This window comes from uncultured Tissierella sp., assembly GCF_902479755.1.
GTDB lineage: Bacteria > Bacillota > Clostridia > Tissierellales > Tissierellaceae > Tissierella > Tissierella carlieri.
In genome coordinates, this window is the sequence record NZ_CABSQO010000003.1 from 57,672 (window position 1) to 115,342 (window position 57,671).

Annotated in this window: 48 protein-coding genes and 1 other annotated feature (2 of these 49 cut by a window edge); of the genes, 4 read left to right on the forward strand and 44 right to left on the reverse strand. The window is 32.5% G+C overall.

Features of this window, described 5'->3' with window-relative positions:
• Window positions 1-6,797 carry the 3' portion of a hypothetical protein gene (locus tag RDK80_RS02880; RefSeq protein ID WP_308523415.1) on the forward strand. The gene continues 136 nt to the left of window position 1, outside the view, so only the last 6,797 of its 6,933 coding nucleotides appear in the window; its start codon lies beyond the left edge, outside the window; it ends in the stop codon at window positions 6,795-6,797.
• 40 nt (window positions 6,798-6,837) lie between these two features.
• On the opposite strand, the gene RDK80_RS02885 is transcribed toward RDK80_RS02880, so the two are convergent.
• From RDK80_RS02885 to RDK80_RS20075, 23 genes are all read right to left on the reverse strand, one after another.
• Window positions 6,838-9,345, reverse strand: coding sequence for a sulfatase-like hydrolase/transferase (locus tag RDK80_RS02885; protein WP_308523416.1), 2,508 nt, complete (start codon window positions 9,343-9,345; stop codon window positions 6,838-6,840).
• 70 nt (window positions 9,346-9,415) lie between these two features.
• On the reverse strand, window positions 9,416-10,531 hold the full coding sequence (locus tag RDK80_RS02890; RefSeq protein ID WP_094900421.1) for a S41 family peptidase: 1,116 nt from the start codon (window positions 10,529-10,531) through the stop codon (window positions 9,416-9,418).
• Window positions 10,532-10,689: 158 nt separating this feature from the next.
• The gene (locus RDK80_RS02895) at window positions 10,690-11,055 is read right to left on the reverse strand and encodes a hypothetical protein (RefSeq protein ID WP_256311821.1); all 366 of its coding nucleotides are present in this window, start codon (window positions 11,053-11,055) and stop codon (window positions 10,690-10,692) included.
• Window positions 11,056-11,179: 124 nt separating this feature from the next.
• On the reverse strand, window positions 11,180-11,938 hold the full coding sequence (locus RDK80_RS02900) for an OAM dimerization domain-containing protein (protein WP_308523417.1): 759 nt from the start codon (window positions 11,936-11,938) through the stop codon (window positions 11,180-11,182).
• Window positions 11,938-13,491 (reverse strand): lysine 5,6-aminomutase subunit alpha, encoded by a 1,554-nt coding sequence (locus RDK80_RS02905; protein ID WP_308523418.1) that lies wholly within the window; start codon window positions 13,489-13,491, stop codon window positions 11,938-11,940. The genes RDK80_RS02900 and RDK80_RS02905 overlap by 1 nt, the downstream gene beginning before the upstream one ends.
• 149 nt (window positions 13,492-13,640) lie before the next feature.
• The gene (locus RDK80_RS02910) at window positions 13,641-15,278 is read right to left on the reverse strand and encodes a DNA mismatch repair protein MutS (RefSeq protein WP_308523419.1); all 1,638 of its coding nucleotides are present in this window, start codon (window positions 15,276-15,278) and stop codon (window positions 13,641-13,643) included.
• A 1-nt stretch (window position 15,279) separates the two neighbouring features.
• A complete protein-coding gene (locus tag RDK80_RS02915) occupies window positions 15,280-16,308 on the reverse strand; it encodes a hypothetical protein (protein ID WP_308523420.1) in 1,029 nt (342 codons plus the stop codon).
• Window positions 16,309-16,424: 116 nt separating this feature from the next.
• Window positions 16,425-17,681, reverse strand: a complete 1,257-nt coding sequence (gene ablA, locus RDK80_RS02920) for a lysine 2,3-aminomutase (protein ID WP_308523421.1) — start codon at window positions 17,679-17,681, stop codon at window positions 16,425-16,427.
• A 176-nt stretch (window positions 17,682-17,857) separates the two neighbouring features.
• The gene (locus RDK80_RS02925) at window positions 17,858-18,088 is read right to left on the reverse strand and encodes a four helix bundle protein (protein WP_308523422.1); all 231 of its coding nucleotides are present in this window, start codon (window positions 18,086-18,088) and stop codon (window positions 17,858-17,860) included.
• A 51-nt stretch (window positions 18,089-18,139) separates the two neighbouring features.
• Window positions 18,140-19,177: a zinc-binding dehydrogenase gene (locus RDK80_RS02930; protein WP_256311814.1), complete on the reverse strand. Its 1,038-nt coding sequence runs from the start codon at window positions 19,175-19,177 to the stop codon at window positions 18,140-18,142.
• A gap of 380 nt (window positions 19,178-19,557) precedes the next feature.
• Window positions 19,558-20,946, reverse strand: a complete 1,389-nt coding sequence (locus RDK80_RS02935; protein WP_308523423.1) for a sigma 54-interacting transcriptional regulator — start codon at window positions 20,944-20,946, stop codon at window positions 19,558-19,560.
• Between the two features lie 295 nt (window positions 20,947-21,241).
• Entirely contained in the window at window positions 21,242-22,438 is a 1,197-nt protein-coding gene (locus RDK80_RS02940) for a hypothetical protein (RefSeq protein ID WP_308523424.1), read from the reverse strand.
• 158 nt (window positions 22,439-22,596) lie between these two features.
• On the reverse strand, window positions 22,597-23,964 hold the full coding sequence (ypeB, locus tag RDK80_RS02945; RefSeq protein WP_216560513.1) for a germination protein YpeB: 1,368 nt from the start codon (window positions 23,962-23,964) through the stop codon (window positions 22,597-22,599).
• An 11-nt stretch (window positions 23,965-23,975) separates the two neighbouring features.
• Window positions 23,976-24,671, reverse strand: a complete 696-nt coding sequence (gene sleB / locus RDK80_RS02950; protein ID WP_276515588.1) for a spore cortex-lytic enzyme — start codon at window positions 24,669-24,671, stop codon at window positions 23,976-23,978.
• Window positions 24,672-24,976: 305 nt separating this feature from the next.
• Window positions 24,977-25,672: a stage II sporulation protein R gene (gene spoIIR / locus RDK80_RS02955; protein ID WP_308523425.1), complete on the reverse strand. Its 696-nt coding sequence runs from the start codon at window positions 25,670-25,672 to the stop codon at window positions 24,977-24,979.
• A 185-nt stretch (window positions 25,673-25,857) separates the two neighbouring features.
• A complete protein-coding gene (locus RDK80_RS02960) occupies window positions 25,858-26,985 on the reverse strand; it encodes a Ger(x)C family spore germination protein (protein WP_308523426.1) in 1,128 nt (375 codons plus the stop codon).
• Window positions 26,982-28,076: an endospore germination permease gene (locus RDK80_RS02965; RefSeq protein ID WP_308523427.1), complete on the reverse strand. Its 1,095-nt coding sequence runs from the start codon at window positions 28,074-28,076 to the stop codon at window positions 26,982-26,984. The genes RDK80_RS02960 and RDK80_RS02965 overlap by 4 nt, the downstream gene beginning before the upstream one ends.
• The gene (locus RDK80_RS02970; protein ID WP_308523428.1) at window positions 28,063-29,577 is read right to left on the reverse strand and encodes a spore germination protein; all 1,515 of its coding nucleotides are present in this window, start codon (window positions 29,575-29,577) and stop codon (window positions 28,063-28,065) included. Before RDK80_RS02970 ends, RDK80_RS02965 begins: the two co-directional genes overlap by 14 nt.
• Window positions 29,578-29,588: 11 nt before the next feature.
• Window positions 29,589-29,798, reverse strand: a complete 210-nt coding sequence (locus RDK80_RS02975; protein ID WP_308523429.1) for a CLC_0170 family protein — start codon at window positions 29,796-29,798, stop codon at window positions 29,589-29,591.
• Between the two features lie 61 nt (window positions 29,799-29,859).
• On the reverse strand, window positions 29,860-30,714 hold the full coding sequence (gene ispE / locus RDK80_RS02980) for a 4-(cytidine 5'-diphospho)-2-C-methyl-D-erythritol kinase (RefSeq protein WP_308523430.1): 855 nt from the start codon (window positions 30,712-30,714) through the stop codon (window positions 29,860-29,862).
• A 72-nt stretch (window positions 30,715-30,786) separates the two neighbouring features.
• Window positions 30,787-32,334: an SPOCS domain-containing protein gene (locus RDK80_RS02985; RefSeq protein ID WP_308523431.1), complete on the reverse strand. Its 1,548-nt coding sequence runs from the start codon at window positions 32,332-32,334 to the stop codon at window positions 30,787-30,789.
• A gap of 114 nt (window positions 32,335-32,448) precedes the next feature.
• Window positions 32,449-32,715, reverse strand: a complete 267-nt coding sequence (locus tag RDK80_RS02990) for a Veg family protein (RefSeq protein ID WP_246565849.1) — start codon at window positions 32,713-32,715, stop codon at window positions 32,449-32,451.
• Between the two features lie 176 nt (window positions 32,716-32,891).
• Window positions 32,892-33,002, reverse strand: coding sequence for a hypothetical protein (locus tag RDK80_RS20075; protein WP_369819384.1), 111 nt, complete (start codon window positions 33,000-33,002; stop codon window positions 32,892-32,894).
• Window positions 33,003-33,191: 189 nt separating this feature from the next.
• Between RDK80_RS20075 and RDK80_RS02995 the strand changes: the two genes are divergently transcribed.
• Complete coding sequence (locus tag RDK80_RS02995) at window positions 33,192-34,994, forward strand: heme NO-binding domain-containing protein (protein WP_308523432.1); 1,803 nt, start codon at window positions 33,192-33,194, stop codon at window positions 34,992-34,994.
• Between the two features lie 162 nt (window positions 34,995-35,156).
• On the opposite strand, the gene RDK80_RS03000 is transcribed toward RDK80_RS02995, so the two are convergent.
• The 5 genes from RDK80_RS03000 to RDK80_RS03015 all read right to left on the reverse strand — a co-directional run bounded on the left by RDK80_RS03000 (window position 35,157) and on the right by RDK80_RS03015 (window position 39,212).
• Window positions 35,157-35,693, reverse strand: a complete 537-nt coding sequence (locus tag RDK80_RS03000) for a spore maturation protein (protein WP_094900401.1) — start codon at window positions 35,691-35,693, stop codon at window positions 35,157-35,159.
• Complete coding sequence (locus tag RDK80_RS03005) at window positions 35,678-36,313, reverse strand: nucleoside recognition domain-containing protein (protein ID WP_094900400.1); 636 nt, start codon at window positions 36,311-36,313, stop codon at window positions 35,678-35,680. Before RDK80_RS03005 ends, RDK80_RS03000 begins: the two co-directional genes overlap by 16 nt.
• A gap of 272 nt (window positions 36,314-36,585) precedes the next feature.
• Window positions 36,586-37,923, reverse strand: coding sequence for a magnesium transporter (gene mgtE, locus RDK80_RS03010; protein WP_094900399.1), 1,338 nt, complete (start codon window positions 37,921-37,923; stop codon window positions 36,586-36,588).
• A gap of 312 nt (window positions 37,924-38,235) precedes the next feature.
• Window positions 38,236-38,532, reverse strand: a complete 297-nt coding sequence (locus tag RDK80_RS20080; RefSeq protein ID WP_369819383.1) for an iron-sulfur cluster biosynthesis family protein — start codon at window positions 38,530-38,532, stop codon at window positions 38,236-38,238.
• A 284-nt stretch (window positions 38,533-38,816) separates the two neighbouring features.
• Complete coding sequence (locus RDK80_RS03015) at window positions 38,817-39,212, reverse strand: phage holin family protein (RefSeq protein WP_094900398.1); 396 nt, start codon at window positions 39,210-39,212, stop codon at window positions 38,817-38,819.
• Window positions 39,213-39,369: 157 nt separating this feature from the next.
• On the opposite strand from RDK80_RS03015, the gene RDK80_RS03020 reads away from it, so the two are divergent.
• Window positions 39,370-39,555: a DUF1858 domain-containing protein gene (locus RDK80_RS03020; protein WP_094900397.1), complete on the forward strand. Its 186-nt coding sequence runs from the start codon at window positions 39,370-39,372 to the stop codon at window positions 39,553-39,555.
• A gap of 54 nt (window positions 39,556-39,609) precedes the next feature.
• On the opposite strand, the gene RDK80_RS03025 is transcribed toward RDK80_RS03020, so the two are convergent.
• The gene (locus RDK80_RS03025; RefSeq protein ID WP_094900396.1) at window positions 39,610-39,840 is read right to left on the reverse strand and encodes a glutaredoxin family protein; all 231 of its coding nucleotides are present in this window, start codon (window positions 39,838-39,840) and stop codon (window positions 39,610-39,612) included.
• A 209-nt stretch (window positions 39,841-40,049) separates the two neighbouring features.
• On the opposite strand from RDK80_RS03025, the gene RDK80_RS03030 reads away from it, so the two are divergent.
• Window positions 40,050-40,316: a late competence development ComFB family protein gene (locus RDK80_RS03030; RefSeq protein WP_158220060.1), complete on the forward strand. Its 267-nt coding sequence runs from the start codon at window positions 40,050-40,052 to the stop codon at window positions 40,314-40,316.
• Between the two features lie 36 nt (window positions 40,317-40,352).
• On the opposite strand, the gene RDK80_RS03035 is transcribed toward RDK80_RS03030, so the two are convergent.
• The 15 genes from RDK80_RS03035 to trpE all read right to left on the reverse strand — a co-directional run.
• Window positions 40,353-40,718, reverse strand: a complete 366-nt coding sequence (locus tag RDK80_RS03035; protein WP_308523433.1) for a metalloregulator ArsR/SmtB family transcription factor — start codon at window positions 40,716-40,718, stop codon at window positions 40,353-40,355.
• Window positions 40,719-40,744: 26 nt separating this feature from the next.
• On the reverse strand, window positions 40,745-42,217 hold the full coding sequence (locus RDK80_RS03040; RefSeq protein WP_308523434.1) for a hypothetical protein: 1,473 nt from the start codon (window positions 42,215-42,217) through the stop codon (window positions 40,745-40,747).
• A 30-nt stretch (window positions 42,218-42,247) separates the two neighbouring features.
• On the reverse strand, window positions 42,248-43,114 hold the full coding sequence (rsmA, locus tag RDK80_RS03045) for a 16S rRNA (adenine(1518)-N(6)/adenine(1519)-N(6))-dimethyltransferase RsmA (RefSeq protein WP_094900437.1): 867 nt from the start codon (window positions 43,112-43,114) through the stop codon (window positions 42,248-42,250).
• The gene (gene rnmV / locus RDK80_RS03050; RefSeq protein ID WP_094900392.1) at window positions 43,104-43,652 is read right to left on the reverse strand and encodes a ribonuclease M5; all 549 of its coding nucleotides are present in this window, start codon (window positions 43,650-43,652) and stop codon (window positions 43,104-43,106) included. The genes rsmA and rnmV overlap by 11 nt, the downstream gene beginning before the upstream one ends.
• 146 nt (window positions 43,653-43,798) lie before the next feature.
• Window positions 43,799-44,566 carry a TatD family hydrolase gene (locus RDK80_RS03055; protein WP_094900391.1) on the reverse strand — a complete coding sequence of 256 codons (768 nt, stop codon included), beginning with the start codon at window positions 44,564-44,566 and terminating at the stop codon, window positions 43,799-43,801.
• Between the two features lie 12 nt (window positions 44,567-44,578).
• Window positions 44,579-46,528, reverse strand: a complete 1,950-nt coding sequence (metG, locus tag RDK80_RS03060; RefSeq protein ID WP_308523435.1) for a methionine--tRNA ligase — start codon at window positions 46,526-46,528, stop codon at window positions 44,579-44,581.
• 175 nt (window positions 46,529-46,703) lie between these two features.
• Window positions 46,704-46,938 (reverse strand) — a binding site (T-box leader).
• A gap of 194 nt (window positions 46,939-47,132) precedes the next feature.
• Window positions 47,133-50,117: a collagenase gene (locus tag RDK80_RS03065; RefSeq protein ID WP_308523436.1), complete on the reverse strand. Its 2,985-nt coding sequence runs from the start codon at window positions 50,115-50,117 to the stop codon at window positions 47,133-47,135.
• Window positions 50,118-50,941: 824 nt separating this feature from the next.
• A complete protein-coding gene (aroC, locus tag RDK80_RS03070; RefSeq protein WP_308523437.1) occupies window positions 50,942-52,066 on the reverse strand; it encodes a chorismate synthase in 1,125 nt (374 codons plus the stop codon).
• A 54-nt stretch (window positions 52,067-52,120) separates the two neighbouring features.
• A complete protein-coding gene (gene aroF / locus RDK80_RS03075; protein ID WP_308523438.1) occupies window positions 52,121-52,942 on the reverse strand; it encodes a 3-deoxy-7-phosphoheptulonate synthase in 822 nt (273 codons plus the stop codon).
• 11 nt (window positions 52,943-52,953) lie between these two features.
• Window positions 52,954-53,751: a tryptophan synthase subunit alpha gene (trpA, locus tag RDK80_RS03080; RefSeq protein ID WP_308523439.1), complete on the reverse strand. Its 798-nt coding sequence runs from the start codon at window positions 53,749-53,751 to the stop codon at window positions 52,954-52,956.
• On the reverse strand, window positions 53,741-54,922 hold the full coding sequence (gene trpB / locus RDK80_RS03085; protein WP_308523440.1) for a tryptophan synthase subunit beta: 1,182 nt from the start codon (window positions 54,920-54,922) through the stop codon (window positions 53,741-53,743). Before trpB ends, trpA begins: the two co-directional genes overlap by 11 nt.
• A 5-nt stretch (window positions 54,923-54,927) precedes the next feature.
• Window positions 54,928-55,530 carry a phosphoribosylanthranilate isomerase gene (locus RDK80_RS03090; protein ID WP_308523441.1) on the reverse strand — a complete coding sequence of 201 codons (603 nt, stop codon included), beginning with the start codon at window positions 55,528-55,530 and terminating at the stop codon, window positions 54,928-54,930.
• A gap of 1 nt (window position 55,531) precedes the next feature.
• Entirely contained in the window at window positions 55,532-56,305 is a 774-nt protein-coding gene (gene trpC, locus RDK80_RS03095; protein ID WP_308523442.1) for an indole-3-glycerol phosphate synthase TrpC, read from the reverse strand.
• On the reverse strand, window positions 56,302-57,318 hold the full coding sequence (gene trpD / locus RDK80_RS03100; RefSeq protein ID WP_308523443.1) for an anthranilate phosphoribosyltransferase: 1,017 nt from the start codon (window positions 57,316-57,318) through the stop codon (window positions 56,302-56,304). The genes trpC and trpD overlap by 4 nt, the downstream gene beginning before the upstream one ends.
• Window positions 57,319-57,321: 3 nt before the next feature.
• A protein-coding gene (gene trpE / locus RDK80_RS03105) for an anthranilate synthase component I (RefSeq protein ID WP_308523444.1) crosses the window boundary here: on the reverse strand, window positions 57,322-57,671 show its end. Its footprint extends 1,108 nt past the window's final position; the window shows 350 of its 1,458 coding nt (coding positions 1,109-1,458); its start codon lies off the right edge, out of view — the gene reads right to left on this strand; the stop codon is at window positions 57,322-57,324.

Sequence of the window (57,671 nt, forward strand, 5' to 3'; positions counted from 1 at the left end):
CTCTAATAAGAGATTTGAAGAATGGGGACGTTGATGAAAAGCTTTTTTATCGTGAGATAGAAGGCGGAAAATATATAAACATAGTTGAGGAAGAAGACAAACAAGAGGCAGAGTTGAAAAATCTTCTTTCAGCTGAAGGTGTAGATACTTCTGATCCCAATGCTATAGAAGCATTTCTTAAAAATCCTAATAATACTGAAATAGTTCGAGATATAGGTACAGCATTAGAGAAAGTAACTACTAATAATGCAAAATCATTTGATGATATTGATGATGCAGACAAAGGTTATATTGAAGATTATTTCAAAAATATATATGCTCAGAGACTACTGACTCCTAGTAATTATTCTATACCTGTACCCGGCTCCAAGGATAATGCTACTAAGATAGTAAATTTAACTTTTCCTTCTGGTTCTGGAGCTACTAGGTGGATAGTTAAGGTGGGGGATAATTCCTTTGGACCATTTGAAATTAACAAAGAAATGACTGATGGAAAATCATATAATTCTGGCACAGATATTGAAGCTGAAATAGATAAATATTTACTTCTAGCCGCTGTCGACGCCAATGCTAGAATAAAGGCCTATGCTAGTATCAAGATTACCAATGAAATGGTAAGGGCACCTAAGGTTGAGGCTGAGAAAGATACAAGTATAACAGCTACTTTAAATAAAGCTACAAATAATTCGGGGGCTACTACAGTTAGTGGACTTACAGGTGATTGGAAATTAGCCGTATTAGACACTATGCGTGATAAGGTTTATGAAACAGATAAATTTAATTCCGTTGATTATGCAGATGGTATAGAGCTTAGAGTTGCCAGTGATGAAGAGTTGGACAATATGTCTAGTGACTTTAAGAAATATATTATTATCTATAGTGAGAAGGATGGGAAGATAGAGAAGTATAATATAGTTGAAGTGACTTCAGATAAGGTATCAAATGCCTTTGAAGCTGAAAAACTTATTGCTGGAAATCATTATTCAATTCCTGTAAAGGGTAATTCCGCTGGCACTACTAAAATAGAAGAACTATCTGGGTTAAAAGATTTTGGTGCTTCTAAATGGATGTATAAAGTAGGTACTAATTTAACTGCTCCTCTATTGGATAGAGGTATAAAGGATAGTGTAGACTATGGAGCTGGTGAAGATATATCCATTGGTATAGGCCAAGATTTAATGATATTGGCTACTGATAGCAATGGACAGGTAAAAGCTTACGACATAGTTAAAGAAATTACTGAGGATAAAATAAAAAATCCTTTGGCAGAAGAGCTTAAGGAAACTACTCATTACACTAAGCCTGTAAAGGGTTCTACTGTAGGTACTACTGCATTTGGGTTCTTGAAATATTCTGGTATTTCTAGTTGGAAATATGTAGTTAGTAATGAATCCATATCAGCACCTGAGCTAGGCAGTAGTCTAGAAACTGGTACGTCTATTAATTTAGTCAGCGATGCTAGTGACAATATAGAAGTGGAAAAAGATGAGGATAAGTTAAAGGATGATAACGGATTTAGAAAATATATGATGGTATATGGGTTAGATGGAAGTGGTAAGGTCAAGGTATATAAGAGTTTCATCATGAATGACTCCAATGTAAAGATGCCTACTGCTAATTTACTTGAAACTCCTAAGAACTATTCCATTCCTGTAAAGGGTAATACTCCTAATACTACTAGAATAGCAACCTTAAACCACACTGGATTAAGCAGCACTGGATTTAGATATAAGATAATAGATGAATCATCTATGGATATAGAGTTTAACCAAAAAATTGATAATATTCGTGAACTTAGGGCAAACGTAGATATAACTACTACTGTAGGCAAGAATTTATTGATATTAGCTGTAGATAGTTCCAATAGAACTAAGGCTTATAATATAATCAAGCTTGACTTCGATAATGTAAAGGCTGGAAATGCACCTTTACTACAACCTACAACAAATTATCAAGGTCCCGTACCTGGTGATGTAAATAACAGTACCAAATTTACTTTCTTAAATCTACCAGCAGGCGCTAATAAATGGGTTTATAAAATTGGTATTTCTAGCGTTGGTACACTTGAATCTGGTGCTGTTGTTGGTGGAGATTATAAGGAATATACACCTTATGAAGATATTACTGGTGTATCCTCAGAGCAATATTTATTGTTGGCAGCTATAAGTAGCGATAATAAAGTAATTGCCTATAGAGAATTTAGATTAAATGATAATGAGGTGAAGGGCAGTACTGCTCCTCTGCTAACTGAAAAGGCTTATCTATTGATGAAAGGCGATAATCCTAGTACGACTAAGCTAAAGCTTGAACCTCTAGGTCTTGAAAATCCTTTATCTATTGGATGGAGATATAAACTAGTAGATACTAAACCTACTGAAGATACTAAGAAGCCTTATTTAAACCAAATAGTATCTGATACTACGACTTACAATGTAAACTATAGCACTAAAATTGGTCCTGACATTGCTGTAACCAAGATTGGCAGCTCCTATGGATATATATTGCTTCTTGCTACAGATTTTGCTGGTAGGACTAAAGCATATGAATATATTGAAGTAACTGCTGATAATGTGAAGGAACATGCGCCTACTTTTAGTGGTGTTAATATTGTTGAAGGTTCCACCATTGATTCTGCTAAGGTCACTGGACTAGCTACTGGGAAAGAATATAGGTATTTAATCAGCAGCACTATACCTACTACTCCTGCCTCTGGTGATACTTTGCCTTCTGGAGTCGAGAAATATATTCCTGATACAACGGAGGTTAAAATCAATATTGGTAAGTATCTAACCATATACGAGATTGATAATGATGGAAAAATTATTGGATATATAACATTCGAGATTGTCTCTGTAAAACAAGGACAGGCCGATTTGTCGGGAGAAACTCTCCTTGAAGGCAATATTAAAAATGGAGGATCTAAAGTTACTGTTAAATTAAGTAATGCTGCTACTTGGGCTGATGTAGTAAATAACAAATCTATAAGAGACAAGTTATTCAACGGATTTAAGGCTGATAAAGAAATTAGTGAATGGTCTAAGGTTGTAGCTGCTATGGTAGCTGATGGCAAGGGTGCTATTAATCTTAGTGGAGATACAATTACAATTCTATTGCCTCAAACCTTAAATTATGATATTAAAGAAGAACAAAAAATATCTTTAGTCATACCTGCTGAAGCTATAGAGGGAGCTATAAATCCTATAGCCGCTACTGGAACTATAACTATAAAGCCTACTATAGGTGCTACTATCTCTGGTGATGTAGTAAGCAGTACCGTTCGCCAATCTGATATTAAATCTGGCGGCAAAACTATAGTAATTGAATTGGCAGATGGTATATGGAATACGGATGTAAGTGGAATAATAGATGAATTTAGTGGCAGGACTAATTGGAGTAAGATCCTTAATAAAGTAAAGACTAATGGGAATATAGTTAGAAACTCTGGTACTAAGGTGACTATTACCCTTCCCCCTGTAACCGATGTAGATTTTGGTACTACTAAGGAAGTAATTTCACTAACTATACTTAAGAGTTCCAATCTAATCCAAGGTGCAACTGAAGATGTAATTGCCAGTCCAAACTTTACTCTATATCCTGATATATTACAGGTTGCTGGCAAAGCTGCTGATGAAAAAGATAAAGTTACTTTAATGGCACCTGATTATAGAATCATAGATACTAAGAATGATACTTGGGTCATTGATATAACCGTTGGAACTTTAAAAGACAATATAACCAACAATGATATAATAATCGCTGGTCTTCCTAAAGGACTTGTGGCTACTGTATCTAAAGTTTCAACTAATGCTATAGAAATTAAAGTATCTGGTACTGCTTCGACTACTTTAACTAGTGATACAACAATTAAAGTAAAAATTAAAGGCATTGCTGTAACAGAGCCTAACTCTGTTGATTCTGATGAAATAGAGTTAAAGTTGATTAAAGGCGGATCTATAATAGGAGAATTAAATAATGTAGGAATAAATGTTGTAGATAATAAGCTGACTAAAACTAATGAGAATATGCAATATAGCTTAGACTCAACCAATGGAGTTAATGGAACATGGTATGATGCTTCTAGTGGAACTGAAACTACTGTTACTGGCGGATTTAAAGCTGGCAAAGTCTATGTAAGAGACAAAGATAATATTAAAGTATTTAGAGAAGTAGCTATTCTAAGTCACCCTAAAGCACCTATAGGAATTGACCCTTACACATTAAGTGTAAATTACACTGCAGATAAGAAAGAAGTCGAATTAAACGGATTTGAAGCTGGAATATTCGATTTCACTCTAGATGGTGGTAATAATTGGTCTAAACTTGATACACCTAAGATTATTTTAACTAAGGACTCTGATTTGAGAGTTAGATATAGGGCTAATGAAAATAGCTTGCCATCATTAGCTACTGGAAAATTAAATGGATTATATCTTGGAAATATAACTATGAATGTTGGGGCAGGTAAAATTATTGGTACTACTACAACTATGGAATATAGTTTAAATGATGGAGATACTTATACTACAGCTAAGGCTAATGAAACTCCTGTAAGTTTCGTAAAGGATGGAACAGTGATCATTAGAGAAAAAGCTAGACCTTTAAATAAATACCCCATTGGTACTGTAGGTATCGTCGCAAGTCCTACTAAAGAAAGTATAAGTTTTAGCATTCTAGCTGGTACTATTACCGATACAGGAAAAAGAGGTCTTCAATATAGAATAGGTAACGATAGCTGGAAGGATTTATCCTCCACTGACCCGTCAACATCAGTAGATTTTAAACAAGGTAAGCTTGAGGTTAGAGCTAAGGGAGATGCTGATAAGCTTCCTTCTGAGCCTGTTGAATTAGCAATCATAGCTAATCCTGCTTCAGCTCCTGAGCTAATTGCTGATGATTTTACTAAAAATATTAGTTATTGGAATGGCAGTAGTGAATTATTATTAGAAGATGCTTCATTAACAGATGTACTTGAATATAATATAAATGGCGGTCCTTGGAAAACTAATACTACTTGGGCTAGTGATAAAGTAACTGATTTAATAAAAAATGGAAGTCCAAAGATAAATGTAAGACATAAGGCTAAAGCTGATACCCTACCTAGTTTGACTAAGACTATAAGTTTTACAGGTAATCTAACTTTTGAAAATGTAAAACTTAATGTAGTAGAAGGAAAAATTGAAGGCACTACTACTGCTATGCAATATAGTATAGACTCCACTGATGGATTAAATGGTACATGGATCGATGCAAAAGCAAATACTACAGCTATATCTTTTACCCAAGGCATGAAAGTTTATATTAGAGAAAAATCTAAGCCTTTAAATTGGCACGAACTTAGTAGTGGTATCGGTGTTGAAGCTGCTATTACTACTGGAGATATTGCTTATAGTATAGTTGAAGGTAGTATAACTAACAAAAGCTCCTCTCAAATTCTTGAATATAGAATAGGCACTGAACCTTGGAAGTCAATTGATAGATCTAAAACAGTTTATGGAGTAGAATTTAAGGCTGGAACATTACAAATTAGAGCTAAGGGTACTGAAAGTACTTTACCTTCATCAGTTATCAGTATAACTATAAAGGCCAAGGCTTCAGCTCCACAGCTTAAATATGATGATACCAAATATACTATTGAAAAAATAGGTTCTGCTGAAGGGATAAGCTATGAATATAGTATCAACGGTGGATCATGGATTTCAGGTAATACAAATACTCAATTTGAAGGTGGCAATGTAGTACTTGTGAGATTGAAAGCTACAGATGAACTACTTCCTAGTCTAGAGCAAAAAATTACCTTTACACATAATCTGGATTTAGGAAATGTTATATTAAATGTTGGAAAATCCCAGCTTGAAAATACCAGTACCTCAATGGAGTACAGCATAGATTCTACTAATGGAGAAGATGGACTATGGTTCCAATGTACTGCTACTACAACAAAGATTGACTTGAAACCTGAAGCAATTGTATATGTAAGGGAAAAAGCTAAGCCTAGAAATTCATTGAAACTAAGAAAAGATATGGATCCAATTAAGAAAAAAGATTTCATCAATGGCAATGTTATTGTAAATAGTAACTTAGACTATGATCTTCAGAAAAGAACTATTTCCATTAACGGTGTAGATGCTGGAAATAAAGAAGCACTGCAGAATATAGTAAATGATTTACAATACAGGATAGACAATGGCAATTGGATAAATGTTGATTATGTGACTTTAGTAAATGGAGAAACTATATTAGCATTTAATGTAAACTTTGTTGCAGGAAATCTAGAGTTTAGACTTAGAGGTGATGAAAACACATTGCCATCTGATAGTATTTTAAAGTACACAATCAAGGCTCCGATTTCAGCACCTAATGTGTCTGTAGGATTTGATTTAGCTAAGTACAGAAATAGTATTAATGGCACTATAACTAACTTAGAATATAGCTTCGGACCAAATGGACCATGGATTGATGGAGTGCATTTAGATAGCGAAGATTTAGCAGGTAATGTATATGTTAGAACTAAGGCTAATAAGAATACTCTTCCTAGCTTAGTTAAAACTTTAGAATTTACCCCTGTTCTAAATCTAAAGACTATAAACCTAAGCACTCATGTAAAACCACTTGAATTAAATGGTACTACTGCTCAAATGGAGTATAGAATAAATGGTGCTGAATGGAAACCTTGCTCTGAAGGCAATACTCAGCTAAAGAGAATGGATGGATCCGATCTAAATGATCTTTCTGTTGTAAACAAAATTGAAATTCGTGACAGTAAACAACATGGAAATACTATTATAGTATATCCATAACCATAAGTTAAAGCAGCTAGGAAATATCCTAGCTGCCTTCTTATTCCACAAATCCTTTTACTTTTCCTCTAAGAATCAGCCTTGTAAATCCACCAGTTGGTTTGTCCACATAAGTGGGTAATCCCTTCTCCTTTAATTTATCTGGTAGATTTGTCTTTGCTCTGTCTTTATCTAATATTACTCCTACATGGGGATGCATTGTAACAAAGTCAAGTATTTCCTCATCTGTATAATCTTCCTTTGTAGGATTTAATATTACCTTGTTAAATCCCCTATATGTTACTGTTAAATATTGGCGGAAGTTTTTTATCTCCACTATACATCTATCTATTAGCATTGGATATTCTGTAAAAGCTTTGACAAACACTTTAGTATCTGGCTCTCCATGACGCAGAATAATGTATGCATCTTCGTGTTTTTCCATCCATTTTATAAGATCCTCTATTGCCATTTGACTTTGATCTTTTTTCATTTTTAATCCCTTAAATTCTTCTAAAGTCAACCTTCTATCCTTTGGATCTTCAAAGAGGTTATTATAGTACCAATACCAATCCTTTAATAAGATTATCCTATCATCTGTAGTTAACTCTATATCTACTGCTAAGAGCCTACGCCCTTTATCATAGGCCTTATTCAATTCTTCTAAGGAATTAAAATAGAAAGAAGCTATCTTTTTATCCTTTAATATTTCCGCCTCTGTTAAAGCCTCTAAATCTACTTCTCCAATATTTTCTATATAATATTTCAATAAGTTTTTCTTTAGGATAAAGTCTGAGTTATTGATTTCTTCAATTATTTTATCATACATGGAACGAAATTTATCCTTATCTATTTCTTCCCTTGTATTTAAGTCATAAGCCTTGCTATGGTCAAATAATCCATCCCTTGCCATTACAAACATTGTATCCTCAGATATAAATGACCCTTTTAATAAATATGTTTGTGGAAATACATAGTTTTTGTCTTCATAATTTGTCAAATCTCTTCCTAGCATTAAACCCTTTTCATTTTTATATCCCATTATATTTAAAATAGTTGGATAGAAATCCATGGGGCTTCCTACTGTAGAAATGGTTTCATGAATCTCCTCTCCTGGCACATGAATAATAAGTGGTATATTCATCATAGAATCATAATCATATTTATATCCTAGAAACTCTGTCATCATATTATCTACTTCATTATCTCCGCTTTGTATTGCAAAATGATCTCCATATATAGCAATAACTGTGTCTTTATATAACCCTTCATTCTTTAAATCTTCTATAAATTTACCTATTTCCTTATCTGCATAATGTATTGATTGTAGATAATTACCTAAAATTGTGCCTTCATGCTCTGGCTTAATTTTTAGCATTTGATATTCTTCTGGAATATTAAAAGGCGAATGAGATGTAAGAGTTATAATAAAAGCGTAAAACGGATTATTATCTATACTATCTAATTCCTTTAAATATTCTATATTTTGCTTAAAGAAGTCTTCATCTCTTATTCCAAATCCAATAGTCTTTTCAAATTTATAATCCTCTTCAGATATAAATCTTTGGAAACCTTGACCGACATAGGCTTTTTCTCTATTCCAAAATTCCTTTTTATATCCATGCATAGCCCAAACAGTATAGCCCCGATCTCTCAACAACCAAGGAAGACCATAAAATGTATTATTCTCATATTTGGTATAGCTAGGCTCTTCCAAGGATGGATGTAAAGAATTGTGACTTACGAATTCCGCATCAGAGGTATTACCCCTACCTATAAGTTGATAATATTTATCGTAATATATGGAAGATTTATCATTCATTAATCTATTTAAATTTGGTGTAATTTCTTGGTTATTGTAATTCAAATCTATTACAAAATTTTGCAATGCTTCTACCTGTAGTACTATAAGGTTTTTATTTTTTCCTATTCCAGTTAATTTACCATCTTTTAAGTTTGTACGAAGCTTTATTGACTCTAAGTCTTCTTCTGTAAATATAATATTTCCTTCATTTTTAGAGGAATTAATATTTTTAGCTATATCTGTAGCATGAAAAAAATATGGTTCTTGTGCCATTAATGATTCTATTTGTCCTATAGTATTGCCATGAATTATTGCGAAGGCAAGAATCGTAAATATTATATGATTAATATAAGGGAGAAAAGAGGAAGTTTCTTTTATCCTTTTTAAATTAATTTTCTTGGAATATGCTGAAATAAAAATTAGTATAGGTATATCTAATATGATTAATAGATTTTTTATATTTATCAGGCTTTTTATATTATCTCCCACTGCTGTAAGTTGCTTAGCCTGTCCTAACATTGATACAGAAGGTAATGCATAGAATTGACTATAATAAACTACATCTAGAAACATTATAAATGAAACTACACTATAAAAAATCATTATGATTAGAGTTTTATATTTTAGCTTTGTTTGATTAATTAAAGATATAATCCCTATTGTGGTCATGGACGTTATGATTAATATTAAAATTTTATTAAATTCAACATTGGTAATATTTAAAAATAGTATTGTTTTTAGTATAAATAAAATTGATAAAATCATTTCTGCCTCCAAACTAATACAATAGGGGACGATTAATTCCGTCCCCTTGTTTATTTAATTTTTAATAATCCTATTTTAATATTTCTAATGCCTTTTTTAACTGCAAATCTTCTTTTTCTGTGTTCTCTACTTTTATATCTGGCTCTATTCCCTTTCCATGTATTGAGGTCTTATTTGGAGTTAGATATTCTGATGTTGTTAACTTTATTAAACTTCCATCTTCAATAGGCAATAGAGATTGTACTATACCTTTTCCAAAGGTTTTTGTCCCTACTAAGGTTCCTGCTTTTCTATCCTTTATGGCTCCTGCTACTATTTCAGATGCAGATGCTGAGTTTTCATTTACTAATACTACTAATTTGTATTTTATTTTCTCAAGGGTTGAAGTATATGTCTCTAATGGTTGATTTTTTGCCCTTATATGAACTACATCACCCTTTGGCACAAACAATTTAGCTATTGATATTGCCTGTGTAAGTTGCCCTCCAGGATTGTCTCTTAAATCTAAAATTACCTTTGTTACATTTTTATTATCAAATTCTTGAAGTGCTTTTTTTACTTCTTGAGTAGTCTGTGTATTGAATTCATCTATTTGTAAATAACCTATTTTGTTTTCTAAAATTTTGTAGTGTACTGGTGTGATTGAAATAGTGTCTCTTACTATTTCAATTGTTAAAATTTTCCCTTCTCTTTGGATACCTAATTTTACTTTTGTATCCTTTGGCCCCTGTATCATACTGGATACTTTTTCTAATCCAAGATCTTTGATATCTACATCATCTACTGATACGATTAGATCATCTTTCTTCACTCCAGCTTTTTCTGCAGGTTGGCTTTTAATAATATCTCTTACATTTATATATCCGTCCTTTTCTTCTATGTGTATGCCAATTCCACTAAAAGTACCCATTAGGCTTTTATATACACTAGCCGATTCCTCTACTGTATAATAGTTACTATAAGGGTCTATGGATTGGAGCATCCCTTTTAATGCCGCTTCTATTAGCTTACTCTCATCAACTTCAAATGGATAAGAATCTTTGACATATTCTAAAACTTCTTCGAAAAATATTAAATCCGCCTTTAATTCTGGTGGGCTACTTTGTGTTTCTGCTAATGCAAAGCTTGGGATAATTAATGTTAAAATTAGGGCAAAGATTATAATTTTAGATTTATTTTTATTCATTTTATTGCCTCCTTTTAGTTAGCGCCTTTGAGCCTTATTCTTATTATTTTACAGCATTATTGTATTGAGGTCAACTATGGAACAAAGAACTAAAATAGAGGTATATAAAAAACAAGTCAAGAAAGATACTTCGCTCTATCTTTCCTGACTCTTCCTATTTATCTTACTGCCTTTAATTTTGCTATATCAAGGGCACTTTTAGTTGTCACTATTTCTAATATATTAAAATCATTGCGCAATTCTTTTACTTCATCATATACGGATTGTATCTCTGTTTTTAACTCTTCAACTACAAGTTCAAGGTCTTCCTTCGTTGCCATAGTATTCTTTATTTCTTGTAGTTCTGCCTTTGTTGCCATTGTGTCCCTGAGTTCTTGGATTTCTTCCTTTAATTCTGTTCTTACTCCTTGAATTTCTTCCTTTAATTCTGTTCTTACTCCTTGAATTTCTTCCTTTAGCTCTGTTTTTACGTTCAACACTTCAGCATAAAGTTTTTCTAGTAAGTCATAAACTTTTTCATCCATATAGATTCTCCTCTCCGTTTATCCTTAAATAGATTATATCATTTATGGATTACTTTATACAATGAAAAAATTAGGGACATTCCTCAGCAAGATAGATTATCCTGCAAAGTTCTGTCCCTTAATCTTAAATCAATTCTCTATTTACTATTTCTGTAACTACAAATGTGGCCACATCTTCAGCAAAGGAACCTGTACCGAAGCCTGCGTCATAGCCCAATTCTTTGGCTAATTCGTGGCCGATTCTTGGACCTCCGCATGTAAGTACTACTTTATCTCTGATTCCTTCTGCTTCTAGTAATTCTACTAATTGTGTAAGGTTTGGTATGTGAACATCTTTTTGTGTAACTACTTGTGATACTAAGATAGCATCTGCATTTAGCTCTATTGCCTTCGCTACCAACTCTTCATTTGGCACTTGGGAACCTAGATTATATGCCTCTACTCCTTCATATCTTTCTAGTCCATAATGCCCTGCATAGCCTTTCATATTCATTATGGCATCGATGCCTACTGTATGGGCATCTGTACCTGTACAAGCACCAACTATAATTACTTTTCTCTTTATATTATCCTTGATATATTGCTCTACTTCTTCTTTAGATAATACATCTACATCTACCTTTGGTACCTCTATTTTAGTAAAGTCTATTGTATGTGTACATTTACCATATACTACGAAATAGGTATATCCTACTCCTAAATCCTTTGAATACACCACTGATGGTTCATCAAAACCCATCTTTCTAGCTAGTTGGCGAGCTGCTTCTACAGCTTCATCTCCAGCTGGTACTGGAAGTGAAAATCCTAGCTGTACCATTCCGTCATTCATCGTATCTCCGTAAGGTTTTACTTGTGTTAAATCTACCTTTGCAATTTCCACCATTATCTGTCACCTCCAAGCATCAATTCAATAAATGGATTGAAATATCCTGAGTCCTTCTTAGCTACTCCATCTAGACCCTTTCCACCTGTACGTGATCTTTTTACTCCACCAAATTTACCTTGTTCTATAGTTTGGAATAACCCTTCTTTTTCTATCTGAGTTAGAAGTGCTTCTGCATTTTTCAATACTTCTTGGGCTCTAGTTTGAATAATTCCGCCTTCTTTAAATTCTATTTCATCTCCTAGGCTTCTTGCATTATTGAATATATATTGAGCATTTTCTATAGATAGATATCTATCCTGTAAATGTGGTGTATGAATTGCTTCTGTCAACATTCCTAATAGTTGGATACCTTGGTTGGTCATAATTGATACCATATTGAACATAGCATTTTGTACATGACCTTTAAATATATTTCCTGTCATGAATTTTGTTGGAGGCATGTATTTTAACGGTGCTTTAGGGAATATTTCTCTAGCCATTTGAGCTTGAGATAATTCCAATAAAAATCCATTTTCTACTGTTGGGTCCATTTCAAATGCGTGACCAAGACCCATTTGTTCTTCTGGTATACCTGCTTTAATTGCAAATTGTTCATTTATAAATTGTGATGCTAATACTGTATGTGCCGCTTCTACTGCATCATCAGTGGTTAAATAATTGTCTTCTCCAGTATTTATAATAATTCCTGCGAATCCATTGATTATTCTTGAGAAATATTGATCTACTAAGGTTCTTTGCATATTAATATCTCTAAACAGGATACCGTATAATGCATCATTTAGCATCATATCTAATCTTTCACTAGCTCCCATTGCCGCTATCTCTGGCATACAAAGTCCTGAGCAGTAGTTACATAATCTTATATATCTGCCTACCTCTTCACCTACTTCATCTAATGCTCTTCTCATTAGTCTGAAGTTTTCTTGAGTTGCATATGTTCCCCCAAAACCCTCAGTCGTTGGTCCATATGGTACGTAGTCAAGTAAGGATTGTCCAGTAGTTCTAATAACAGCTATAACATCAGCACCTTGACGAGCTGCTGCCTGTGCTTGGACTATATCCTCATAGATATTTCCTGTAGCTACTATTACATATAAATATGGTTTTTTTCCTTCACCTATTGTATTTAGATATTCATTTCTCTTATTTCTATTTGTTTTAATTCTTTCTACTGTCTTTTCTGCTATTTCATATATTACTTCTTTTATTTTGCTTTCATCAGCAGCTGGAAGTCTTGTAATATCTATTTCTCCTGCTGCTATTTTTTCTGCTACTTCTTGAGGTGTAAGCCCTGTATTTACCACTGCATTTCCTATCCAATATGCTGCACCTCTTTCTAGTCCTCCACCTTCTTTGATATTGTCTACAACTACGTTTGGAAGAGGCTTTTCGATTTCATCTACTCCGTCTATTCCTAGAAGTCTTGCTATTGTTCTTTCTGTTGCAGTTGTAGTATGACCATCTATAAATTTTTGTACTTCATCTGCTATATTTCTAGCCGCATTTCTTGAACTTTCTATTAGTTTTTGATCAAGATTTAATTTCCCCACTTTGTCCTACCTCACTTTCTTTAAATTCAGCGAATAACTAAAAGATAGTTAATAGTGAATAACTAAGAGTGAATAGTTTAGGAAACTTCGAATAAATTCGAAGCTACTAACTAAAAGACCCAAAAGCCTCACTTAAAGCTTTTCACTATTCACTCTTCACTTTTCACTAATCTTAAATATCTCTCCGCCAGCTTAAGTATTTCTTCATCCAGCCCCATTATTCTAGCTATATTTAATGCATCCTTAGGAACTGCCGTGTCTTTTTCTACTACTCTCAGGCTGTAGTCCATGTATTTATTGATTATCTCCATTTTTTCATGGGAATCCATCTCTTTTGCCAAATCAAATATATCTATTTGCGATAATCCTACTACTTGTAGATGAACTACATTGTCTAAATTTGCCACATTATCATAATGTGTAGTTAATAGTGTTATGGAATTTTTGTCCTTTAGATAGTCAACTATTGCTTTGGATATAGCATAGCCTTCTTCTGGATTAGTACCCCTTGCTAATTCATCTATGAGAATTAGCCCTTTTTCATTCGATTTAGATATGGCTTCTCCAACTATTTTAATTTCTCCCCCAAATGTAGATAGTCCTGAGTCCGTGGATTGCATATCCCCAATGGAAGATTTTATAAATTGATTTAAACCTAATTTCATTCTTTTCGCTGGTACAAATAATCCATATTGTGCCATGACTGACAATAGCCCCACTAACTTTAGACTAATTGTTTTACCTCCCATATTAGCTCCTGTAATGCAAGCTACCCCTTCTTTTAAAAATATGGATATGGGAGTAAAATTTAGTTCTTTTTCTTTGAGAAAATCTGCCACCTTTGGATGAATTCCATCGATGATTTCTATTTTATGTTCTTCTACTATATCTGGTTTTACTCCATTTATATCTAAAGCATATTTTGCTTTACCAAGGATTAAATCTAGCTTACCTATGCTTGCCATGTTTCTAAATATTTCTCTTCTTCTCTTACCAATTTCCTTAGAAAGATTTTCTCTTATTCTCAGCTCTTCTCTTTCTTCTTTGTCCTTCAAAATAAGAACTTCTCGTTCTAATTGATTCATTTTTTCCGTTGGCTTTATAGCGAACTTTATATTCATATAGGTTTCTGAAACATAGGTAAGATGAGAGTAGTTTTGGATTTTTTCTATTAGTTCCTTCTTATCCTTGGATATGACTACAGATGAATCAGGTCTAAGATCTAGATTTAACTCTTCCCTTATTGTATTCTTAAGTTCTTTTTTCTTTAATTTTATTTCTTTATCTACTTCACGCTTCTTTTCTCTAATTTGTTTCAACTCATCAGAGTAAGTATCATATATATAAAATGTTGATATTCCTGTGTTTTCAGGATCTAAAAGCTTTTCTAAGAATTCTATTGGTTTAATTTCTGTATCATCAAAGATTGGTATATTATTTTTCTTTATTAATTCACTTAGGTCTCTAATTAAAAAAAGAAAGTTTTTTATCTCAAATAACTCTACTTCTGTGAGGATAAATCCCTCCATAGCCCGTCTAGTTGAGGTTCTTAAATCCTTTATATGAGCAAAGATATTGTTAAACTCCCTTCTTATTTCTTTATTGTGAACTGATGGCAAATAAGCTTCTATCTTGTCTAGTTCCTCCATTAGTTCTCTTTCTCTACCTGATTCAAATGCTTTAAGCCTTCCTTTATACATCATCCCATAGGGTGTAAGGGTGGATATCTTATTTAATATATATTGAAAATCTAAGGATTCTTGAGTCACTTCATCCATGAATATCATTCTATTCACCACCTAATATCAAATCCATTACTGGAATATTCTTTATGTAGGATTTCATTTTTAATAAGAATTCTGCTGGTTCAAAGTAATATCCTTGGGGTGCATATGGATTTACCGTTATTCCTACTAAATTTATTTTATCCAGAACTTTGACCTTAACACCTTGCCTCATAAATTTCAGCCAATCCTTCGGATTTATAAATATTTTTGTACCGTCCGTAATCACTATCTCTATATTTTTATATCTTCTTGTTGATCTAGTTAAATCCTCTAGGGTATTCTTCACCAAAGAACCTGGGATCACTAAATATTTTGAATCATCTCTTAGGTGATCTCCTATTATTGCGCCTCCATTTAATGCTGTTTTTAATGGGATGATATCTACTTGATTATTTTCATTTATTACTGCTATTTGATTTTCATTTATAATATTTCTAATGATTTCCCTTACATCCTGATCTTCAATAGCTAGAAGTCCTAATGTATTCACCACATGAATTGTTTCTTCTATTACTTTATTTACATCTCTAGATAATACAGCTCCTGTAGATAAAATAGTAGCCTCTGATATAGCTGGAGCTGCTTGGGATAGCCTGTCAAGGGCTCCATCTATGATGACAAATTTGGCACCAAGATTTAACATAATATCAGAGACTGCTTTTATTTCAGAAAGGCGCTGGGGGCCTGCTATTTGAACATAGCCCCCATCCCTTACTCTGCCTATTATTATTTCACCTAAAGGTGTTCTATATTCTGTTACACTTATAATCTCTATGTTAGCATCTCCTAGATCTAGCATTCCTGTAGCTGTAGCTATAAGAGTGCCTTCTTCTACAAAGATACGTGGTTTCTCTGTTTCTGTTACTATATCTAGAGATTCTCCATCACGACCTATGGATGTAATACCAATAGGAAGCCCCTCATCAATAGCTTCCCCTATTAAATGGTTTAATGCTACAGTCTTTCCACTATTCTTAGACATTCCTACTATAGATATTGTTTTGTACTTACCATTTATTAGTTCTAGCATGACAAAAACCTCCGGGTTTTTAGTGAATAGTTAATAGTGAATAACTAATAGTTGAAAAGATTAAAAGACCTTAAAGCCTTACTAAAAACTATTCACTTTTCACTTTTCACTATTAACTATTCATTATCTTTTCTATGTCTTCTTTCTAGATAGCTTGGTTCTAGAGCTTTTACTTCTGGTCCTTGAAGTAGTTCTGCAACTCCTGTAATTCTGCCTTCTCTTTCACCTTTACATACAGGACAATTACATGGCTCTTCTATCATTTGTGGCTCTGTATATGTTGTGATTATACCTTCGTAGTTTCTTAATACTACCTTAGTTGGTGATTGTGATATTACATATTGAGGCATTACTGGAGTTTTTCCTCCTCCGCCAGGAGCATCAACTACAAATGTTGGCACTGCATATCCTGATGTATGTCCTCTTAATGCTTCTATTATTTCTATACCTTTTGATACTTTTGTTCTAAAATGTTCAATTCCCATAGAAAGGTCACATTGATAGATATAGTAAGGTCTTACTCTCATCTTAACTAATCCATGTACTAAATCTTTCATTATATGTGGACAATCATTAATTCCTCTAAGTAATACTGATTGATTACCAAGCGGAATACCAGCGTTTGCTAATTTTTCACAGGCTGTCTTTGATTCAGGAGTAATTTCCTTTGGATGATTAAAGTGAGTATTTAACCAAATTGGATGATATTTCTTTAGCATGTTAACTAAATCATCCGTAATCCTTTGTGGCAATACTACTGGTGTACGACTTCCGATTCTAACTATTTCTACATGTGGGATTTCTCTTAGTTTTTTGATGATATATTCTAACACATCATCTCCTACTAGTAGAGCATCTCCACCTGAAAGTAATACGTCTCTTACTTGTGGAGTATTTCTAATGTACTCTATACATGCATCTATTCTGTCTCTAGGCACTCCCATATCATTTTGTCCTGCAAATCTTCTTCTAGTACAGTGTCTACAGTACATAGAACATTGGTCTGTAATTAGGAATAATACTCTATCAGGATATCTATGAGTTAATCCTGGTACTGGTGAGTCTTCGTCTTCATCCAATGGATCTTCAAGATCAGATGAGCTAATATGGGTTTCCATTAATGTAGGTACTGCTTGCATTCTCACTGGACAGTGTGGATCATCTGGGTCCATTAGAGATGCATAGTATGGTGTAATACCTACTCTAAATTTCTCCATTACTTTTCCGATGTTCTTTTCTTCTTCCTCTGTTAAGTTTATTATTTGTCTTAGTGTATTTACATCTGTTACTCTATTTCTAACTTGCCATTTCCAGTCATTCCATTCTTCTTCAGTAACATTTTTCCAAAGCTCAATTTCACTATAATGACGCATTTTATTAACCCCCTTAATTTTAGTTAATAACTAATAGTGAATAGTGAATAGTTTTAAAGATTTTGTTTGCTAGTTTTTACTGTAGCATGAAGCATTTTTATTAATTCAGTGCTATCTTCTGTTAGCTTTTCAGCTTCATTCTTATTTAAATATCCTGTTTCTGTTAGTAACTCTAGTCAGTATTGTGTTTCACTCATCTCTTTTAGAGCAATACTCATTTTAGAAATAAAGTCAGGCATACTCTGTGCAAACTTAGCTTCTCTTATGTTTGCCCCAACACTCGTTCCGCTTCTCAGCAACTGCCTAGACATTATAAACTCTCTTTTTTCATCAGTGAGATACTTATAAAGATGAATAATCTTTATTGCAAAAGTCTTACTTTTAATCAATAGTATACTTTCTTTCATGATATACCTCGCTTTGTTTTCAAACTATTCACTCTTCACTTTTCACTGCTCTTAAGCGTATAGCTCTGTAAATATCTTTCTTAAGGATTCTGATTCTCTCATTAATTCTAGTGATATTGCTGCGTGGTCTTTAGTGTATCCATTTCCTACTATCATAGTTACGTCTTTGCCTACTCCTTCTGCTCCTAATGCTGCCTTTGTAAAGCTTGTAGCCATACTGAAGAAGTATACTATTCCTCTGTCTTTACAGATTAAAATAGATGACATTTCTGTATTTTGAATATTTACTGTATTGATTACGATATCAGCCATTTCTCCATTTGTAGCTTCCTTAACTTTTTCAAGGATTTCTACTGCATCTGTTGCATTTGCTTTGATGTATACGTCTGCTAGATTAGCATCTTTACATCTTTGTAGAGTAGTATCTCTTGAACCTATGCAGATAACTTTACCTGTAACTCCTGCTCTTTTCTTTGCTTCATATAGACAGAGCATACCTGATTTACCTGTTCCACCTATAACTACTACTGTATCTCCAGGTTTAACTAATTTTGCTGTTTGAGCTGGTGCTCCTGCTACGTCTAATACTGATAATGCTAGGTTTTCAGGCATATCTGATGGAATTACTGCATATATTCCTGATTCAAATAATATTGCTTTACCTACTATGTCTACTTGATCTACATCTGATCTTATTTCTTTGAATTCATCTATACGTAATGGTGTTAAAGATAAAGATACTAATGTAGCTATTTTGTCTCCAACCTTAAGATCAGTTTTACCTTCCAATGCTGGTCCAATTTTTTCTATTGTACCAATTAGCATTCCACCTGAACCTGTAACTGGATTTTGGTGCTTACCTCTTTCTGCTACGATACCTTTCATTATCTTTTTAATTTCTTCTATGTCACCCTTAGCTTGCTCTTTAATTTGCGTAAAGCTTGCTGAGTCTACATTCAATGTTTGAACGTCTATAAGTATTTCGTTGTCATAAATTTCCATATCATTGTCAATTTTAAGTGCTGGTTGTGGTAAAACTCCCTTTGGTTCAATAACCCTATGAGTACCGTATGGACATCCTTTTTTCATAATTGCATTCCTCCCCAGTATTTTAAATTAAATTTATTCACTAATTAATATAATGCAATATCTATGCCAAGGTTAAATCAAATGTCAATTTAAATCATAAAACGACACTTGTTAATTATATCACGATGTTTTAGCTATTTTGGGGATTTTTTTCTTTGGAAATAAAAATTTAGAGTTGAAGAAATAGGTTTTCAATGATTTTAAAGATGAAATCAGTGCCGAATATTAGGCGATAAAATATGGTGAATAGTTAATAGTGAATAGTGAAAAGTTCTAGGCTAGGGTTTTGGGTCTTAAGATTTTCAACTATTCGTTATTAACTATTAATTCTTCACTATGTTTTCGTTATTCACTATTAGTCCTTCACTATTCACTGGCTATCAAAGCCCTAGCTTTGATAATCTATACTGTAGTGTTTGTCTTGGTATTTTTAGTAGTTCTGCTGTTCTAGTTATATTATGATCTGTTTGTTTTAGAGCTTCTTTTATTAAATTTCTTTCTGTTTCTTCTAATATTTCTGAGAGAGAGGATTCGTATAATTCATGATTTTTCTTATGCTGTCTAAATTTATATGGAAGGTCCCCCATATCTATGATTTCTCCATCAGATATACTCATTATACCTTCAATTAGATGCTCCAGCTCCCTTACATTTCCATCCCACTCATAATTATTGAATATATTTAGTACACCCTTTGATATACCTTTTACTTTTTTACCTAACTTCTCGTTAAATTTATTAATGAAATAATTTGTAAGTACAGGTATATCATCCTTTCTATCTTTAAGGGGCGGAATTTCAAAAGATACTACATTTAATCTATAGTACAAATCTCTCCTAATTTGTCTTTTCTCCACTGCTTCTTCTGGGGATATATTCGTTGCAGCAATTATTCTAACATTAACTTTAATTGTATTTGTAGCACCTACTCTTCTTATGGTACCATCTTGTAGAACTCTAAGGAGCTTAGATTGAAGTTCTAAAGGCATAGAGTTAATTTCATCTAAAAATAATGTACCCCCATGGGCTAATTCAAACAATCCAGGTCTATCTTCCGCTCCAGTAAAGCCTCCCTTTATAGTACCAAAAAGGATTCCCTCTAAAAGATTACCTGGAAGTGCCGCACAATTCTGTGTGATAAAAGGTTTATATCGCCTCGAGCTCGCATTGTGAATAGAATGAACAAATAATTCCTTTCCTGTTCCAGTATCTCCTGATATCAATACAGAGGCGTCTGATTCTGCCGCCTTTAGTGCAAGTGATTTCAACCTTATCATCTCTTTGTTTTCACCTACAATATCTAATAAGGTAAACTGAGCAGATTCTTTAGCTTTATCTATGGCATTCTTTTCTTTTTTATTATTATATAATTTATTTTGAAGGTCTACTATTTTCTCCGACATTTGACGTACTGTCGTTATATCCTTAGATATTTCCAATGCTCCTAAAATTTTACCTTTTGATGTTATTGGTATTGATGTATTTATTGTTGTAATTTTTTCACCTTTATAGTTAAGAAATGTTTGTTCCTTCTTATGCATTGATTCTCCTGTACGAATTACTGTGAGAAGGGTACTGGTTTCTTCTGTAAGAGATGGATATACTTCAAGTAAATGTCTGCCTATAACTTTCTCTCTCTCTATTCCATCTATTCCTTGAGCAAATTTATTATAATAAACTATTATTCCATTTTTATCAATAATATGTAGTCCCTCTTCCAAATAATCTAGAATTTCCAATACATTTTCTCTAAAGAATAAATCTTTCATACTTTTCATCCTCCCTATGTCTAGAATCCCTCTTATATTCTGCTTAATTTTGGGCACCACATGCCGAAATATAGGCACTTACGTGCCTCATTTCCTTAGTGAATAATGGAAAAACAGTTAATAGTTAATGGTGAATAACTAATAGTTAAAAATCAAAAGACCCCGACTTCTTCTTAAAACTATTCACTTTTAACTCTTCACTATTCACTGTCTATATATCTATTTTACTAATAATATATAAATATTACAACTAAAAAGAACACACTATTAAAGTGTGTTCTCTAGTTTTATATGGTTATTTTGCTGGAGCTTGTTGAAGTTGCTCTATTTGCTTCATTTGCATTTCCATCATTTTCATATAATCGATTGAATTCTTTTCATCTACTTTATGCATTTCTACTTTCACATCTTTACTGTTGATATTGTAGCTCTTTGAAGTATAGCTGATACCTAATTTAATTATACCTTTCATTTCTGGAGCTTTTTCTCCTACAACTTCAGCTATTTGACCTAAATCTATTCTTAAGTCAATAGTACCAACTTCATGAACTATATATCCCTTTTTATTGATACCAAATTCAATTACTATTCCTTTATCTCCTAAGATCTTAACATCTTTGTATTTTTCCATGAATTCATTGAATTTTACCTTAAATTCTGGTAATTGTTTTTCAAGGTCTGCTAAGCCTTGTTTAACTTCTGCTTCTGCTGCTTCCTTTTCTCCTTCTGGAAGTACAACTACGCTCATAACTGCATTCATATATTCTTTTATGAATTCAATAACTTCTTTCTTATCTAAGCTATAGTTTACTGCATCTTTAACAAGTCCTTTTAAAGCAGCATCATCCATTTTTAATTCGTATATATCTAATTTTTCTTTATTTACTACTTTACTATCTTTTTGTTTAACTACCTCAATACCTGGTTTGAAGTCTTTTTGCATTTCTTTCATGAATTCTGTTAATTTAGGCTGGAACTCCTTGCCAAATTTCATCAATTCATTGAAATTCATTTCTGCATTTTCTTCTTTCATCATTTGTCCCATATCAAGAACTATATATTGCTTTGCAGGATCATTTGGAAACATAGAACTCATTAACATTTGAGGCATCTTTATAACTTCTTTAATTTTAAGTTCATCAGTTGACATATCCATATCAACCCAAACATTCATATCCATGCCCATGCCACCAAAGTTCATATTCATATCTACTTGTGCTTGGCCTACTGTTTTTTCCTTATTGTATTTTGCTTTTTGATTCATTGCAATTTTGGAATTATTCACCATAGCCTTTACTTGTTCTAGCATTAGCTGCTCTTCTTCTGAGAATCCTTCTGCTTCAAATGTAAATCCCATTTCCATTTTAGACTCTATTGAGGTTATATCTTGCATTTTGTTGAAAGCATTATATAACTTTGATTCTCCACCAACACAGCCCGTTAATGATATGGATAATGCTAATATCAATGCTAATACCGATATTTTTTTCATACAATCCCTCCTAGATTTTTTTGCATAATATTATGTATATGCTCATTAATTATCATTATATCAAGTATTATCATTAGTATGCAAGTGATTTGACAAAAAAGTGACCAAGGTCATAAAAAAACAAGAACCCATTTTTTTAAATGAGTTCTTGTTTTAAACTAGAATGTTAAAGTGCCATTCTCATCTTTTATTATTTGCAATATTTGTTCTTCTCTACCATCCAATGCATTTATATAGATAATAAAATCAGAATCATTATATTTTCCTTTAAATTCATAGCATAAAATCTCATTTTTTCCTTTTGGTATTATAGCTAACCTAGCAGAATCTATGTTAAAATCTACTTTAACTTTAGATCTTGCCTCAGTTTCATCTATATGTGGAGTTTCTATATTTCTCTCATGATGATTCATATAATAGGCTGATGCATCAAATCCTACTATTTCTCCTGTATCCAATGCTACTTTTACCTTAATTAAATCAGGATAAATTGTTACATCTTTTTCCTTATATGCAAAGTTAAATAAGATGGTTCCATCATACTTTAATGAATAGTTAGACTCCATATTATCAAAACCTTTTTCCTTTAAGTACTTCAATGCTTTGTCTTCTGCATTCTTTATTGATAATTTTATATTGAAAACTGGTCTTGGATTTACCATCCAAACTACTTTGCCGCCTTTTTTAGATACACCCATATATACCGCTAAGTCCTTTTGCTGGTTTTGAGGATATAAATGGAATGTGTACGAAGGTATTTTAACTTCATTCATATTCTCACCTTCTTCAAATGCCTGTATATCTCTAACCCTATCTTTTCCAAAAAATTCTAGTGCTGTATTTCTGGCCTCATCCATTGATACATCATTATCTGGAAGACCCACGGGTTTTCTATTTAACATTTGATCTGAAAATGGTCCATCATATATCAGTTCGGGAGTTTTTGCCATTTGTTTATCTAATGTTACCAAGGATGTTTGAAATACCTTTTGATTTCCCTGCTCTACTTTTTTACTCTGCTTACTGCTCATTGCACCCAGTGCGAAATTTGATTCTGCTAGACTATCATAAATCTTGGAAAGTTCACCATTAAATGCTGCGGAGTTGGTTTGAAGATTGTTTAATGCTTCCCTTTGTTCTTTTGTTACACCTTCTCCCAAAAGATGTCTCTGTATTAAATATGACGAATAGTCTGCCGCTTGCGTTAAAAATTTCTCTGTTTTTGCTGATTCTGCATGGGTTATTGGCATCTGTCCTAATTTATCCTTAGCAGAGAATGCTTCATTCATAATTTGTGAAAATAATACTATGTTCTGCTCCTTTGAATCTGCTACTAAGGCCTTGGATAAATTTACTTGAACATTTTCTACATGCTTTTTCACATCAAAGAATAGTCTTTGATAGTGATTTTCTAATGCTATTTCATGTTGTTTCCTAACTTGATATTGATTATATCCCCAAACAAGTGCTACGACTAATAGAAGACCTAATAGAGCTGGTGCTATGAATCTTCGACTATCTCTCATGATTTCACCTCCTATATTCCAAACCAGTGTTTACCAATTTTTAGCGTTACCTTTCTAGACCATATCCATTTGGATGTGGCAGTGGCTGGATTCCAATAATAGAGACAACCATAAGTCGGATCCCAACCATTTAAAGCATCCCTTGCTGCTTTTATGGAATCTTTATTTGGAGTTAGATTTATTTGTCCATCAGCTACTGCTGTAAATGCTAGAGGCTGATATACTACTCCAGCTATAGTATTTGGAAAAGAAGAACTTCTTGTTCTGTTAAGAACTACTGCCGCTACGGCAACCTTACCTACATAAGGTTCTCCCCTTGCTTCACCATGAATAGTTCTTGCTAAAAGATACTCGTCAGCCTTTCTATTTACACCTTGGGTCTGTGCCGCAGTTGTAGTTGTTGCCATCCCTAAGGCTTTAGCAGTAGAAGGTCCCACTATTCCATCTACCGTCAAACCATTTTTAGCTTGAAACTTTCTAACAGCTCTATAGGTTCTTGCACCATATACCCCATCTACGCTGCCATCATAATATCTCCATCTGAGAAGTTTATCTTGCACTGTTCTTACATCATTCCCCTGTACCCCCCAATATAGGGTTCTAGGACTGAATAATGAATTATAATTCGTGGCTGTTGGTTCGTAGAAAAGAAAAACTGAAAGAAACACCATTGTTAAAGCAGTTGTAATTATAATGAATTTCTTCAAGATTATTTACTCCTTTCATTGTTTTTTCTTATAACCCAATGATAAGCTCTCTCCCATTTTATTTTCATAAAAGAACTTTACATCAATGGGCCTCAAGAGAAGCTACCTTAAAGATGTTTTAATAGGAGCCTTTTCTTATAACCCAATGATAAGTTCTCTCTATTTTATTTTCATAAAAGAACTTTACGTCAATGGGTTTCAAGAAAAATTACCTTTAAAATGTTTTAATAGGAGCTTTTTCTTATTTTTAGTAAATTTCCATATTTTATACATGAAAATATTAAAACCTGCAATAACTATAATGATTATTGCAGGCTTATTATTTGCTTATATTTATTGACTTCATTTATTTTTTGTCCTTTAGTTAATTTTTCTTTCTTGTTATCTTTTTTCTTATCCTTTTTATTATCTTTTTTTAATTTTTTCATAATCTCTGCTGTCTTCCACTTTAATTTTAATTTTGGCTTCTCTTCTTCCAAGGTTACTCCTAATTCTTTTTCTAGGTTATAAGCCACTGAATGTGTAACATCTACAAAACATAGTGGAGGAAACATTACACACCACCAGTTTTGACCTTTTCCTTCTCCAAGTGTAATGAGTAATGTCTCATATTCTCCTGATGGAAGCACTAAATTTCCATACTTTCTTGTAGGAAAATTATCTTGTCCAAGGGTCACTGCTACATTATAATCTTTTCCTTCTTCCTTTATTACTCTCTCTGTTATGTACTTCATCTCTTCCATATTATCTTTTATTATTCTTCTACTTTCTCCTATGGATTTGGTGTCTCTGAACTTATCATTCATTTCTTTTAATATTTCATCTCTGATTTTAAGCTTTAAAGCTTGATCCTCTTCTTTATCACTATTAGCTCTTATATGAAATCTAATAATTTCATCCTTGAAACCTTCTTTTGCTTTATTTTCTATGAGAGGGTGTATTATATAGGTAAAACTAATAATAAATAAGGATAATAGCAGTATTAATTTTTTATATTTCATATATTTGACCTCCTATTTGCTTGTCCTAGATTTGTATTATAATTCTTGCCAAATATAGTTTCTTTATACATATTTTCGAATAAAAATAACTATAAAAAATTGTGCAGCCTTATATCTCAGTATATAAGTTCATCAGAAGGCTCTCCATTTTTTATAGTTACTGTTTCTCAATTATCTCTCAATTGTCACTGCACCAATCCTATTCTTCTTATCTCAACAGTTAATGCTACTTCTATATCCATTTGAGAAAAAATCTCATCCCAATCTTTTGATACTTCTTTCCATACTTTTGGATGAAATTTAGATATATACTCTCCTACTCCTATGGCATCTGCCTTATATTCTTTCTGCAGCAACTCCAGAGTCTTATTTATTTCTTCTTTTAATTTTGTCTCTATTGCTTTTTCCATATCTTTTAGTGTGCTAGCACTGTCGATTAAAGGATTATCTCTTAAGATATATTCTTGTAATGCTCCCTCTAACTCCACATCTATTCTTACTTTTAAATTTTCTCCCTCTCTTACTAATTTCTTTTTGGCGCTTGCATCAGTTAATGAATATGATATAGGAGCATCTCCAAGTTTAGCATCTATTATATCTGACTTGACGCTACCTCTTATTAATGATATAGCTCTATTTTCCAATTCTCCTAAATGGCCTATGAATTCATAATTTTTAAATATACATGCTCCAAATACTTTTATATCTTCGCCATGTGCTGCAGTCCTAGGCATCAATGCTACACCTCCAATGTCTGTATTTTTAATGAATCCAGTTAGAGTTTGAGGTGTGTATCTAGATGTAGTTCTTGTTCGCCTAAGCATACTAAAAAGTGTTCCTTCTATTACTTCTTGTCTTTTAGCTCCTGGTACAGCTGAAAGTAAGTCTCTGGCTTTTTCTTCTGCCATTACAAGTCGTATTTTCTTATTTATAACAAAATCTCTATTAAGTCCATCTAATATTTCTCTAATTGCATCTCCGTCTCTAGCAACTTCATGTCCTAATACCAGCACTCTCAGATGTTTAAAATAAAATGGATATTGCAGCCTTGTATATAATTGAGAGCTTCCTTGAAAAACAGATGGTGCTATAGTCGATATTACATGGACTCTTTCCTGCTGAGTTGCATTCTTTCCTATGGCATTTATATTTGGATATGATATGGTTATAATATATTTTTCCCCTTCTCCATCGTTTAAATCTACTCCTATGGAATAGGGAAATAATCTTTGATTTATTTCTATCATATCCCAACATCCTGTAGTTAAAAAGGTTAAAATTATTATAATTAATATTAATTTGAATTTCTTCATCTTCTTTTCCACCTTAACTTTATATATCCAATACAATAAATTAATATGGGTAATATAAATATTGATACTAACCCAGAGTAATTTATAAATGTTCCTAATTGTTTACTTACCTCTATAATGTTCTGAGGAATTAATGATACTATATATACAATTGGTAATAGAGGTATAATAAATAAACTATGGTCTCTTGTAATAAATAACTTTGATAGAACCTTTCCCGCAGAGTAATAGGTCGAAGCCATAGTTGCAAATACAATTAAAACCCAGATAGCCATCACTAATCCATCTAAGTTTTCTATAAAATATCCCGGCAAATCAATCTCCTTTATAATAGATAATGTAGGAAAAGTTTGCCTTTGTAAGTGATGTATTCCATATTGGGACAAACAAAGTATAAATATGATGACATACATAGCTATTACAATTCCAATTCCTGTAAGACTAGCCTTAAGAGTTTTTTCCCTTTCTTCAGCAAAGGGTATTGAAAATAATAATATTTCAAATCCAAAATAACTAAAAAAGCTAACCTCTATACTCTTGGGTAAGCCTTTCATACTAGACTGAAATACAGGAAGTATATTCGTAAAATCTGAGTTTGGCAATGATACAAATATCAAAAATATTATAAATCCTAATATAACTGGATATATAAGATATGCTGCCCTACCAATTATTTGAATTTCAGATCTAGCTATATAGGATGTGGCAAGTACAAAAGTAATTATCATTATCTCGGTTGGTGTCGTCTCTAAAAGAAATGCCTTCAATATTTCAGCTAGATTTCTGGCAACAGAAGACATCAAAGCTACAAGATAAGAAAATACAAAAATAAGGAATATATTAAATATCCACTTCCCTAACACTTCCTCACCTATCTCAAAGAAATCTTTATCGGGATAGAGCTCAAATAATTTGTTGATAATTACAATCCCAGCAGCCATAAGTAATCCACCGATTATTATGGCTATCCATCCGTCTTTACCGAGAAATACTGCTACTTCGTTAGGAAGGGATAATATACCTACTCCCACTATGGTGGAAACTACTAATGCCCTTATTTGGTTAGTTGATATTTTATTACTTTCTCTCATCTTTCCAAGATCTCCTCATCCTTATCTTATTCCTTGGTCGTGTGAAGGTAGGTCTCTCCTTAAGTTCTTGAATTGGTGCCTTAGTTAAAGTATCCTTTAGTTCACCAGTCCCTACTCCTAAACCTGAATATGGTGATGTAAATGGCACACCAAAACTATTTAATTTAATCAGATGTGTCCCTAAGAGAATAACTCCAAGCATTATGCCGTATAACCCAAAGATAGCTGCACCTAAAATAAGTATAAATCTCCAGACTCTTAAGCCTGCTGCAAATTCATAGCTAGGTATGGCAAACGAAGCTATGGTAGTTATAGCTACTATAATTATTAAAATAGCACTTACTATTCCTGCTTCCACTGCTGCTTGACCGATTATAAGCCCACCTACTATCCCTATGGTAGTACCTATAGGGCCAGAAATCCTTGTACCAGCTTCTCTTATAAGTTCGATGGTAACTTCCATTAAGAAAGTTTCCACGACTGCGGGAAATGGCACATTGATTCTACTGGCTGCTAAATAATATGTTAATTTTGTAGGAAGCAGCCCTGGATGATACGAGATAATAGCTATATAGAGAGCAGGAGATAGAAGGGATAGAGCCACTGCTGCCAATCTTAAAATCCTAACTCCCTGAGCTTCTTGCCATCTAGTATAATAATCTTCTGATGATTGAAGCAGTGTACCTACTGTGGCAGGTACTATTAGTGCAAAAGGTGAATTATCTACTATAATAACTACACGGCCCTCATAGAGAGCTGCCGCCGCTGAATCTGGTCTTTCTGTATTCTCTATTTGAGGAAATGCAGACATATAATTATCCTCTATTAAATTTTCCAACATAGAACTATCTAATACGGCATCAATATCAACAGACTTTAACCTTTCATTCACTTCTCGTACTAAGGTTTTATCTACTATATCCTCCATATACATTATTGCTAAGCTAGTCTGAGATCTTTTACCTACTGTTTGCATCTTAATTTTTAAGTTTGTGTCCTTTATTCTTCTTCTAACTAAGGTCATATTTACCTTTACTGATTCAGTAAATCCATCCCTTGGTCCTCTTATTACTGTTTCCGTCTGTGGCTCACTAATACTTCTAGAAGCCCAACCTTTAGAATCAAATACCAAACATTTATCCACTTTGTCAATTAAGATTACTGTATCACCAGAAAGTACTGAATTTGCTATATTATCTATATGAAATTCTTCTTTTACATCTATGGTGGTCAAGGCCTCTTTTGAAATTATATCTATTAAAGGGGTCTTAAACCCCTTGAGGGAGAAAGTATTTATCTCTTCTTCTATAAATAACGAATAAATAGCATGCTCTGCAATATATTCCTTATTTACTAATCCATCTATATATATTAAAGTCATCTTTACCCTGTAAACATCGCCTATCTCTATTTTTCTAAATATTATATCATCGCAATCAGTAAATAACGTCTTAAATACTTCTTCATTTTTCTCTAGATCTTTGAGTAATATTTTTTGCATACATTACCCTCCTACATCATTAATAATAGAATAAACATCAAACCACCTATGACCATATAGGAATAAGATATAATCTTAACTATCTTTAGTTCTCTCATATATCCTTTTTGTCTATATCTTCTTCCATCAACTACTAGAGTAAAGATTCCCACAGCAATTATCATTAAAATAGTATAATTACTAATGATTCCTTTTAATGCTTGAAATAATTTAGAAAACAAAAAACCCACCTCCTGTAATTTATATACTTTACAAAAGATGGGTAATATATACATCTTAGTATTAAATTGTCTTTGCCAAAAGAACTATCCCTTTAGAATATTTTTCTGTTAAGATTTTCTTGCAAAATTTAAGTTTATCCATATCATCGAATAATCCAAATACTGTTGGTCCACTACCACTCATAAGAGCACCTAAGGCACCATAACTCACCATGTCTTTCTTGATTTCAGATATAATAGGATTCTTTTCCATAACTACTTCTTCCATAACGTTAGTTATATTATCTGCCACAGATTTAATATCATCTCTTTCTATAGAAGATATTATTTTTTGTACATCCATTCTCAATTCTTTATTTAGTCTAAGATTTCCATATACTTCAGTAGTTGAAACACCTATACCTGGGTTAACTAATAGTATATCCTTATCTTTAAATGACTTAATTTTCGTTAATCTTTCACCTATGCCCTCCGCTAAGGCGGTTCCTCCCATAATACAATATGGAACATCTGCACCTATTTCAATTCCTATTTCTCTTAATTCTTCTTCACTTAAGTTTAAGCCCCAAAGTTGATTTAGTCCCTTTAAAACAGCAGCTGCATTTGCACTACCTCCTGCCAATCCAGCTGCTATCGGAATCTTTTTGTGTATATTTATTTGAATACCCTTGTTTATGCCAGTTTTTTCCTGCATCTTCTTCCATGCACGATATACTAAATTTGTAGAATCTAGTGGAAGCTCTTTATTATTGCAATCTAATTCTATATCTTCTTTAATTTCTCTCATAATCAATGTGTCACTAAGACTTATTTGCTGCATTATAGTATTTATTTCGTGATAACCGTCTTCTCTTTTATATAATACATCGAGACCTAAATTGATTTTACCGTAGGACTCTAATACGATTTCTTTCATTTAAACTTCTCCCTTGTGAAAATTTACCTTTCCATTATACCATAGTTCCTACGATACTATAAAGATACAAATTTAAAAAGATATATCTATTGTTTTTTCAATGATTATTTTCTCTCCCGGTATTATATTGTTTGGACTTAAATTTTCATTTGCCTGTAATATTTCTTCTATTGTTGTATTATATCTTTTAGCTATATCCCATAATATATCATTTCTTTGTACTATATAAATTGTTATGCTAGGACGATTTTTCTTATCTATTATTTCTCCAGTTTCTTCTAATGAATTTATTACAGATAATAATCTATTTCTATTGATTTTTATTTTATGTTTTATAGTTCCTTCTATAACAAATATATCTTTAGACATATTTGATTTAATAGATTCTAAGTCTAAACTTATATCCATCAATGGATCTATTACCTTTTCTTCCATAGGTAAATAGTATTTATATGGAATCTCCTCCCTCAACGTGTTGATTTCATCAGTATCAGAATCCAGATAAATTCCATGTAATGAAAGAATCCCTTCTACTACTAGCTCATCATCTACAACTCTGCTGTCTATAATAGTTGGGTGCCCTGATATATTATATATTTCCTTTATTCTATACTCAGACAAATCTTTCAATATATTTTCTCTGTGAATTGTGCTTTTTATGTTTTCAATTAAATTAATTTCTCCTATTCCTATTTTAATTTTTTCCTTAGTTGAATATGCATCTACTATTAGATTTTTTTCATTTTCTGAATAAGCTAGACCTGATATTCTTAGTTTTGCTTCTATGTCTAATATTTTAAGTTCTCCTTCATCATTCTCCAATACCTCATAGCTTCCTTCCACCACTTCTATCATAAGTTCTTCCTGAGCTCCAGCTAATGCTCCGGGCATTTCTAAAAAATGATTGAAAGGTATTTCCTCTTCCACTGTGGCAATTCTATTTTCTCCATAATAAACTATCCTAGCGTTTACCATACCCGAAACTATTATTCTATCTTCTACCACTGTGGCTTCCTGCTCGTAAGCCTGTATAGTCATCTTAAGTATTTCTTCCATTGCTGGCTTTTCTTCCCCTATTTCAAAAGCTTCCTTTACAATAGCATAGGATGTTTCTCTACCATAAATCTCCTTATACTTAATGGTTTCTTTTAATGTCTGTAGGTTTTGCTTTTCTCCTATATCCTTAATTATCTCTATATTATTGACCTGCTCTACTTTCCCTTCAAGACTTACTAGGGCCTTTAGAGATAATTTTCTCTCATCTAATATCTCTTCCTCTATGTATTCAATATTAGATTTTATAGTTGCTGACATATCTTCCGTAATCCCTGATATTTCTATTTCCTCTCTAAAATCTGCGTTAGCATCTATTGTATATATATTATTTTCCTCTTCTTGTGATTTATAGACTACTTTAAATTTTACTACTCCTGATATTACTAGCCTATCTCTTATTACTTTAGTACTAAGTATTTCTACTAGACCGTCTGTCCAAAGTACTTTCCCTAGATCTGCTTTTGATGGATTTAAGTAAATTTCCGTTTCTACTAAGGCTTGGGTGTCTTCTTTTCCTCTTAGTTCTTCAATCCGTAAGACATCTTTTATTAACTCAATCGACATAATATCCCCCCTAATTATTTCATATAACTATCCTATGAAGATATATATGCGTAAATGTGCTAAATAATGAATAAAGACATAAAAATAACTGTACAATCAATGTACAGTTATTTTTTAAGATATTTTTACCTGTGGTTGGGTTTGTGAGCAAACAGTTACTTCTACGGTTCCCGTCAATATGTCTGTGTAGGTATATGATACTTTTCTACTACTATCATATTCGTTATTAATCCTCACAACAAATAAATTAGGGTATGCTGCTTCCAATATTCCTTCTCTAACTATAGTCTTTTTTCTACCCTTATTTGCTCTTAGTATTACAGTTTTGTCAATACATTTCTCGATGTCCTTACGAATCCTAATCAATATATCTTTTTCCAATATAGCAAACCACCTTCCATTAATTGCTCCCCGGCAGTCGAGGGCAGAAGAAGTGTTTGGGACACTCATGTATGCATTATATCATAGAATTCCTATTTTGTCAAACAAATAAATTATTATACTATTATTGAGTTATTTTGTCAATTATAATTATCAATTATTTTTTATTAATTTTTTTATTTTTCTCCAGAATTTAGTTTAAGTATATCCTCTTCAGTCAGTTTTATATGCTCTATCATTGCATTAGCCGCCTTTTCTGGATTTCTGTCTTTTATTGCATTGATTATATTTCTATGTTGTTACACAAAGTAATACATATTTAAATATTCATCATCTCCGCTGTAAAGCTCCCTGATAGATTTTATGAAAGGTGAATAAGATTAGATATTATAAAAGCTATATGACTGAAAATATTGGGATTTTTGACAAATACTATGATATAATATAGTTAATTGTATAACAAGGGGGAAATAATTTTGAAGGGTACTATTGTTTCTGCATGGGTACAAACTTGTAGGAAACTGTATGGAGAAAATATAACCAACGAGGCATTAGATCATTTTAATATTAGTCCAAATAAAATTTTTACACCTACGGAAGATATTGAAGATAGAGTGGCTAGAGGAATTCTTGACTATATTGCTAAAAAACTAGGAAAAACCTCTGATGAGGTATGGAGAACCATGGGTAATCACAATGTCATTACTTATTCTAAGGTTTATCCTGCATTCTTTAGATACAAGAATTTATATTCTTTTCTTCAAGCAATGTATGATATTCATGTTGTAGTTACTAAGAGAATAACTGGTGCAAAACCTCCTATTTTAGGGATAAAACCTATAGATAAATATACTGCACATATGACTTATAATTCTTCTAGAGGAATGTTTCCTTATTTCCACGGTATGTTGGAAGGTGCTGCTAAATATTTTAAAGAGGACATTAATATTGAAACTTTAGAGAAAACAGAGGATTTCACAAAGATATCCATCACTTTTCCTGATGAGATTTATTATCAAAAGAAATTTAGATTTAATAAAGCATTATCTTTTGGATTTATGAAGAATATGGAAGGAAAAATTGCCTTATCTTCCCTTCTATTAGTAGGTATTCCTGGAGTTTTGTTATCTAAATTTGTAGTTCCGTCAATAGCCTTCCCTGGAATTTTAGTTCTTTCTACTCTTGTTCCATTTTTGGTTAGTAAAGGACTGTTTAAACCTCTTAAATCCATTTATAGTTCTTTATATGAAATTAAGAATAAAGACTTGTCTATAGTGGAAAATATATCTACTAATGATTTCTTTGAAGATATCAATGATAAGTTGAAGGATTTAAAAGAATCTATAAAAACAGATTTTGTAGGATATAAGGGTACTACCGATGAGTTAAATGTTTTTGCTGATAAATTCGCTGAGATTTCTAGTAATATGAGCTTTACTTCATCTGAAATATCAAATGTAGTAGAACAGGTGGCAGGAGGAGCTATAAATCAAGCCGAAGAAACTGAACAAGTAGCATATCAGTTAAACAATTCGATTATTTCTTTAAATGATGTTGTTAGAAAAGAAAATCTAGGCAAAGGTGAACTAGAATCAGCTGTTGAACAAATAAATAGGGGGTTTGAAGATTTAAAGTCTACATCTGATAGCTTAAACCATATACTATTACAGTTCTCTCAAGTAAAATCTAAGGGCCAAGATTTACAAAACAGGGCTACTGAAGTTCGGAATATTGTTGAAACTGTTGAAAAAATTGCTGAGCAGACCAATTTATTGGCTCTAAATGCCAGTATAGAAGCATCCAGGGCTGGAGAATATGGAAGAGGATTTACTGTTGTTGCATTAGAGATTAGAAAGCTTGCAGAAGGCTCTAAAGAGGCAGTTCAAACTATCAACGATAACTTAGAATCCTTTATTAAAGATATAGATGGATTTGTATTTGATATATCAGATCAGTTTAATATACTTGAAAGGGAAAATGTTAAACTAAATTCAGTTGCAGAAGAAAATCAAGCATCTGTAAATTCCATAGCACAAGTATCTGACTTAATCATTGAATTAACAAATGAACTTACAAACGAGACTAATAATATAAATAATATATCTCAGGGTATAGAATCCTTGGCAGCCATCGCTGAAGAAAACTCTGCCTCATCTCAAGAAGTATCTGCTAATGTGCAAGCATATACTGAAGAGATTAGAAAAATGACTGAAAGTATACATGAGTTTAAAAAAGTCAGCGTGGAATTTAGCAAAGACTTGGAAAAATACGTTGTATAAAAGGGAAGCTTTTATGCAATTGACAATTAACAATTAACGATTAACAATGTAAAATCATTAAAAACAATTAGAAATGTTGAAAGATAAAACCTAGATTTTTCTATTATAACGAAAAATCTAGGTTTTATTTGGCTTTAATTGTTATTTGTTCTTTGATAATTGTTAATTGAAAAACATCCTCGTTATGTATATTGCTGAAATCACTCCTGCCAAATCTGCTATTAATCCAGCTGCTAATGCATGTCGTTGCTTCTTTATAGATACTGACCCAAAATATACTGCTAGCACATAGAATGTAGTCTCACTAGATCCCATCATTACTGCCACTGTTCTAGCTATTAAAGATTCTGGTCCATAGTTTCCAGCTAATTCACTCATTATTCCTTGAGCACCAGATCCTGATAAAGGTCTCATTAATATCATGGGGACTACTTCTCCTGGTATATTAAAGATTTCAATAACAGGTGTTATTAATTTAATTAAAATATCCATAGCTCCTGATTCCCTAAAAACTCCAATGGCTACAAGCATGGCTACGAAAGAAGGTATTATTCTTATTGCCGTAGAAAATCCATCCTTTGCTCCTTCTACAAATGATTCATAAACTTTAACATTTTTACTCATTCCATAGGATATAATGCCAACTATCATAAAAGGAATTGCAAACTTAGATAAAAGTTGCATTATTTCAAGGAACATCTGATATCCCTCCCCTGTCTTCCATTAACCCTTTTTATTTCATATCTAGGAAGTCCCTGTAAAAACTTTGCTGCTATTATAGCCGCAGCAGTAGATATAGTAGTAGCAATTATAGTTGGTCCTATTATTTCTGTGGGATTAGTTGATCCTGCTGCTGATAATATAGCAATGGTTGAGGCAGGTATCAGAGTCACCGATGAGGTATTTATTGCAAGGAAAGTAACCATTGCATTAGTTGCTGTGTCCTTATGCCTATTTAAATTCTGTAACTCTTCCATAGCTTTTAGTCCAAAAGGTGTTGCAGCATTTCCTAACCCTAGTATATTAGCTGAAATATTCATTATCATAGCTCCCATTGCAGGATGTTCAGCTGGCACATCTGGAAATAAAATCACCATAACTGGCTTGAGTATCCTTGATATTCCTCTTATAAGTCCAGAATCCTCTGCTATTTTCATTATTCCTAACCATAACGACATAACACCTATTAACCCAATTGCCAGTTCTACAGCTGATTTAGCGTTCTCTATTGCTGCATTCGTTACAGCATCTAATTCTCCTGTTATAATCCCAACTCCAAATCCTATAATAATTAGAGCTGCCCAAATAATATTGATCATTCTCTCACAACCCTTCTTCAATGCACAATGCACAGTTCATAGCCAAAGGCCACTTACGCAATTCACAATTATTTCGGTCTGGCTTCTAAGTCTTTTTTGGCGACTGCGGTCGCTTTAAATTGTGCATTGTGCATTGTGAATTTATTTCATTACTATCCTATTCTCAATAACCTGTTCATATTCAAAAAATAATAAGAGTCTAGTTTCCTAGACTCTTACTATTTTTATCTTATTCTTTTAATTGTTCATTGCGAATTGTTAATTATAAATCCTTACAGTCCTAACAATACTGTAGCTATACCAAAGTATACCATCAAAGCTAATGCATCTACTATAGTTGTAATTAATGGGCCTGCCATTATAGCTGGATCCATTCTTAACCTTTTAGCTATCAATGGTAAAATACCACCTACAATTTTTGAAGCCATGACCGTTACTACTATAGTTATGGAAACTGTTATAGCTATAAGGATATCCACCCTTTCTAATAATATAAGTCTCATGAAATTGATACCAGCAAGGGCCACTCCAACTACAAAGCTAATCCTTAACTCTTTCCATAGTACTTTCCACCAATCATGAGTAGTTATTTCACCAGTAGCTAATCCTCTTATTATCAAAGTTGAAGACTGACTCCCTGAGTTTCCTCCAGTATCCATAAGCATTGGAATAAATGTACTAAGCACTACTACAGATGCTAATACATTTTCAAACTTTCCCATTATTCTTCCAGTAAATGTAGCTGAAACCATTAGTATAAGAAGCCAAGGTAATCTATGTTTTGCCAAAGTCAATACTCCTGTATCTAAATATGCTTCCTCTGATGGTGCCATAGCAGCCATCCTTTGGAAGTCTTCTGTAGCCTCTTGTTCCATAATATCCATAATATCATCTACTGTAATAATTCCTGTAAGTCTATTTTCATTGTCTACCACTGGTAATGCCAAAAATCCATATTTTCTAAACACATTTGCTACGCTTTCTTGATCATCGTGAGTATTTACACGAATTACCTCATTTTCCATGATATCATCTATAAGCAAGTTTTCATCAGATGTAACTAAAGTTCTTAAGGAAACAAATCCTTCTAAAGTTCTCTTTCTATCAGTTACATAGCAAGTATATACAGTTTCCTTGTTTAGACCAGTTTCTTTTATATGAGCTAGTGCTTCCTTTACTGTAATGCCTTTTCTTAAGTCTACGTACTCTATTGTCATTATACTTCCAGCAGAATCTGCGGGGTACCTTAAAAATTGATTTATTAACTTTCTCTCATCTTCCTTAGTAGACTTTAGGACCTTCTTTACAATATTTGCCGGCATTTCTTCTATTAAGTCAATCATATCATCAAAGAAAAGTTCATCCATAATATACTCTAATTCTTTATCTGTTACAGAATTTATGATGCCTAATTGTTGCTCCATAGAAAAATGGGCAAATACTTCTACTGCCAAATCCTTAGGTAACATTCTAAATATTAATAGCGTCATATGTGCATCTAATGGGTCTAAAAGCTCTGCTACGTCAACCTCATTCATTTCTGATAATTCTCTTTTAATTTCTATATACTTTTTTTGCTCAAATAATTCTAAGAGTCTTCTTTCATCCATGTTCTCCCTCCAATTTAGAGAACCATGTTCTGTGATAAAAATGGTTCTCTATTTATTATTTTTAAAATTCTATTTTTAATACTACTGGGCACAGGACCCGAATCCATTTTCATCACCAACCCTTCCTTTCATCAATTCACAATTTACAATTCACAATTCACAATTATTAGGTCCCGGCTATGGGGTCTTTTTTTGCGACCTGTGGCCGCTTTCCTAATTGTGCATTGTGCATCGTGCATTGTCTTTTTTATTATATCACATTTTCTTCATTTCCTTAAATAAAAAAAGATAGGTCTCCCTATCTTTTTGATTTTAGCATCCGCCACCGGCTCTATCTGGTATTACTGTAAATCCTCTTTTTATCCAATTGTCACTATAGTCTACTGTAAATTTTCCAAAACTTTCTTCCAAACCTTCTTCTACTAAAAATGTAAATCTATCTATCTTAGTTTCAATATCTCCTTCTTTATGCTCATCCAGAGCTAATCCAAATGATGGACCGCCTCAACCATAACCTGCAATATAAATTCTCAAAGGTTTTTCGGTCTTTTTAGTTTCAACAATCTTTGTTAATTCTTCTGTAGCCTTAGGTGTTAAATCTATAATCATTATTATATCCTCCTTCTTTATATTCTTCTTTATATATTATATACCCATATAGGGTATTTGTAAACATTAAATATTATTTTTATCTATAAAACTTTAAGTCATTATAGATTACCCTAATCACTAAATTTTTAATCAAAATAAAAACCGAGACCCATCCTCTACCCTTATAAGTAATTATGCATCACCACTTCAAAGATAGAAATGAATCTCGGTTTTTAATCTTAATCATTAATCATTTGTTCATTATTTTTTTATTTTTCTTACGGTTTTAATTGTCAGTTATATTACATTGCTCTTCCTGGTATTATTGCATCTACTATACCTATTACTAGAGCACCTATTATAGCTCCCCATACAGATATATTAAATCCAGGAACTATAAATTTGGTAACATAAAGAATAATTGCAGCAACTAGAAATCCTGTTATTCCTCTTCCAAATGGTGAGGCATTTACACCAGTAAACCTTTGGACTAAATGATCCAGTACTCCTATTACTACTGCTGCTAACAATAGACTCCATATACTATCTATTGTAAAGCCTGGAGTAAAATATGCTGCTATAGCCACCACTATTGCTGTCACCAAAACTCTTATAAGCATTTCCCCAATATTAAAGTCATTGTCCCTATCTCTGTCCCTGTCCCTATGTTGATCTCTGTTTCTATCGTCATTATCCATAACTTCACCTCCTGATATAATAATCTCCAATAATAGATTTTTTTATACAGCAAATTATTAAATAATTTTTATATTTTGTGAAATCATATAAATATACTAGAAAGGAAATAAAAGATATGCTACTATATTAGTAAGAATTAAAAAGGAGGTTGAGAGTATGGAAGTTACTAAAGATATGCTAATTGGTGAATTAATTAGAAAAAAACCAGAAGCGATAGAAATTCTTATGAGATTTGGTATGGGCTGTGTAGGTTGTCCATCAAGCCAAATGGAAAGCTTAGAAGAAGCTGCTATGGTACACGGCTTAGATTTAGATAAATTAATGGCTGCATTAAATGCATAATTGCCGACTGACAAAAAAGAAGAGCTTACAAATGTAGCTCTTCCTTTTTATAGTTTATTTTGCTAATAAGGTATCTATTTTTTCCTTATCAAAACCTACTACTTCTTCACCGTCTATAACTAATACGGGTACACCCATATGTCCCATAGCCATTAATTCTTTTCTAGCATCTTTATCTGTTTGAACATTTTTTTCAGTATAATCTATACCTTTTTCCTTTAGATAATCTTTAGCAGAAACACAATATGGGCAAGTATTACTTGTATAAACTGTTACATTAGCCATTTTAATTCCTCCTTTAATATACTACTAATTCAATTATACCCTACGGGGGTATAAAAGTCAATAGCTTTTACGATAATATTTTACCCATAGTTATTTAAAATAATCATAGATATGAGAATTAATACTTATTAGCTGTATGTAAATTGACAATAATATTTATAAATAATATAATATTTCGTATGTCAAATTAAATTTTAAGGATGGTACTAATGATAAAAAACTATATGGAATTGTTAGTTGATGAGATTTTCAATGAAATAAAAAACAGTTATAAAATCTGCAATGAGGAAAAATGTATACATGATATTAAATCCATTGCTTTAAATAATCTACCAACCCATTATTTTAAATATGATACAACAGAAGCAGATAAAAAAGCTTTCTTATTAGAACGTCAACGGAGAATATCTGTATTAGCAAAAGTTGCTGAAGCAGCAGACATTGTATGCTCAAAATGTTATAGAAAAGGAAATTGAACCCACAGATTCCCTCCTAAGAGGGCCCCGTGGGCGTTATTTATGTTTCACGTGATTTAATCCTTGTTCAAACAACTCCAACACATGTTCATCATCTAATGAATAGATAACAAGTTTACCTTCCTTTTTAAACTTGACCAATTTCATATCTCTTAAAATCCTCAACTGATGAGATATAGCTGATTGGGTCATTTCAAGTATATTAGCAATATCACATACACATAAAGATGACTTGGATAAGACATAAATGATTTTTAATCTGGTAGGATCTGATAATGCCTTAAACATACTAGATAAAAGGTATATTTCTTCCTCACTATTTAAATTTTTCTTTAGATTTTTAAGAGATATTTCATCTGATAGATGACCTACACATACTAGCTTATCTTTTGTTTCTTTCATCATTTTAGCCTCCCATTATCTTGATTTTAATCCGTTGGCATCATTGGAGTTACAGGATGCACGGGTCTTCCAGTCATTGGATCTATATATATAATCCAATATCCTTCTACATGTAATCCTTGGTACCAAGTATTGAATCCATTAGCTCCCCTGTATGGATGCTCATCTGTAGTAAACTCACCTGGTATCCCATATACGAAGTATTTAACAGTTTCTCCTTCATTATATAGTCCGAATAAATAATGTCCATACTTACTCATCAGTTGATTGCAAGTAGTAGTAGTATTATTATTGTTATAGGGTTCTTTATTATTTCCTCCAATAATGTATGAAAAATATGGAAGAAAAGCTCTATATTCATTTTCTTTATCTAATTCTACTATCCACCAATTATATCCTTTTAGGTTATATTTAAAAGGATCAATATAAGGGAAAAACCTTAAAATACTCAATACATAATTAGTTGTTTGATTTTTTTGGTTTAATTTTCTTATATAGTCTAATGTCTTATAATCTGGTTCCATTGATTCTTCATCTAAATCTTCTAAATCAAACTTAACATCGGAATTCTCTTGAATATAATCTTCATTTTTTACTTCTATGTTTTCTTCTAAAGGTATATCCTCTGATAATTCATGTTGTACGACCTCAACATCTTGTTTCTCTATTATAGGCTCAGTAGCTGGTATATCATATGCTGGATTATATACTGGTACCTCATACGCTTGCTCGTATGCAGGTACATTATATATAGACTCATGTGTAGATCCTATCTTTATAGGTTCTTCAACTGGTTTAATTTCCTGCATTTCTATTTCTTGTACTTCCTCTAGTTTTTCAACTTCTTGGATCTCTGCCTCTTGTAATTCCTCTGGCTTTTCAACTTCTTGGATCTTCACATCTTGTATTTCCTCTGGACTTTCTACTTCTTTAGTTTCTTCTTCTTTTATTCTTTCTTGTACTTCTTCTTGTATGCTTATTTCTTGTACTTCTTCTGGCTCGATTACTTCTTTAGCTAATTCTTCTATTGCTAATCCTTTTATATGTTGTTCTATCTCTGTTGCTGGCTCAGATATAGATTGAATATGAGATTTAAAAGGTACGGATTCTATGTATCTCTCAATTGTGCCATCTTCTTTATCCAAATACCCTCCAAGAAGTACCTCCCCCTCTCGCATTACTAGAATACCAGATATTTTATCTGTTTGAAAGTTCTTAGATTCTAATTCTCTCTGTATAAAGGTATATTCTCCTTTTCCTCTTCCTATATCATCTGTAAATATCTTTCCTAATTCCCAAACTGAATGTGATTTATCCTTAGAGATAAATACAACATTATAGAAATTATCTACTTCTGCATTTTCAATATTTACTGTGACAATTCCTCTAGGACCCTTTATCTCTAGTTTGCAATGCCCCTTTGGGTTTCTTCCAGCCATGGTAGAAAGTTCTTTCTTCAGTATTATAAACTTCCTTGTATATGCTAATGATGACGGCATAATTTTACCCCCTTTTTACACTTTATTTAATTATATGTCTAATGGGGGCAATGTTTTACTAATCTTTATAAAATCTTCTACAGATAAGTTTTCTGCTCTTGTATCAACATTGATATTTAGCTTCTCTAGAGCTTCTTTTATAGTTTCCTTTTCAATATTAAATCCATAGGTAGATAATGAATTTAATATGGTTTTTCTTCTTTTTGAGAAAGCAGCTTTAACTATTTTAAAAAATTTGTCCTTATCCACATCTGGTAGTTCCTTTTTTATTTCAAGCTTTATAACGGCTGAATCTATCTTAGGCTGAGGCATAAAAACGGTCTTTGGTACTTTTACAACTATTTCTGGTTTACTATAAAAATTGACAAATACAGAAAGACTTCCATATTCTTTTCCTCCCGGACCAGCCTCCATCCTTTCGGCTACTTCCTTTTGAACCATGACTATAATTGACTCGAGATTTAAATTATCTTCTATTAGCTTTGCTATTATTGGCGTAGTCACATAATAAGGTAAATTTGCTACTACTTTTACAGGACCACCACTTAGATTTTCTTCTATTAACTTTTCTATATCAATTTTTAATACATCTCCATGTATTACTTCTACATTATCATATTTTCCAAGAGTTTCATCTAATATCGGCAATAAAGTATCATCTATCTCAATGGCTACAACCTTCTTTGCCCTTAGGGCTAATTCCTCAGTTAACGTCCCCATGCCAGGACCTATCTCTATTATATAATCTTCTGATGTAATATCTCCCTCATCTACTATTTTTCGCACAATATTACCATCTATTAGAAAGTTTTGCCCTAGAGATTTTGAAAATTTAAATCCATATCTTTCTAGAATTTCCTTTACATACTTAGGAGAATAAAGCCTTTTATCTTCCATATTTTTCTTCAATCCTTTCCAAAGCTTTCCCAAACTCTTCCCTAGTTACTCCAAAGTTATTTAACCTATTAAGAAATTGTTTAGAATTTGCATATCCAATACCTAATATCTCTCCCAATTTTTCTCTTTTCTCCCTTGACTTTGGTCCACCCGCTAATCCAAGGGCCGTTATCTCTTCCTTTGTAAACTCCTCTTTTCTTTCTATACTACTTGGCCTTGCTTTTAGGATTGCCTCAATAATATCTTCCTTATTTGCATTTTCTACTCCTATATCTCCCTTTTTCAAAGCTTTTCCTTGAGGCAAAAATGCGTGTTTACAATTTTTAATATGTTTGGATAAGTCCCTTCTAATTTGTTCTCCAGCATAATCTGGATCTGTTAAGATAATAACTCCTCTTTTTTCTGCTATGTTTTTAAGAGTCTTAATAAATTCTTTCTTATATCCAAAACCACCTGTTGCGATAACTTCTGCATCTAATGCTGCTTTGACAACAGTAATATCATCTTTTCCCTCTACTACTATTACTTCCTTTATCAATATAACAACCCCTTTAATCAGTTCACAATTAACAATTCACGGTTCACAATTATGAAAGTAGTAAACTATGGTCAAAAAACCCCAAAAACATTCCCCAACAATTGTGCATTGTGAACTGTGAATTGTGCATTTGAATTATTTAAGATTCAACGAATTTTAAATAATTCCTTAGTGTTTCTATTTGTAGCCTTTGCCAACTCTTCAAATGATATTCCTTTGGCTTCTGCTATGGTTCCTGCTACATATTTTACAAATATTGGTTCGTTTCTTTTCCCTCTATAAGGCTCAGGAGTTAAATATGGGCAGTCTGTTTCTACAAGGAGTTTATCTAATGGAACTACTTTAGCTACTTCCCTACTTACCCTAGCGTTTTTAAATGTAACCGGCCCAGCTAGGGATATATAAAATCCCATTTTTATATATTCTGCTGCCATTTCAGCACTGCCAGAATAGCAATGTAATACTCCCCTTAAAGTTCCGTCCTGAGCTTCCTTTAATATATTAAAGGTTTCCTCCGCAGCATCTCTAGTATGAATAACTACTGGCAAGCCTACTTCCTTTGCAAGATTAATTTGTTCCTTAAACCACTTTCTTTGTATATCTCTAGGAGAATTATCATAGTAAAAATCTAATCCTATTTCCCCTATAGCTACTACTTTATCTCTTTTAGCAAAGGCTCTTAATATCTCAATAGTCGAGTTATCCATTTCTTTTGCAGAGTGAGGATGTATACCAACTGCCGCATATATATTATCATACTTTTCAGTTAAAGACACCGAGGCAATACTAGATTGTAAATCTGCCCCTATGTTTATAACCATTTCTATTCCATTGTTTTTTAAGTTTTTAATTAGCATATCTCTATCATTATCAAATCTTCTATCATCGAGATGTGCATGACTATCTATAAGCATAATTATTTCTCCTTATGATATTGTAGCACCTGATTGTAGATCTTCTAAAGTTGATACTAAGCTAAGTTTACCAGTACTATCCTCTGCAGCTAATATCATTCCTTTAGATTCTACACCTCTTAATTTCACAGGTTTTAAGTTTGTGACTACTACTACCTTTTTACCCACTAAATCTTCAGGTGAATAATATTCTTTTATACCTGATACTACTTGACGTTGTTCCTCACCTAATTTTAATTGCAATACATAGAGTTTATCAGCCTTAGGGTGATCTTCACAAGATATAACTTCTGCTACTTTTAATTTTACTTTATCAAAATCATCTATTGTAATTTCTTCTACTTTTTCTTTTACTTCTTCCACTTTATCAGCCTTCTTTCCTTTGTTTCTTGAATCTATGAGCTTTTGGTTTGCATCATTTAGCTTAACTAATTCCTTTTCTATTTCAAGTCTTGGGAATATAATATTTCCTCTTTCCACTGTTGTACCTACTTCTAGTATTCCCCAGACCTTCGCATCATCCCATGATACTTCATTCTTTAATCCAAGTTGCTTTCTTATCTCTACTGAAGTTTTTTCCATAAATGGTTTAATCAGTATAGATACTATTCTTAAACTTTCTGCTAAATTATATAATACTGTATCTAATCTTTCTTTATCTTCTTCCTTTGCTAATATCCATGGGGCAGTTTCATCTACATATTTATTGGTTCTTCTAATCAACTTCCATATTTCTTCTAAAGCATTAGAGAAGTTTAATTTCTCCATATATTCTTCTACTTTAGCAGCTGCATTTATTCCGGTTTCTTTTAGAGAATTATCAAATTCTCCTTCCTTAACTGGAGAAGGAATTATCCCTTCATTATATTTTTCAATCATAGTAACTGTCCTACTAACTAGATTTCCTAAATCATTTGCCAAATCTGAATTTAGTCTTTGTAAGAATTTATCTCTATGGAAAGAGCCGTCTTGACCAAATGAAAATTCTCGAAGAAGAAAGTATTTGAAGGCATCTATGCCATATAATTCAATTATTGGCTCTGGATATATTACATTTCCCTTTGATTTAGACATCTTATCGTCTTCAAATAATATCCAACCATGACCAAATACCTTTTTTGGTAATTCTAACTCCATTGCCATTAAAAGTGCTGGCCAAATTATAGTATGGAATCTCACTATCTCCTTACCTACTAAATGTACATTTGCAGGCCAGAAGTCTTTAAAGTTCTTATTGTCATCACTGCCATACCCTAAAGCTGTAATATAACATGATAACGCATCTATCCATACATACACTACATGAGATGGGTCAAATGGAACCTTAATCCCCCAATCAAAGCTAGTTCTGGATACACATAAATCTTCCAAACCATCTTTTAAGAAATTGTTCACCATCTCATTTTTCCTTGATTCAGGTTGAATGAATTCAGGATTTTCATCGTAAAACGCTAATAGTTTATCCCTATATTCTGAAAGTTTAAAGAAATATGCTTCCTCCTCTGCAAGATGAACCTCTCTACCACAATCTGGACACTTTCCATCTACTAACTGAGATTCTGACCAAAATGCCTCACATGGAGTACAATAATGTCCTTCATACTTTGATTTATATATTTCACCTTTTTCATATAGTTTTGTAAATATTTCTTGAACTGCTTTTTCATGATGAGGGTCTGTAGTTCTTATGAAAGTATCGTAGTCTATCTCCAAAGTCTTCCATAGTGATTTTATATCTGCTACTATTTTATCTACATAAGCTTTTGGTGTAACTCCACTTTCTTTAGCCTTTTCCTGAATCTTTTGACCATGTTCATCTGAACCTGTTACAAAGTATACATCATAACCTTGCATTTTTTTAAACTTCTTTATCGCATCTGCTGCCACTGTAGTATAAGTATGACCTATATGCAGATTATCAGATGGATAATAGATTGGTGTCGTTAAATAATATTTTTTCATCTTTATTACCTCCCGTTTATTCAATGCACAATTCACAGTTCACAATTCACAATTGTTAGGGTCTAGCTGTCGGGTATTTTTTTGCGACCTGCAGTCGCTGTTTTAATTGTGCATTGTGCATTGTGAATTGTGCATTGTTTTTTATTTGTTTACAAATAAAAAACCCTCATCTCTATATAGAGACGAAGGTTATCTTCGCGGTACCACTCTAATTTATCTAAATCTTACGATTTAAATCTCACTAGGTTATAACAAAACCTTGCAGTGTAACGGCTGCTTCCGTTACAGCCTAAAATCTTCGGCTGTAAAGTTCTGGGGCCATCTTCGGAATAATCTTAATCACTGGCTTTCACCCAACCCAGCTCTCTGTAGAATAATCTTAGTCCTACTCTTCCCTTCCACACCTTTAACATGATTTTACTCAACAGTCAAACTTAATATCTAATTAGTCTAATTTCCTTTTAGTATATCTTTTCTTATTTGATAATATATTATACTCTAACTCAAATATTTAGTCAACTAAATAATTGATATTACAGTATTAGTTGAGTAATTTTTATAATCCTTATTTTTTGATTGCATAAAGAGACATTTAGTCTATAGTCTATTTAAGAGGTCCGTTAACATCTATTGTATATGAACCTGTTCCCGAATATTTATATATATAAAGATAATATCTACCTGCTGCTGCATCATAAGAACCTGTTAATCTTCCGCCTGTCGTTGAAGTAGGATACGTTACATAATTTATGATATCTGATGCTTCATAAAGCATCCAGCTAATTCCTAAATCCCTATCTGGTGTTACATTGATATCAACCTGTCCATTGGAGATTACATCAAAATAGTATATATCTACATTGTCATCATCTTGAAACCTGGCTGAAACCGCAAGTTCAGTCATTATAGGTCCATTTGCATTATCAAATATATCATTTGGCTCAGTCTCAGATGTAATACCATCACTAGGATTAGTTTCAGGTTCATTAATTATTACCTGTGCTTCATCTGTATTTCTTTCTCCTTTATCATCTACTACTGTCAGAGTTGCTGTAAATGTACCTGCTGTCGAGTAGGTATAGTTTGGATTTGCTTCTACGCTTGTACTGCCATCTCCAAAATCCCATAGATATGATATTATAGTCCCATCACTATCTTTAGAGCCCATACTACTAAAGCTTATCTCCTCACCTTTCATCGCAATATACGGTCCATTTGCTTCTGCTACTGGAGGATTGTTTACCTGTGCTGTCTCATCACCTGTGAATATTCCATGAAATACTACATCAAATTCTGCTTCATTTGATGAATTTACTTTATAATTTGTAAAATAGCATACTACTGTTTCATACCCACTCCATGGATAAGATGCAAGTGTATTTAAAGATTCATTCGCCATTAAATCCATGTATTTCCAATCTGCTATAGGTCCTTGAGTTTCTGCTTTTGTATATGTCCCACGTAATGTAAAGGTCTTAAAAAATTCTGATTGTGATTGGGTTATTGTTACATTTGTCAGATCCACAGCTGAAGTTATATCTGAGTATATTGACTCTAGATCTTTTCTTGTATGGGTTTCTAAGTAGTCATCAGCTACAAGGGGAACATAGTAAATATTTATATTATCTACTAAATATTGCATTTGATTTTGATATTCTGTGTTTAATCGATTATCATTACTATATTGGCTTATTAAATTATCATATTCCCTTACATTATTTGTCTTTACAGCATTATTCAAACTGTTCAACATATCCCTATTCTTTTCATGCATATAATTATAAACAACAAAACCATAGGTATAAAAAGTAAAACCACTATCATATGATGAATGTAAAGTTTTAGATAAGGAATATCTGTCTTCCACTCTTCCAATATTGGATACCATAGTTTTTCTTGGAACAATCCCATCAGTACGAGTAGAACCAGCAAACCATTCAGCTCCACCTTCTTCAAACCATGTTAATCTTTCATTATCATAAATCTCTGATTCTCCCCACATACCAGGAACCAAATACCTGCCTTGTAAATAGTGAGTAAATTCATGGCGGAATAACTCTTCTAATGTATATATGCTGTCTTGAGGAGTTCTTTCATAGGTGTAAAAGGACCCCCAGCTCTCTATATACATACCACCATTATTAGTATCTAGTCCAAACAAATATCTATTCATACCATACTCATAAGGACTATTATAAATATAGCATATCAACACTTCATCAGTATTATTGGCTTCAAGTGGAGTATCACTTCCTATGGCTCTATAAAATTGTGCTCTAACTTCATGTGAGGCCCAATATAGCCTTTTAACTTTATCAATTGTAACATCATCTCCTGCATATATGATTAATTTATCATCATCAAAAGTATATTTTTTAGGCAGGTATTTATTTATTCCATCTTGTGTGATTTTCTTAATATCTATTCTTCTGCCATAATAATCTAATCCATCATAATTATCTACTATAGATGAAGCAGCTTGAAAATACGGTTCCCCTAAATACGGATAGGAACTCATTGCCTGTGTGAGGACTCTATTTCCTTCACTTGGATTACTATGAACCTTACCTAATGTTCCCATCCAGTATAGCCCATTATTTATAAGCCATCCATTATCTGAATTAAAGTTTCCTAATAGTGCTATATTAGATACTTGTATTATAAAATCATCAATTTTGCCATACCAAATAGTTTTTGATGGTATAACTCCATTATAAAGTTCTTCATTAATGTCATATTCTATACCACCACCTAAATTATAAATAGCTGTTCCTTTTGCATTATCATTTATATAGGTATTTATATTTGATTGAAATTGTTGAAATATAGGAATAGTACGGTTGATTATATCTACATTGGTTGAGCCGTTCCACATAAGAAGACCTATGGAAGATACTAAATCATCCTGCTGTGCTGTACCTAATTTGAAGTTAGCATTATTCATAACTGAAACTATTGAAGGTAAACATTTATCATGATAATTTCTACTATTAAGCTCACTTAATTGGCTATTATAAAATCCTAAATAAAAACCTGCTCTAACTACTTCACAAAGTGTAGGTATACCTTTGTTATCTGTACTTGTATATTGTCTTCCACGAAGGTTTATTGCATCAATAAGTGCTTCCATACGACTTTGATTAGAATAAAATTCATATGCATCTTGGCTATATTGAAATAAGTCTGTAATATCACTGTATTTAAGAGTAACTAGCAAATTCACTAAATCAGTATAATTTAATGTCTTTAGATAAGACATTGAGTAGGTGCTTTCCCTTGTGACAAATGATCTTACATCATGGGAACTTTGGTCAATAGATTCCGACTCTGGTGGTTCAGGTGATTTGATTGCCAATAAATCATCTGTAATTTCTTTTGAAAATATACTACTCTCTATTTTTTCTCTATTCTCTATTTTTCCTATAGGTAGTTGATTTGATACTGATGAACCATTAGGATTATCATTTATTGCTAGAACTAAGTCACTGAAAACATTGCTTAACAATAAAGCAATAATACAGAACAAGCATATAACTTTATATAATTTATGCCTGCCTTTTTTTTGGCCTTTACCAGTTGTTTTTTCCATAATAGAATCCTCTCCTTTAAAATAATTTTATTTTATAAATAACCCTTAATGAAAATTCAATAGTCACCTCCTTGAATAATATAGTTAAAATTCAATTGCTATATTTTCTTTCTCACTGATTTCATGAGATAATGTTCATGATTTTTCTATAGTTTCTTTACCTAATAGATTTATAGATAATCTCAATACCATTTAACTTTCATAAATAATCATTATAATTGAAAATATAAAGCTATTACTCTTCTCATTTTTTGAATATTCGGAATATTTTCTTCGTACTTTCAAAACAACTTCTAAATAATCACTCTGTTTTTTATAATCTTGAAAATAATAAGGATATGTCAATTAATTCAATAATAGGTGATATTAAATAATAGAGATTACAATAGTTATATTACAGTGTTATTAGAGATCATGTTTTAACAATCTTTAATTTACATTTTTTAAACTATACGCTAAGGAACTGAGTCTGAAAGATATAATTTGAAATGAAAAAATCTTAATTTAAAAACTTATATTGTAACAAATACTTTAACATACGTGAGATTCTTATATTTGACTTCTGTTATAATTTCTTATGGTCAAAAGTAATATTCATATCTAATAATTTACAATGCAATCTTTATGCCATTTTATTGCTTTAATATACTCTAGTGATATTGATGTATTTATTCAATAAAATTGAAAATAATTAAGAAAAAGTATTAAATTTAATACTTTTTCTTAATTATTTTTAAAGATCAATATGAAATTTCAGACCAAATTCAGAATCATAGTAGAATTAGTCTTATCTTATATCTACTCTCTATTACTCTTCATATATATTACTGTGCTTTTACTCTATTCATATAGTTTTCAAAATTATATTTAAGTTCTTCTATACTATCTCCACCAAACTTTATCATCATCTCATTAGCTAATACATATGCTAACATATTCTCTGCAACAATACTAGCTGAAGGTACAGAACAAACATCCGTCCTTTCAACCTGAGCATGAATATGCTCTTTTGTTTCCATATCTACAGTATTCAAAGGCTTCTTCAGGGTGGGAATAGGTTTCATAATTGCTCTGAATACTATATCTTCTCCATTAGAAACTCCCCCTTCAATTCCCCCTGCATTATTGGTTTTCCTATAGTATCCATTTATATCATAGTATATCTGATCATGTACTTTTGAGCCAACCTTATTAGATGTATTAAATCCTAACCCAAATTCAATTCCTTTTATTCCGGGAATACTCATTATACTATAGGCAATCTTTCCATCTAACCTTCTATCCCAGCTGATATAACTTCCTAATCCTACAGGAATATTCATCCCTATTACTTCTATAATTCCTCCCAAAGTATCTCCTTCTTTTTTTATATTATCTATTTTTTCTATCATAAGCTTTTCAGCTTCTTTATCTAAGACTCTCACAATAGATTCATCTGCTTTTAACAATTCCTCTTTACTAATATTATTATAATTGTCCTTTGAAGTTTCAATATCTCCAATTTTAACTACATGACTATATATGCATATATTGAATTCCTTTAATAACAACTTACATATACTGCCCAATGCAACTCTCATAGCTGTTTCTCTAGCACTAGCTCTTTCTAAAGTATTTCTACCGCCTTTTTGATTGTACTTTAAGGCACCTGCTAAGTCTCCATGACCTGGTCTAGGTCTTATTATTTCTCTTAATTCTACATCAGTTCCTCTATTTTTAATTATAATGGATATTGGATTTCCCGTGGTATAAGAATTATTGATTCCAGATAAAACTTTTATTTCATCTTCTTCTATAGTCATCCTTTCACTTCTGCCATATCCTTTTTGCCTTCTTTCAAGCTCATGGTTCATATATTCTATATCAAAATATAAATTTGCTGGAAGCCCATCTATTATTCCCTGCAAACTATCTCCATGAGATTCTCCTGATGTTAAAAATCTAATCATTTAAATATCCTCCTACTATATAGGTTAATGGTCTAAACACAGAAATAATCTTTGCTATAACAGTTTATTTTCCAGTTTTGCAATAGCCCTTAAATCCTTCATAAGTTTTTGAAATCTATCTGGAGTTATAGATTGCTCTCCATCACATTTTGCATTTATAGGGTCATTATGAACTTCAATGATGAGTCCATCTGCCCCTGCTGCTATGGCAGCCTTTGAAAGCGGCTCTACCAACCACCACAAACCAGAAGCATGACTAGGGTCTACTATTACTGGAAGATGACTTAATTTCTTAATTATAGGAACTGCACTTAAATCCAAAGTATTCCTTGTATACCTTTCAAAAGTCCTAATCCCTCTTTCACATAAAACTACATTTTCATTTCCTTCTAGCATAATATATTCAGCAGCCATCAAAAACTCTTCTATGGTAGCTGACATTCCTCTTTTTAAAAGTACGGGTTTCTTTGTCTTACCTAGTTCTTTTAAAAGAGGATAGTTTTGCATATTTCTTGCTCCAATCTGAATAACATCCACATCCTCCATAAATTTATCTAGATAATCTAATGACATAAGCTCTGTTACAATAGGAAGTCCTGTTTTCTCTCTGGCCATCTTTAGCATCTCTAGTCCAGTTTCACCTAACCCCTGAAAGCTATAAGGAGAAGTCCTTGGCTTAAAAATACCCCCTCTTAAGAAAGCAGCCCCTGATGTTTTTACTTTTTCAGCTATGCTTAATATTTGTTCCTCACTTTCTACTGAACAGGGTCCAGCTATTATTGCTACTTCCTTACCGCCTATGGTGTCTTTGCCAACATTTATAATGGAGTTCATTGGATGCAAAAGTCTATTTACCTTGTTGATACCTATTTCCATTAACCTCCCCCCTATTCATCCATTGCTTTTTTTAAACTTTTTACAAACTCAAAAACTCTTCCCTCAATATTGCCCAATTCTATTCCATTCTCTATTTCTTTAACAATTGCACTTCCAACTATTAATCCATCAGCTAAATCCTTTAATTTCTTTATGCTCTTTACATCAGATATACCAAAACCAACGACTGTAGGAATGTTTGAATGTTTTTTTATTTCTTCCAAGAGATCTACCAGTCCTTCATCAAAGGATTCTCTCATTCCTGTAATGCCCTTTGAAGAAATGCAATAAATAAATCCTTTTCCTTCTTTAACTATTGCTTCTATACGACTATGAGAAGTTGGAGCAACCAGGACTATTAAATCAATAGAATAATCCCTCATAATTTCGTTTAATATTTCTCTCTCCTCCAAAGGAATGTCTGGGATAATCAAACCATCTATCCCACATTTTTTACATCCATTTAAAAATCTTCTTACTCCATAAGAAAAAATCGTATTATAATACACCAAGAAAATCAGAGGAATTTCCGTTTTACATCTTAGTGCTGAAACCATTGAAAAAATAGTTTCCACATTAGTACCTTGACTTAAAGCCCTTGATGAAGCTCTCTGTATAACAGGCCCGTCTGCTAAAGGATCTGAATATGGAATCCCTAATTCAATAATGTCGGCTCCTGCTTTTTCCATTGCCAAAACTAATTCTATGGTTTTATCCAATGCAGGATCTCCTGATGTAATATAAGTAATCAAGGCTTTTCTTTTTTCCTCTTTAATTTCATCAAATTTTTTCTTTATCCTACTGTCCATCTTTCAATTCCCCCAATACATTAAGCAATGTATCCATGTCCTTGTCTCCTCTTCCTGACAAATTCACTACAATAATATCTTCTTTATCTATTTGTCTAGCTAACTTCATTAAATATGCTATAGTATGAGCACTTTCCAAAGCAGGTATAATTCCTTCTGTCTTAGTTAAATATCGAAAAGCTTCTATTGCCTCATTATCATTGATGGTTACATATTTAATTCTTCTTATAGAGTGAAAATATGCATGTTCTGGACCAATCCCTGGATAATCAAGGCCTGCTGATATTGAATGTACTGGTTTAATCTGTCCATTTTCATCCTGCAACAAATAAGTCATCATTCCATGTATGATTCCTAATCTACCTTTGGAAATACTAGCTGCATGATATTCTGTATCTATTCCCTTTCCTCCTGCTTCAACACCATACATCTCTACTTTTTCTTCAATAAAAGGATAGAATAAACCCATTGCATTACTTCCTCCACCTACACAAGCTACTAAATAATCTGGTAATCTACCTTCCTTTTCCATAATTTGTTCCTTCACTTCATCTCCTATAATCCTTTGAAAATCTCTCACCATTGTAGGATAAGGATGGGGCCCTACTACTGATCCAATTACATAAAAAGTATCTTCTGGATTAGTAACCCAATGTCTAATAGCCTCATTAGTAGCATCCTTCAAGGTTCTTGTACCAGAAGCTACAGAGTTTATTTTAGCCCCTAACATCTTCATCTTCAAAACATTTAACCCTTGCCTTTTTATATCTTCCTCCCCCATAAAAACTTCACAGGGAATATCAAACATTGCACAAATAGTAGCCGTAGCCACTCCATGCTGTCCTGCACCTGTTTCTGCTATTATTTTCTTTTTTCCCATTCTTCTAGCAAGTAGTACTTGACCAATTACATTATTTATCTTGTGAGCTCCAGTATGGTTTAAGTCCTCTCTCTTTAGATAAATCTTACCTCCACCTAATTTTTTTGTTAGATTCTCCGCATAATATAATGGAGTAGGTCTTCCAGAATACTCTTGACAATAATACATATATTCCTTTTTAAAATTCTCATCATCTTTTATACTAATAAATGATTTTTCCAGCTCGATCAATGGATTCATTAAAGTTTCAGGTACGAACTGCCCACCAAATTGTCCAAACCTCTTATTCATATAAATCATCCCCTTACTCTCTCTATAAAATCTTTTATCTTTCCATAATCCTTATATCCTTCTGTCTCCACTCCAGAGCTTACATCTACTACTGCTGGTCTAACTATCCCTATAGCATTTCTGATATTTTCCGAACATAATCCACCTGCTAAAACTATGGATTTAGTTTTACCAATCCCTATAGCTAATTCCCAATTAAACCTTTTTCCTGTCCCCCCAGCTTCCCCTTCTATCCAAGTATCTAAAAGATACTTATCAACCCTATATTTTTCTAATAATTCTAGGCTATTTTCATCTCTTATAAGAAAGGATTTCCATACTTCATTCTCAAAACAACTACAATAACTAGAACTTTCATCTCCATGGAATTGAAGTACATCAAGGTGACAAAGTTTTTCTATTTCTTTTACTTCTTCTAGAGAATGATTTAGAAATACACCAACTTTTTTTATATCTTTATTTAATCTATCTACTAATCTCCTTGCCATATAAGGGTCAATTTGTCTCTTACTTTTTGCAAATACAAATCCTATATATTCTGGTCTTAGTTTATTTACATAATTTATATCTTCATATCTTCTCAATCCACAGATCTTTATCTCTACCAAATTATTCACCTCTTAGTTCTTTTATCTTATCCTTAATAGATTTAGATTTCATAAAGCTCTCCCCAATTAGAACACCATCTACACCTATGGATTCTAGATACTCCATATCTCTTTTATTAGAAATACCACTTTCACTAACAATTACTTTATCCTTTGGTATATAGCCTATTAATTTTTCTGTAGTTTCAAGCTTTACTTCAAAGGTCTCTAAGTTTCTATTGTTAATCCCGATTATATTTGCACCTGCATCTAATACCTTTTCTAGCTCTTTTAAATTATGGATTTCGACTAGGCATTGAAGATTAATATCCCTGGCTATTTTTTGAAATTCATCTAATTGCTTTTTAGTTAGGAGGGATGCAATAAGCAAAATGGCATCTGCTCCTAATAATCTGGACTGATATATCTGATATGAATCGATTATAAAATCTTTTCTAAGTATAGGTACTTTTGTTTCTTGTTTTATCATCGATAAATATTCACCTTTTCCTAAAAAGAAGCTTTCTTCAGTCAATACAGAAATTGCATCTATCTGATTTTTGTCATAGATTCTACCCACGAGTATAGGGTCAAAATCTTCTCTTATAATTCCCTTTGAAGGGGAAGCCTTCTTTACTTCCCCTATTATATTTAATTTTCCTATGTTCTCTATGGCTTTCTTGAAGTCTCTGATATCCATGTTTCTAATTTGCCTTTTCAGCTTTTCAAGAGGCACAATCTCCTTATCTATCTCTAATCTTTTTCTCTTTAAAGAGATAATTTCTTCTAATATCATTTCCTCAACTCCTGACTAAGTTTAATCAGTTGATTTAATTTCTCCAATGCAAGTCCTTTATCTATCATCTCCTTAGATTTGTCTATTCCTTCTCCCAGAGAATTCACTACATTTCCTACATACATAGCTGCACCTGCATTTAATAAAACCATGTCACGTTTAGGTCCCTTCTCACCCTTTAATATATTTAACAAAATCTTTGCGTTTTCTTCTGGGTCTCCTCCTTTAACTTCTTCAATTTTAGCGAAGGAGATACCATAATCGTTAGGATCTAAATAATACTCGTGAATTTTATTATCTTTCAGTTCAGATACCTTAGTCTTTGTAGTAATAGTAATCTCATCTAATCCATCCATGCCATAGACTATCATAGCCCTTTTCAAACCTAATTTCCTTAGAACGTTTGCCAAAATAGATGTAAGATTTTCATTAAACACACCGAGGACTTGCCCTTTAGGATTTGCAGGATTAGTTAAAGGCCCTAAAACATTGAATATAGTTCTTATCCCTAATTCCCTACGAGGATTTATAGCGTATTTCATAGTCTGATGAAAATTTGGAGCAAATATAAATCCTATTTGCAGTTCATCTATGCACTTTTTAACAGCTATGGGACAAAGATCTATATTGACTCCTAACCTTTCCAATACATCTGCACTTCCACATTTGCTGGAAACAGATCTATTTCCATGTTTTACAATGGTCACTGATGCAGCAGCTGCTATAAAGGCCGATGCTGTTGAAATATTAAATGTATTTCTTTTATCACCGCCAGTTCCACAGGTATCTACTGTGTAGCTACTATTTGTTTGAATTTTTGCAGCCTTTTCTCTCATAACCTTAGCAGCACCAATGATTTCTTCTATGGTCTCACCCTTCATACGGAGACCAGCAAGGATTCCTCCTATCTGGGAGGGAGTAGCTTTTCCCTCCATAATGGTATTCATCACATCAAACATCTCATCTTCTGTCAGATCCTCATAATTTATAACCTTATCTATTGCTAATTGCATGATTTACACCTCATTTCTAACACACTCCATAAGAGCCTTTGCTTTCCTTAAGGTTTCTTCATATTCACTTTCGGGATTTGAATCTGCAACAATTCCAGCACCTGCTTGTATATATGCCATATTATCCTTGAATACTACGGTCCTTATGGCGATACAAGTATCCATATTCCCATCAAATCCCAGATATCCTATAGCCCCTGCATATATTCCTCTTTTCTCATTTTCCAGTTTCTCTATAATTTCTAATGCTCTTAATTTTGCTGCTCCAGACACAGTTCCTGCTGGTGCACAAATCCTTATAACATCATAATGATTTAAACCCTTTTTCATTTTTCCTATTACATGGGATACTA

Coding starts and splice junctions, on each gene's coding strand:
- RDK80_RS02890 (WP_094900421.1), bottom strand. CDS start 10,531: ATGAATAAAAATAAATCTAAAATTATAATCTTTGCCCTAATTTTAACA.
- aroC (WP_308523437.1), bottom strand. CDS start 52,066: ATGATTAGATTTTTAACATCAGGAGAATCTCATGGAGATAGTTTGCAG.
- RDK80_RS03030 (WP_158220060.1), top strand. CDS start 40,050: ATGATAAAAAACTATATGGAATTGTTAGTTGATGAGATTTTCAATGAA.
- ypeB (WP_216560513.1), bottom strand. CDS start 23,964: ATGAGAGATAGTCGAAGATTCATAGCACCAGCTCTATTAGGTCTTCTA.
- RDK80_RS02895 (WP_256311821.1), bottom strand. CDS start 11,055: ATGGATGAAAAAGTTTATGACTTACTAGAAAAACTTTATGCTGAAGTG.
- RDK80_RS02960 (WP_308523426.1), bottom strand. CDS start 26,985: ATGAAGAAATTCAAATTAATATTAATTATAATAATTTTAACCTTTTTA.
- RDK80_RS02910 (WP_308523419.1), bottom strand. CDS start 15,278: ATGATATTCATGGATGAAGTGACTCAAGAATCCTTAGATTTTCAATAT.
- aroF (WP_308523438.1), bottom strand. CDS start 52,942: ATGGAAATAGGTATCAACAAGGTAAATAGACTTTTGCATCCAATGAAC.
- RDK80_RS03020 (WP_094900397.1), top strand. CDS start 39,370: ATGGAAGTTACTAAAGATATGCTAATTGGTGAATTAATTAGAAAAAAA.
- RDK80_RS03005 (WP_094900400.1), bottom strand. CDS start 36,313: ATGATCAATATTATTTGGGCAGCTCTAATTATTATAGGATTTGGAGTT.
- trpA (WP_308523439.1), bottom strand. CDS start 53,751: ATGGACAGTAGGATAAAGAAAAAATTTGATGAAATTAAAGAGGAAAAA.
- RDK80_RS03055 (WP_094900391.1), bottom strand. CDS start 44,566: ATGCTTATAGATAGTCATGCACATCTCGATGATAGAAGATTTGATAAT.
- RDK80_RS02985 (WP_308523431.1), bottom strand. CDS start 32,334: ATGTCGATTGAGTTAATAAAAGATGTCTTACGGATTGAAGAACTAAGA.
- RDK80_RS02925 (WP_308523422.1), bottom strand. CDS start 18,088: ATGAAAGAAAGTATACTATTGATTAAAAGTAAGACTTTTGCAATAAAG.
- RDK80_RS03000 (WP_094900401.1), bottom strand. CDS start 35,693: ATGTTCCTTGAAATAATGCAACTTTTATCTAAGTTTGCAATTCCTTTT.
- RDK80_RS03025 (WP_094900396.1), bottom strand. CDS start 39,840: ATGGCTAATGTAACAGTTTATACAAGTAATACTTGCCCATATTGTGTT.
- RDK80_RS02940 (WP_308523424.1), bottom strand. CDS start 22,438: ATGAAAAAAATATCGGTATTAGCATTGATATTAGCATTATCCATATCA.
- RDK80_RS02970 (WP_308523428.1), bottom strand. CDS start 29,577: ATGCAAAAAATATTACTCAAAGATCTAGAGAAAAATGAAGAAGTATTT.
- RDK80_RS02885 (WP_308523416.1), bottom strand. CDS start 9,345: ATGATTTTATCAATTTTATTTATACTAAAAACAATACTATTTTTAAAT.
- ispE (WP_308523430.1), bottom strand. CDS start 30,714: ATGAAAGAAATCGTATTAGAGTCCTACGGTAAAATCAATTTAGGTCTC.
- RDK80_RS02930 (WP_256311814.1), bottom strand. CDS start 19,177: ATGAAAAAAGGATGTCCATACGGTACTCATAGGGTTATTGAACCAAAG.
- trpC (WP_308523442.1), bottom strand. CDS start 56,305: ATGATATTAGAAGAAATTATCTCTTTAAAGAGAAAAAGATTAGAGATA.
- metG (WP_308523435.1), bottom strand. CDS start 46,528: ATGAAAAAATATTATTTAACGACACCAATCTATTATCCATCTGATAAT.
- rsmA (WP_094900437.1), bottom strand. CDS start 43,114: ATGGAAGATAAAAGGCTTTATTCTCCTAAGTATGTAAAGGAAATTCTA.
- mgtE (WP_094900399.1), bottom strand. CDS start 37,923: ATGGATGAAAGAAGACTCTTAGAATTATTTGAGCAAAAAAAGTATATA.
- trpB (WP_308523440.1), bottom strand. CDS start 54,922: ATGAATAAGAGGTTTGGACAATTTGGTGGGCAGTTCGTACCTGAAACT.
- RDK80_RS03065 (WP_308523436.1), bottom strand. CDS start 50,117: ATGGAAAAAACAACTGGTAAAGGCCAAAAAAAAGGCAGGCATAAATTA.
- RDK80_RS02965 (WP_308523427.1), bottom strand. CDS start 28,076: ATGAGAGAAAGTAATAAAATATCAACTAACCAAATAAGGGCATTAGTA.
- RDK80_RS03035 (WP_308523433.1), bottom strand. CDS start 40,718: ATGAAAGAAACAAAAGATAAGCTAGTATGTGTAGGTCATCTATCAGAT.
- RDK80_RS02935 (WP_308523423.1), bottom strand. CDS start 20,946: ATGAAAGATTTATTCTTTAGAGAAAATGTATTGGAAATTCTAGATTAT.
- RDK80_RS02915 (WP_308523420.1), bottom strand. CDS start 16,308: ATGCTAGAACTAATAAATGGTAAGTACAAAACAATATCTATAGTAGGA.
- trpD (WP_308523443.1), bottom strand. CDS start 57,318: ATGCAATTAGCAATAGATAAGGTTATAAATTATGAGGATCTGACAGAA.
- RDK80_RS03040 (WP_308523434.1), bottom strand. CDS start 42,217: ATGCCGTCATCATTAGCATATACAAGGAAGTTTATAATACTGAAGAAA.
- ablA (WP_308523421.1), bottom strand. CDS start 17,681: ATGCGTCATTATAGTGAAATTGAGCTTTGGAAAAATGTTACTGAAGAA.
- RDK80_RS03015 (WP_094900398.1), bottom strand. CDS start 39,212: ATGGATAATGACGATAGAAACAGAGATCAACATAGGGACAGGGACAGA.
- RDK80_RS02900 (WP_308523417.1), bottom strand. CDS start 11,938: ATGGTGGAAATTGCAAAGGTAGATTTAACACAAGTAAAACCTTACGGA.
- spoIIR (WP_308523425.1), bottom strand. CDS start 25,672: ATGAAATATAAAAAATTAATACTGCTATTATCCTTATTTATTATTAGT.